This is a genomic window from Lysobacter sp. CA196 (assembly GCF_052078695.1).
Taxonomy (GTDB): Bacteria; Pseudomonadota; Gammaproteobacteria; order Xanthomonadales; family Xanthomonadaceae; genus Lysobacter.
The window spans coordinates 1-46,142 of record NZ_JBQJIN010000040.1 but is presented as its reverse complement, the minus strand read 5'-3'; the positions used below and the strand labels follow the sequence as shown (position 1 = coordinate 46,142).

Annotated in this window: 44 protein-coding genes and 1 tRNA gene; 35 read left to right on the top strand and 10 right to left on the bottom strand. The window is 67.9% G+C overall.

Annotation, left to right across the window (positions count from 1 at the left end):
- Positions 1-452 precede the first annotated feature (452 nt).
- Positions 453-545, bottom strand: a tRNA-Ser gene (locus ACTOWK_RS22290).
- Positions 546-790: 245 nt separating this feature from the next.
- On the opposite strand from ACTOWK_RS22290, the gene dnaX reads away from it, so the two are divergent.
- The 5 genes from dnaX (at position 791) to ACTOWK_RS22265 (ending at position 4,854) form a co-directional block, all read left to right on the top strand.
- Positions 791-2,986: a DNA polymerase III subunit gamma/tau gene (gene dnaX / locus ACTOWK_RS22285; RefSeq protein WP_441332269.1), complete on the top strand. Its 2,196-nt coding sequence runs from the start codon at positions 791-793 to the stop codon at positions 2,984-2,986.
- A gap of 117 nt (positions 2,987-3,103) precedes the next feature.
- The gene (locus ACTOWK_RS22280; protein ID WP_031373708.1) at positions 3,104-3,424 is read left to right on the top strand and encodes a YbaB/EbfC family nucleoid-associated protein; all 321 of its coding nucleotides are present in this window, start codon (positions 3,104-3,106) and stop codon (positions 3,422-3,424) included.
- A gap of 13 nt (positions 3,425-3,437) precedes the next feature.
- On the top strand, positions 3,438-3,671 hold the full coding sequence (locus ACTOWK_RS22275; protein WP_441332268.1) for a hypothetical protein: 234 nt from the start codon (positions 3,438-3,440) through the stop codon (positions 3,669-3,671).
- A gap of 61 nt (positions 3,672-3,732) precedes the next feature.
- Positions 3,733-4,332 (top strand): recombination mediator RecR, encoded by a 600-nt coding sequence (recR, locus tag ACTOWK_RS22270; RefSeq protein WP_441332267.1) that lies wholly within the window; start codon positions 3,733-3,735, stop codon positions 4,330-4,332.
- Between the two features lie 168 nt (positions 4,333-4,500).
- Positions 4,501-4,854 (top strand): histidine triad nucleotide-binding protein, encoded by a 354-nt coding sequence (locus ACTOWK_RS22265; RefSeq protein ID WP_441332266.1) that lies wholly within the window; start codon positions 4,501-4,503, stop codon positions 4,852-4,854.
- Between the two features lie 183 nt (positions 4,855-5,037).
- Here the strand turns inward: ACTOWK_RS22265 and ACTOWK_RS22260 are convergent, their stop codons facing one another.
- The 4 genes from ACTOWK_RS22260 to ACTOWK_RS22245 form a co-directional block, all read right to left on the bottom strand.
- Positions 5,038-5,523: a Slp family lipoprotein gene (locus ACTOWK_RS22260; protein ID WP_441332265.1), complete on the bottom strand. Its 486-nt coding sequence runs from the start codon at positions 5,521-5,523 to the stop codon at positions 5,038-5,040.
- Positions 5,520-7,523 carry a transglutaminase TgpA family protein gene (locus tag ACTOWK_RS22255; protein ID WP_441332264.1) on the bottom strand — a complete coding sequence of 668 codons (2,004 nt, stop codon included), beginning with the start codon at positions 7,521-7,523 and terminating at the stop codon, positions 5,520-5,522. The genes ACTOWK_RS22260 and ACTOWK_RS22255 overlap by 4 nt, the downstream gene beginning before the upstream one ends.
- Positions 7,516-8,448: a DUF58 domain-containing protein gene (locus ACTOWK_RS22250; RefSeq protein WP_441332272.1), complete on the bottom strand. Its 933-nt coding sequence runs from the start codon at positions 8,446-8,448 to the stop codon at positions 7,516-7,518. Before ACTOWK_RS22250 ends, ACTOWK_RS22255 begins: the two co-directional genes overlap by 8 nt.
- A gap of 92 nt (positions 8,449-8,540) precedes the next feature.
- The gene (locus tag ACTOWK_RS22245) at positions 8,541-9,515 is read right to left on the bottom strand and encodes an AAA family ATPase (RefSeq protein WP_441332263.1); all 975 of its coding nucleotides are present in this window, start codon (positions 9,513-9,515) and stop codon (positions 8,541-8,543) included.
- 313 nt (positions 9,516-9,828) lie between these two features.
- Between ACTOWK_RS22245 and ACTOWK_RS22240 the strand changes: the two genes are divergently transcribed.
- Entirely contained in the window at positions 9,829-11,679 is a 1,851-nt protein-coding gene (locus tag ACTOWK_RS22240; RefSeq protein WP_441332262.1) for an ArnT family glycosyltransferase, read from the top strand.
- A gap of 62 nt (positions 11,680-11,741) precedes the next feature.
- Here the strand turns inward: ACTOWK_RS22240 and ACTOWK_RS22235 are convergent, their stop codons facing one another.
- Both ACTOWK_RS22235 and ACTOWK_RS22230 read right to left on the bottom strand, forming a co-directional pair.
- A complete protein-coding gene (locus tag ACTOWK_RS22235; protein WP_441332261.1) occupies positions 11,742-12,320 on the bottom strand; it encodes a Maf family protein in 579 nt (192 codons plus the stop codon).
- A gap of 81 nt (positions 12,321-12,401) precedes the next feature.
- Positions 12,402-12,764 (bottom strand): hypothetical protein, encoded by a 363-nt coding sequence (locus ACTOWK_RS22230; RefSeq protein ID WP_435396167.1) that lies wholly within the window; start codon positions 12,762-12,764, stop codon positions 12,402-12,404.
- Between the two features lie 126 nt (positions 12,765-12,890).
- On the opposite strand from ACTOWK_RS22230, the gene ACTOWK_RS22225 reads away from it, so the two are divergent.
- From ACTOWK_RS22225 to ACTOWK_RS22170, 12 genes are all read left to right on the top strand, one after another.
- Positions 12,891-13,412 (top strand): YceD family protein, encoded by a 522-nt coding sequence (locus ACTOWK_RS22225; protein ID WP_031373697.1) that lies wholly within the window; start codon positions 12,891-12,893, stop codon positions 13,410-13,412.
- Between the two features lie 131 nt (positions 13,413-13,543).
- Positions 13,544-13,738 carry a 50S ribosomal protein L32 gene (gene rpmF / locus ACTOWK_RS22220; protein WP_031373696.1) on the top strand — a complete coding sequence of 65 codons (195 nt, stop codon included), beginning with the start codon at positions 13,544-13,546 and terminating at the stop codon, positions 13,736-13,738.
- Positions 13,739-14,003: 265 nt separating this feature from the next.
- Entirely contained in the window at positions 14,004-14,984 is a 981-nt protein-coding gene (locus ACTOWK_RS22215) for a beta-ketoacyl-ACP synthase III (RefSeq protein WP_441332260.1), read from the top strand.
- A 785-nt stretch (positions 14,985-15,769) separates the two neighbouring features.
- The gene (gene fabD, locus ACTOWK_RS22210; RefSeq protein ID WP_441332259.1) at positions 15,770-16,711 is read left to right on the top strand and encodes an ACP S-malonyltransferase; all 942 of its coding nucleotides are present in this window, start codon (positions 15,770-15,772) and stop codon (positions 16,709-16,711) included.
- Between the two features lie 194 nt (positions 16,712-16,905).
- On the top strand, positions 16,906-17,652 hold the full coding sequence (gene fabG, locus ACTOWK_RS22205; protein ID WP_441332258.1) for a 3-oxoacyl-ACP reductase FabG: 747 nt from the start codon (positions 16,906-16,908) through the stop codon (positions 17,650-17,652).
- 128 nt (positions 17,653-17,780) lie between these two features.
- Positions 17,781-18,020 (top strand): acyl carrier protein, encoded by a 240-nt coding sequence (gene acpP, locus ACTOWK_RS22200; RefSeq protein ID WP_031373652.1) that lies wholly within the window; start codon positions 17,781-17,783, stop codon positions 18,018-18,020.
- A gap of 148 nt (positions 18,021-18,168) precedes the next feature.
- On the top strand, positions 18,169-19,419 hold the full coding sequence (gene fabF, locus ACTOWK_RS22195; protein ID WP_441332257.1) for a beta-ketoacyl-ACP synthase II: 1,251 nt from the start codon (positions 18,169-18,171) through the stop codon (positions 19,417-19,419).
- 189 nt (positions 19,420-19,608) lie between these two features.
- On the top strand, positions 19,609-20,427 hold the full coding sequence (gene pabC / locus ACTOWK_RS22190; RefSeq protein WP_441332256.1) for an aminodeoxychorismate lyase: 819 nt from the start codon (positions 19,609-19,611) through the stop codon (positions 20,425-20,427).
- Between the two features lie 67 nt (positions 20,428-20,494).
- A complete protein-coding gene (gene mltG / locus ACTOWK_RS22185) occupies positions 20,495-21,640 on the top strand; it encodes an endolytic transglycosylase MltG (RefSeq protein ID WP_441332255.1) in 1,146 nt (381 codons plus the stop codon).
- On the top strand, positions 21,637-22,293 hold the full coding sequence (gene tmk, locus ACTOWK_RS22180) for a dTMP kinase (protein ID WP_441332254.1): 657 nt from the start codon (positions 21,637-21,639) through the stop codon (positions 22,291-22,293). The genes mltG and tmk overlap by 4 nt, the downstream gene beginning before the upstream one ends.
- Entirely contained in the window at positions 22,290-23,267 is a 978-nt protein-coding gene (locus ACTOWK_RS22175; protein ID WP_441332253.1) for a DNA polymerase III subunit delta', read from the top strand. Before tmk ends, ACTOWK_RS22175 begins: the two co-directional genes overlap by 4 nt.
- Positions 23,264-23,623: a PilZ domain-containing protein gene (locus ACTOWK_RS22170; RefSeq protein ID WP_441332252.1), complete on the top strand. Its 360-nt coding sequence runs from the start codon at positions 23,264-23,266 to the stop codon at positions 23,621-23,623. Before ACTOWK_RS22175 ends, ACTOWK_RS22170 begins: the two co-directional genes overlap by 4 nt.
- Before the next feature lie 958 nt (positions 23,624-24,581).
- Here the strand turns inward: ACTOWK_RS22170 and ACTOWK_RS22165 are convergent.
- A complete protein-coding gene (locus ACTOWK_RS22165; RefSeq protein WP_441332251.1) occupies positions 24,582-26,651 on the bottom strand; it encodes a 3-hydroxyacyl-CoA dehydrogenase NAD-binding domain-containing protein in 2,070 nt (689 codons plus the stop codon).
- A gap of 219 nt (positions 26,652-26,870) precedes the next feature.
- On the opposite strand from ACTOWK_RS22165, the gene rpoE reads away from it, so the two are divergent.
- From rpoE to recO, 9 genes are all read left to right on the top strand, one after another.
- On the top strand, positions 26,871-27,473 hold the full coding sequence (rpoE, locus tag ACTOWK_RS22160) for an RNA polymerase sigma factor RpoE (protein WP_031373660.1): 603 nt from the start codon (positions 26,871-26,873) through the stop codon (positions 27,471-27,473).
- The gene (locus ACTOWK_RS22155; RefSeq protein WP_441332250.1) at positions 27,473-28,426 is read left to right on the top strand and encodes an RseA family anti-sigma factor; all 954 of its coding nucleotides are present in this window, start codon (positions 27,473-27,475) and stop codon (positions 28,424-28,426) included. Before rpoE ends, ACTOWK_RS22155 begins: the two co-directional genes overlap by 1 nt.
- 138 nt (positions 28,427-28,564) lie before the next feature.
- Positions 28,565-30,118: a Do family serine endopeptidase gene (locus ACTOWK_RS22150; RefSeq protein WP_441332271.1), complete on the top strand. Its 1,554-nt coding sequence runs from the start codon at positions 28,565-28,567 to the stop codon at positions 30,116-30,118.
- Positions 30,119-30,393: 275 nt separating this feature from the next.
- The gene (lepA, locus tag ACTOWK_RS22145) at positions 30,394-32,187 is read left to right on the top strand and encodes a translation elongation factor 4 (RefSeq protein ID WP_441332249.1); all 1,794 of its coding nucleotides are present in this window, start codon (positions 30,394-30,396) and stop codon (positions 32,185-32,187) included.
- Between the two features lie 231 nt (positions 32,188-32,418).
- Positions 32,419-33,204: a signal peptidase I gene (lepB, locus tag ACTOWK_RS22140; protein WP_441332248.1), complete on the top strand. Its 786-nt coding sequence runs from the start codon at positions 32,419-32,421 to the stop codon at positions 33,202-33,204.
- 90 nt (positions 33,205-33,294) lie between these two features.
- Positions 33,295-33,672, top strand: a complete 378-nt coding sequence (locus tag ACTOWK_RS22135) for a DUF4845 domain-containing protein (protein ID WP_441332247.1) — start codon at positions 33,295-33,297, stop codon at positions 33,670-33,672.
- On the top strand, positions 33,665-34,324 hold the full coding sequence (rnc, locus tag ACTOWK_RS22130; protein ID WP_441332246.1) for a ribonuclease III: 660 nt from the start codon (positions 33,665-33,667) through the stop codon (positions 34,322-34,324). Before ACTOWK_RS22135 ends, rnc begins: the two co-directional genes overlap by 8 nt.
- Before the next feature lie 190 nt (positions 34,325-34,514).
- On the top strand, positions 34,515-35,408 hold the full coding sequence (gene era, locus ACTOWK_RS22125; protein WP_031373667.1) for a GTPase Era: 894 nt from the start codon (positions 34,515-34,517) through the stop codon (positions 35,406-35,408).
- 146 nt (positions 35,409-35,554) lie between these two features.
- On the top strand, positions 35,555-36,310 hold the full coding sequence (gene recO / locus ACTOWK_RS22120; RefSeq protein WP_441332245.1) for a DNA repair protein RecO: 756 nt from the start codon (positions 35,555-35,557) through the stop codon (positions 36,308-36,310).
- 91 nt (positions 36,311-36,401) lie between these two features.
- Here the strand turns inward: recO and ACTOWK_RS22115 are convergent, their stop codons facing one another.
- Complete coding sequence (locus ACTOWK_RS22115; protein WP_441332244.1) at positions 36,402-37,133, bottom strand: response regulator; 732 nt, start codon at positions 37,131-37,133, stop codon at positions 36,402-36,404.
- A gap of 45 nt (positions 37,134-37,178) precedes the next feature.
- Here ACTOWK_RS22115 and ACTOWK_RS22110 point away from each other — a divergent pair, with 45 nt between their 5' ends.
- The 3 genes from ACTOWK_RS22110 to rlmD all read left to right on the top strand — a co-directional run bounded on the left by ACTOWK_RS22110 (position 37,179) and on the right by rlmD (position 41,498).
- Complete coding sequence (locus tag ACTOWK_RS22110; RefSeq protein WP_441332243.1) at positions 37,179-39,197, top strand: hypothetical protein; 2,019 nt, start codon at positions 37,179-37,181, stop codon at positions 39,195-39,197.
- Between the two features lie 115 nt (positions 39,198-39,312).
- Entirely contained in the window at positions 39,313-39,936 is a 624-nt protein-coding gene (locus ACTOWK_RS22105; protein WP_441332242.1) for a YdbL family protein, read from the top strand.
- 218 nt (positions 39,937-40,154) lie between these two features.
- Positions 40,155-41,498 carry a 23S rRNA (uracil(1939)-C(5))-methyltransferase RlmD gene (rlmD, locus tag ACTOWK_RS22100; RefSeq protein ID WP_441332270.1) on the top strand — a complete coding sequence of 448 codons (1,344 nt, stop codon included), beginning with the start codon at positions 40,155-40,157 and terminating at the stop codon, positions 41,496-41,498.
- 139 nt (positions 41,499-41,637) lie between these two features.
- Here rlmD and ACTOWK_RS22095 read toward each other — a convergent pair whose 3' ends face one another.
- Entirely contained in the window at positions 41,638-42,354 is a 717-nt protein-coding gene (locus ACTOWK_RS22095; protein WP_441332241.1) for a hypothetical protein, read from the bottom strand.
- On the opposite strand from ACTOWK_RS22095, the gene ACTOWK_RS22090 reads away from it, so the two are divergent.
- The 5 genes from ACTOWK_RS22090 (at position 42,353) to ACTOWK_RS22070 (ending at position 45,699) form a co-directional block, all read left to right on the top strand.
- A complete protein-coding gene (locus tag ACTOWK_RS22090; protein WP_441332240.1) occupies positions 42,353-42,883 on the top strand; it encodes a CYTH domain-containing protein in 531 nt (176 codons plus the stop codon). The two genes, ACTOWK_RS22095 and ACTOWK_RS22090, sit on opposite strands and share 2 nt — an antisense overlap.
- 115 nt (positions 42,884-42,998) lie before the next feature.
- A complete protein-coding gene (gene nagZ / locus ACTOWK_RS22085; protein ID WP_441332239.1) occupies positions 42,999-43,994 on the top strand; it encodes a beta-N-acetylhexosaminidase in 996 nt (331 codons plus the stop codon).
- On the top strand, positions 43,994-44,548 hold the full coding sequence (locus tag ACTOWK_RS22080) for a hypoxanthine-guanine phosphoribosyltransferase (protein WP_441332238.1): 555 nt from the start codon (positions 43,994-43,996) through the stop codon (positions 44,546-44,548). Before nagZ ends, ACTOWK_RS22080 begins: the two co-directional genes overlap by 1 nt.
- Position 44,549: 1 nt before the next feature.
- Positions 44,550-45,308: an S-methyl-5'-thioinosine phosphorylase gene (locus ACTOWK_RS22075; protein ID WP_441332237.1), complete on the top strand. Its 759-nt coding sequence runs from the start codon at positions 44,550-44,552 to the stop codon at positions 45,306-45,308.
- A gap of 184 nt (positions 45,309-45,492) precedes the next feature.
- Complete coding sequence (locus tag ACTOWK_RS22070) at positions 45,493-45,699, top strand: cold-shock protein (protein WP_031373678.1); 207 nt, start codon at positions 45,493-45,495, stop codon at positions 45,697-45,699.
- Positions 45,700-46,142 lie beyond the last annotated feature (443 nt).

The window sequence follows — 46,142 nt, the reverse complement described above, 5'->3', positions numbered from 1 at the left end:
TTGCTTCAGCGTCGTGACGATTTGGCTCTCGGTGAATTTGCTCTTGCGCATCTGGGTCTCCTTGGGGCTAGTTTGCCTGGAGACCTCTGGTTAGGGTTGGAGTGAGTTTACGGGGAGGCGACAGGTCGACATTTCGATTTTGCCTTTATCGCTCATCGAGAGTGCTCCTGCCGCGTGCCGGTGCGGATGGCGCCGAGTCTTACCGGTCCAAGCCTAAGGTCCACGTCGGGTCTCGATACATCGAGCGCATGACGCCGAGCGCATGGAACTGGGGTATGGAGTTGTTGCTCGCACGAAGTCCGAAGGCAAGCTCCAGGTCGTGGCGCGCTCGAGCACGGTCGCGCGGGCCTCGCCGAGCCGGCACCGGCCGGCGCTCCCGCCGGCCGATGCTGGGCATTGCCGGGCCGCAAAACAAAACAGCCCCTGACATCGTCAGGGGCTGTTCGTATATCTGGCGGAGAGAGGGGGATTCGAACCCCCGAAGCGCGGTTTAGACGCTTACACACTTTCCAGGCGTGCTCCTTCAACCACTCGGACACCTCTCCGGGATCTGTGCGGGCGCTGTCGCGGGCCGTGCAGAGCCGGGAATTCTAGCCGCGGCGGGGCCCGGTAACAAGCTGAAGCTGCGGGGGCCGGCGCGGGAGGGGCTGGGAGGCTCGGGCGCGGGGGTGGGGCGTGGCACAATGTGGCGGTTCGTTCACGCTTCGCTCCCGGCTTCCGCCGCGAGCGCCCGGACGGCGTCGTGCGCACCGCGTCCGGCCCGTCAGAACGCCTTATCGCAAAGGATCCGATGTCGTATCTCGTCCTCGCCCGCAAGTGGCGCCCGAAGCGTTTCGCCGAGCTGGTCGGGCAGGAACACGTGGTGCGTGCGCTGACCAACGCGCTCGGCACCGGGCGCGTCCATCACGCCTTTTTGTTCACCGGTACGCGCGGCGTCGGCAAGACCACGATCGCGCGCATCTTCGCCAAGTCGCTGAACTGCGAGCGCGGCACGTCCTCGGATCCCTGCGGCGAGTGCAACGCCTGTCTGGACATCGACGCCGGCCGCTACATCGACCTGCTCGAGATCGACGCCGCCAGCAACACCGGTGTCGACGACGTGCGCGAGGTGATCGACAACGCCCAGTACATGCCGAGCCGCGGACGGGTCAAGGTCTACCTGATCGACGAAGTCCACATGCTGTCGAAGTCGGCGTTCAATGCGCTGCTGAAGACGCTTGAGGAGCCGCCAGGGCACGTCAAGTTCCTGCTCGCCACCACCGACCCGCAGAAACTGCCGATGACGGTGTTGTCGCGCTGTCTGCAGTTCAACCTCAAGCGCTTGGACGAGCAGCAGATTTCCGGGCAGATGACCCGGATCCTCGCCGCCGAAGGCATCCCGGTCGACGAGGCCGCGATCCGCCAGCTCAGCAAGGCCGCCGACGGCAGCCTGCGCGACGGCCTGTCCCTGCTTGACCAGGCGATCGCCTACAGCGGCGCCGGCACCGATGCGCGCCTGGAAGGGGCGGCGGTCGCGGCGATGCTGGGCACGGTCGATCGGACCCGGGTCGGTGCGGTCCTGGCCGCCCTGGCTGACGGCGACGGCCAGCGCCTGCTCGACGAGGTCGCGACCCTGGCCGAGTTCTCGCCGGACTGGGGCGGGGTGTTGGAAACCCTGGCCGATGCGCTGCACCGGGTCCAGGTGCGCCAACTGGTGCCCGAGGCCGCGGTCGAGGCCGACGGCGTCGATATCGATGCGCTGGCCGAGCAACTGCGACCGGAAGTGGTGCAGCTGTGGTACCAGATGAGCGTCAACGGCCGTCGCGACCTGCCGCTGGCGCCGAGCCCGCGCGCGGGCTTCGAGATGAGCGTGCTGCGCATGCTGGCGTTCCGTCCGGCCGGTGCCGGCGGCGACGCCGGCCCGGCGCCGTCGTCGGGCGGCCGCAGCGAGTCGGCGCGTAGTGCCAGCGCCAGCGCCAGTGCCGCGGCCCAGGCCGCGGCGGCGATGCGCGAAATGGGCGGTGGTCGGCAAGTCGCGCCGAACCTCGAAGCGAGCAAGGCGCCGGCCTCGGCAGCGCCAGTGCAGGATGCCAAGCCGCGTCCGCTGCCGGAGCCCGCAGCGGCACCGATCGCAAAGCCGGAACCCAAGCCGATTGAGGCCGCGCCGTCCGAACCGGCGCCGCGCATACAGCAAGCCGCGGCACCGAAACCCCAGGTGCAGGCCGAGCCGCAGGACCGCGCTCCTTTGACGTGGCCGGACGAAGAACTTTCGCCCAAGCCGAACCACCACCGAGTGTCGGACCGAAGCGAAGCGCCGGCCCGCGCGGCGGCGCCCGTCGTCGAACGTGCGGCCGCGCCCGAACGCGTCGAGCTTCGCCCGGAAGCGCCGGTCGCAGTGCCGACTCAAGCCGCGGCCGAGCCGGTGCGCGACATGGCGCCGCCGACCGCGCCAGCCGACCCGGGGCCAAGCCTGTTCGGCAGCCCCGGCCCGGACAGCGAACTTTCGGTTACCGCGCCGCGGGTGGAAACCGTCTCCGCACCCGCCGCGCCGCCGGCACGTCCGTCCGAGCCGATCACGATGCCGGCCCGCGCCGCTTCGGCCTCGTCGGGCGGCATCGCCGACGACGACGCCTGGCATGCGCTGGTCGATGACAGCGGCCTGCGCGGCCCGGCCCGCATCCTCGCCGAGCACGCCAGTTTCGTGGCTTACGGCGACGGCGTGCTGACCCTGTCCTTGCCGGCCGACGACGACCATCTGCGCGCACCGGCCTTGATCAAGATGGTCGGCGATGCTTTGGCGAGCCGCCTGGGCGCCGCGCCGCAGATTCGTTTCGAAGCGGCCAGCGTGGCCGGCGAGTCGCTGCATGCGCGCAATCTGCGCGCCCGCGACGAGCGCCAGGCCTCGGCCGAGGAGACGTTCATGAACGATCCCGACGTGCGCCGTCTCATCGACGTCCACGGCGCCAAGGTGGTGCCGGATTCGATCCGTCCCTACGACGAGGCCTGACCGCAGCCCTTGCGCCGCGCGGTTCGCGGCCCAACTACATCACCGATGAGATGAGGCCGCGGCAGACTGCGGCCTCGATCCACCGCTCACCTTTCACGACCACGAGGCAGGACCACCATGCGCGGCAACATCGCCCAACTCATGCAACAGGCGCAGAAGATGCAGGAAAACGTGCAGCGCGCCCAGGAAGAATTGGCCAAGATCGAAGTCACCGGCAGCGCCGGCGGCGGCATGGTCAGCGTGACCCTGACCGGCCGCATGGATTGCCGCAAGGTGCGCATCGACCCGAGCGTGCTCGCCGACCAGGAAATGGTCGAAGACCTGATCGCCGCCGCGTTCAACGATGCGGTCAACAAGATCAACAGCGAATCGCAGGCGAAGATGTCGGCCGCCACCGCGGGCATGCCCATGCCCCCGGGCATGAAGCTGCCGTTCTGACGGCTGGCGACTCATGAACCTGCATATCGGCGTTACCGCCGCGGTGGTCGCGGCCGCACTGCTCGGGCTGGATCTGTACGCGACCTGGGCGGTCTGGCGCGAGCCCGACCTGACCGGCCTGCAGAAAGGCCTGCAGTCGGCGCTGGTGTGGATGATCCCGCTGCTCGGCGCGATCCTGTGCCTGAACGTCGTGCGCGCGATGAATCGCGAACCGATGGCGCGCAGCAACTTCACGACCTCCGAATAGCCCGGCCAGCCGAAGCGACCGCGATGACGACCGTCCGTACCGTTCCGATGCCGGCGCAGGCATGAGCAGCCGTCTGCTCGAACAGCTGATCGACGCGTTCCGGGTACTGCCGGGCGTCGGTCAGAAGTCGGCCCAGCGCATGGCCTACCACGTGCTCGAACGCGAGCGCAGCGGCGGCCAGCGTTTGTCGGATGCGCTGGCCGAGGCGATCGAGAAGATCGGCCATTGCGTGCGTTGCCGCGACTTCAGCGAGACCGAAGTTTGCCCGACCTGCGCCAGCGGCTCGCGCGACGCGCATCTGCTGTGCGCGGTCGAATCGCCGGCCGACCGGCTCGCGATCGAGCAGGCCACCGGCTATCGCGGCCTGTACTTCATTCTGCAAGGACGCCTGAGCCCGCTCGACGGCATCGGCCCGCGCGAACTCGGCCTGGACACCTTGGCCAAGCGCCTGGCCGAGGGCGAGGTGCAGGAACTCATCATCGCCACCAACCCCACCGTCGAGGGCGAGGCCACTGCGCACTACCTCGCCCAGCTCGCACGCCAGCACCAGGTGCGGCCGAGCCGGCTCGCGCACGGTGTGCCGCTCGGCGGCGAACTCGAGTACGTGGATCGCGGCACGCTCTCGCATGCGTTCGGCAGTCGCAGCGAAGTGCCGCAGTAGGAGCCGGGACTCGGGGTTCGGGACTCGGGACTCGGTTGAAGCCATGCGATCTGGACGGTTCGATGGCTTTCGAAGCTGATTGTGGATGGGGAAACGCGCCGACCGATGGGGTTTTCCGCTGAGACGGCGCGGTACGATTCCCGACTCCCCTATCTCGAAGCCCGGCCCATGACCGACACCACCATCTTCGGCAAGATCATCCGTCGCGAGATTCCCGCCGACGTCGTCTACGAGGACGACGAGCTGATCGCGTTCCGCGACATCGCGCCGCAGGCGCCGGTGCACGTGCTGTTCGTGCCGAAGACGCCGATCGCCACGCTCAACGACCTGCAGGCCGACCAGGCTGTGATCGTCGGCCGCCTGGCCCATGCCGCGGCGGCGTTCGCGCAGCGCGAAGGTTTCGCTGAGGACGGCTATCGTCTGGTGATGAACTGCAACGGCGACGGCGGCCAGACCGTGTTCCAGATCCACCTGCACCTGCTCGCAGGCGCCCAACTCGGCCGCTTCGGTACTCCGCGCTGACCGGCGCCTCATCGTATTGAGAATGCGTTCGCCTTTCCCCCTTTGGATAAGGGGGGCAGGGGGATTTGCTTCTGCTTCGCAGCACACGAACGCGCCCGGACCTCCGCGCCGAGTCCCAATACGAACGAAGGCGCCATGGGCGCCTTCTTCGTTACCGCAAGCGCGGAACGATGCCGCGATGCCTCACCACCAGCCCCACCACGGCCACGGCGCCGGACGTTCGATCACGTCGACGCGCTCGCGCACCGGCCACAGATAGACCACCTCGGCATCGAGCTGCGGGAAGCGGTAGTCGTATTCGCCGATGCGTCGCGACTCGTAACCGGAGATGCGGCCGGTGAAGGTCACTTCGCGGTTGCGTTCGAACAAGGCCGGGTCGTAGAAACCGGTGCGGCAGGCGAGGAAGCGGCCGCCGGTGTCGTCGGTGGCCCAATACGGCCGGCCGGAATCGGTGAGCCGGGTCGAGATCATCTCGAAGCAGGTGCGGTTGGCCTGCGGTTCGACGTTGACGATGCGGCCGCCCCAGCGCACCACGGCGCCGGTGCTGTCCTGGGCCGCGGCATCGGTCGGGGTCAGGGCCGTGAACGCCCCCTGCAACGGTTTGGGCTGCGAGGCGCAGGCGCTGATCAGCGCGACGCCGGCAGCGAGTAAGGCAAGTCGGAGCTTCATCGACGTTCTCCAGTGGGGCCGGGGCGGTGTGCGCGTAGCGCCCGGACCAGTTCGTTGCGCAGTTCTCGGGCCTCGCGCCGCCCGGGTTGGTCACCAGCGTACCGCCAATCGCTGAAATGTTGGCTGAGCCGGAGCAGGCTTTCGCCCAGATCCGGGCGGGCCTTGGTCACACGTTCAGCCCAGGCCAGGGCCGGCTCATGCGTTTCGCGCTCCAGGCCGAGGCGCCGATAGCGGCGCGACAGCCGGTGCCAGGCGCGCAGGACCGGGTCGCGCTCGCGCTCGCCGCGGCTGCTCAGCCAGACCATCCACAGCAGGGTGGCGCTGGCGGACAGCACGAACAGGGCGATCAGTTTGCCGCTGTCGAGGTTGTCGACGCCGAACGGTTGCAGCATGCGCTGCTGGCGGCTGGCATCGAACCCGAGCACGAAATCGTTCCAGCCGCGGCGCAGCCAGTCGCTGAGGTTGAACAACGGCGTCGCCCCGGCGATGCCGCCGAACAACCCGCCGGCGCCGGGACGGCGGTCGGCGAGGGTGTCGTAGATGCGTTCGGGCGCCACCGCGGCGGTCGGGTCCACCCGCACCCAGCCGCGTCCCTGCAGCCAGACCTCGGCCCAGGCGTGGGCATCGGAGCGGCGCACCAGCCAATAGTTGCCGACCGGGTTGAAGTAGCCGCCGGCATAACCGGTGACCACCCGGGCGGGAATGCCGGCGGCGCGCATCAGCACCACGAACGAGGAGCTGAAGTGTTCGCAGAAACCGGCCTTGTGGTCGAACAGGAATTCGTCGACCGAGTGCCGGCCGAGCAGCGGCGTGGCCAGGGTGTAGACGAACTCGCGGCGGATCATCGCCAAGGCGCGGTCGACGATGACGGCATCGTCGTTGCCGGCTTCGGCGCGCCAGCGCTGCGCCAGGGCGAGGGTGCGCGGGTTGTAGCCGCTGGGCAGGGACAGGGCGGCGCGGCGCAGGGTTTCGCGCAGCTGCGGCTCGTACGACGCCGGCGGCGCCGATTGCAGGCGCCAGCGGCTCAACGAGGTCAGCGCACGGTCGGCGTAGATGCCGTGATCGATCGACAAGCGCGTGCCGGGCGGCGAGGCGCGCGGCAGATCGAGCGAAACGAATTGGCGCGTGTCGGTGGGTTCGACTTCGAGTTCGTAATCCCAGGTGGTGCGGCCGGCGCGCATGGGCGCCGCCGGCAGCCCCTGGAACCAACGCGGCTGGGTCCATTCGCGGCCGTCGAAATTCCACAGCACCGGGCCGCGCCAATACATCTGCGAGGTCGGCGGCGCCGTGCCGCGAAAGCGCGCGCGCAGGGTGACGGTCTCGTCGTTCATCAGGTCGACCATCTCGCCCGGGCTCATCCGGTCGGACAGGCCGGGGCGGGCGAGCGCGCGTTCGGGCACGCCCCATAACGGCGAGCTCAACCGTGGGAACAACCAGAACACCGCCAGCGCCAGCGGCAATCCGATCGCCACCAGGCGGCCGATCGCGAGCAGGCGTTGCCAGTGCGTTTGCGCTGGCTCGACCGCGCGCAACGGGTCCGGACGCGATTCGATTTCGGCCAGGCGTTGCAAGGTGGACAAGGCGAACATCGCCGCGGCCAGGCCGAGGGTGAGCGACAGCGGCCCCTGGTCGAGCAGGAAGGTCGCGAACGGCCCGAACAAGGCGAAGCCGATCAGGCTGCGCGCGTCGCGCAAGGTGTGGGTTTCCGCCGGCTTCAACGCGAACATCGCCGCGAGCAGGGCGCAACCGGTGTCGCGGCCGAGGGCGAAGCCGGTCATCAGCAACACGGTGCCGATCAGCGCGATCAACAGCACCAGGCGCAAGGCGCTCGGCAAAGGCCGGCGCCAGGACAGCACGCCGATGCCGATGCCGGAGGCGGCGATCACCGCGGCGATCTGCGGCGGCAACTGCAGCAGCAACGGCAGCAGGCAGCTGGCGCCGGCCAGCAAGGCCCAGCGGCGGGTGGTCGGCTCCAGCGCCGGGGCGGCGGGCTTAGCCATGCGGCATCAGCGCCAGGGCGCGCAGGCAGGCATGGCGATGGGCCGGGCCGGTGCCGGGGCCGAGCGAGGGCTGGTTCGGCAGGCTCAGGCGATAACGGCAGCCGTCGCGCTCGGCCTCGTCGACCCAGCGCGCGAGGCGCGAGATCCGCGCCTCCTGGCCGAGCCCGGCCAGGCGATGCCATTCGAGTTCGACGTCGGCGCCGAGCGGTTGTTCGTACTCGCGCACCAACAGCGTGTCGCGGCGCGCCGAGTGTTTCCACGCGATCGCCCGGCGCGCATCGCCGAAACGATAGGCGCGCAGGTGATGGACGTCGTCGCCGCTCGGGTGCAATCGCGTCACTGCCTGATCGCCGCCGCCGACCGGCAACGGCGGGCCATGCGCTTCCGGGGTCGGATACACCAACAGCGGGGCTTCCGGCCAGACATGCGCCCAGGCCCGCGCCAGCCCGAGCGGACGCGTCGTCGATATGCGCAGGCGCGGCAGATCGAGCCAGCCGCGCCGCTCGGTGGCGACGCGCAACTCGGCTTCGCCGGCGCCCTGGTCGAGATCGAGCCCGGCGGCCTCGATGCCGAAGGCGCCGTGGTCGTCTACGCGCAGGCCGCGGCGCACGCGGTCCGGTGCGGCGCGCGCATGCACGCGCACGGCCAGGGGTTGGCCGGCCGGCACCGGTTCGGCGTCGATCGCGACGATGCTCAAGCCGGCCAGTTGCAACTGCGCGGCGATCAGGCTGGCGAGCCCGGCGCCGCCGAGCAGCAGGGCGAGCAGGAAGGCCGGGTTGTTGTTGTAGTTCAACGCACCGAGGGTCATGGTCGCGAGCAGGGCGCCGTAGAACAGGCCGAACCCGGTCGGCAGCACGTAGATGCGGCGGCGGTCGAAACGCGCCGGCAACGGTTCCGGGCGGCGCGGACGGGTCAGCGACATCATCCGCGCGCGCAGCGCAACCCAGCGCCGCGAAGCCGGCCGCGCCCTGCCGTGGTCGAGATCGTCCTGCGCCTGCGTCGCCGCCATCGCCGCGTTCAATCCACCGTCACGGCAAAGAGGATGGATTTGGCGATGTCCGGCGCGGCGTCGGCCTCGGCGACCAGGCGGTGCGAGGCGACCGCGGCGAACAGCGCCTGCACGTCCTCGGGCACGACGTGGGCGCGGCCGAGCAGCAGCGCGTAGGCGCGTGAGGCGCGCAGCAGGGCCAGGCCGGCGCGCGGCGACAGGCCGACGCGCACGCCGGGGTGCTTGCGGCTACGCGCGAGCAGGGCTTGCACGTAGTGGATCAGGCTGTCGCTGACATAGACCGCGTCGACCGCGCGGCGGATCGCCAGCACGTCGTCGGTGCTCAGTACCGGCTTGGTCTGGGCGATCAGGTTGCGGCGATCGGCGCCGGCGAGCAGGTCGCGTTCGGCGGCCTCGTCGGGATAGCCGAGCTGCAGGCGCAGCAGGAAGCGATCGAGTTGCGAGTCCGGCAGAGGATAGGTGCCGGACAGATCGACCGGGTTCTGGGTGGCGATGACGAAGAACGGGTCGGGCAGCGGATGAGTGCGGCCATCGACGGTGACCTGGTGTTCGGCCATCGCTTCGAGCAATGCGCTCTGGGTGCGCGGCGGCGCGCGGTTGATTTCGTCGGCGAGCAGGACCTGGGTGAACACCGGGCCGGGATGGAACTGGAACTGGCGCGACTGCGGGTCGAACACCGACACGCCGACCACATCGGCCGGCAACAGGTCGGAGGTGAACTGCACACGCTGGAATTCCAGGCCGAGGGTCGCGGCCAAGGCGTGCGCGAGCGTGGTCTTGCCGAGCCCGGGCAGATCCTCGATCAGCAGATGGCCGTCGGAGAGCAGGGCGACGAAGGCCAGACGCACCGCCTGCGCCTTGCCGAGCACCAGGGCATTGACCTGGGCCTGGGCCTGTTCGAGGGCCAGGCGCAGGGCATCGGTTAGGATGGTCGCGTCGTGAACAGCCGTCGTGCCTGCTGCTGTGATCTTGCCTGCCGTCATCGTGCGTCTGTCCTGTGTCTGTAGCGTCGTGTCCGCCATCGGCCGTCGCGGTCGGCGGCATCGCAAGCGATGCGGATCGCGCCGGAGTCCGTGCGTCGAGCGCGGGTTCGCATCATCGCGTGCGAATTCCGTTTTCGTAGCAACAGTCTCGAAGGTGTTCGAAGTTTCTGGGATAGGCGTCAACAAATGCCCGCGAACGAAGCTCGCCTCGCCGGTTGCGGCCTCCAGCCGCTTGCTGTGCGAGCGTCGCGAATGAACCGGCGGCGCCGCAGCGTGTCCAACCCCATCCAGAGTGTAGCGAGGTCGCGTGCCGATGCGGGACAAGGATGAAACCCAGCCGATACGGCGCCTGTTCTGGATCTTGTGGGCGACGGTACTGCTGCTCAAGCTCGGCGTGGCCGCCCACTTGCCCTTGTTCGTCGACGAAGCGTTCTACTGGCAGGAAGGCCGGCATCCGGCCGCCGCTTATTCCGATCTGCCGGGCCTGACCGCCTGGCTGGCGCGGCTCGGCGTCGAACTCGGCGGCGACCGCATCTGGGCGCTGCGTGCGCCGTTCCTGGCGATGTCGGCGCTGGTGCCGTGGTTGTTGGCGCGGATCACCGCGCGCGAATTCGGCGAACGCCAAGGTTGGGTCGCCGGTTGTTTCGGCGTGTTGCTGCCGCTGTCGGGCAGCCTGGGCCTGCTCGCGCTGCCCGACGCGATGATGGCCCTGGCGACCTTGCTGTGCCTGGACGCCGGTGCGCGTCTGCTGCGCGAGGTCGATGCGCGGGCCGCGGTCGAGTTGGCCGCCGGCCTCGCCCTCGGTGCCTTGAGTCACTACCGTTTCATCGCGGTGATCGCGGTCGGCGGCGTGGTCCTGCTGTGCCTGCCCGAGGGCCGCCGCGCCTTGCGCGACGTGCGCGTGGTGATCGCCGCGGCGATCGGCGCCTCGGCCTGGGCGCCGCTGGTCGCCTGGAACATGGACAACGCCGATGCCGGCCTGCGTTTCCAGTTGGTCGACCGCCATCCCTGGTCGTTTCATGCCGAAGGCCTGTGGTTCGTCGCGATCCAGGCCTTGCTGGTCACGCCGCCGTTGCTGGTCGCCTTGGCCCTCGCCGGGGCCAGGGGCGCGCGAGCGGCCTCGCCGATCACTCGCTATTTCGCCTTGTTCGGCAGCTTGATCGTGCTCGGTTTCTTCGTCCTGGGTTTCTTCGCCGATACCGAGCGGGTCAGTTTCCATTGGCCGTTGCCGGGTTTCATGGCCTTGCTGCCCTTGCTGCCGGGCGTACTGGCGGGATGGCCGCGATGGGCGCGTCGACTCACTGCGGCGATCGCCGGCGTGACGCTGCTGGCGATACTCGCTTACTACCTGGTCGTATCGGTGCCCGGCCTGCGCGCGCGCAGCGCCGGCGAGAAGTGGTATCCGTCGAACTTCGCCGGTTGGGGCGAGCTCGCAGACGCGGTGCGGCAGCGACAGCGCTCGATGTCGCCGGGAACGCGCGTCGTCGCCGACAACTTCAAGGTCGGCGCTGAACTTGGTTTCGCGCTCGGCGACCCGCGCATCGCCGTGCTCGACCACCCGATCAACCACAAGCACGGGCGCGCGCCGCAATTGCGGTTGTGGGGCCTGCAAAGCGCCGGACGCGCCGAGTGGGGCTCGGCACCGATGCTGCTCGTGGTCGGCGCCACCGAGGTCGAATACAAGAACCTGTTGCGCCGTTATCACCAACTGTGCGCGATGGTCGGTCCCTTGCCGCCGCCGCAGATGCTCAACGTCGATCACGGACGCCAGCGTTTTGCTCTGTTCGCACTCGACGGCGCCAAGCGCGAAGGCGCATGCACGACGCCGGCGATGGCCTGGCTCGATGCGCCGTTGCCGGGGCGCAAGGTCGGTCGCGAGTTCGACGTCAGCGGTTGGGCGTTCAAGGACGGCGTCGGCCTGGCGCGCGTGGAGATCATGCTCGACGGCCGCGTCGTCGCCCAGGCGGACTACGGCCGCGAATTGCCCGGCGTGCGCAGTTATTGGGAAGTGTCGAACGATCCGCAGCATCCGCGGGTCGGCTTCGATGCCAAGGTGCGGCTCGATGCCGAACCGCCCGGCCGGCATTGGCTGGGCCTGCGCCTGCACGGACGCGACGGCAGCGTCGAGGACTGGGCCGAGCAGCCGATCGAAGTGCGTCGCTAAGTCGGTGGCGGTCTTTCAGCGGACCCCGTGCGCTTGCGAGCCGTGGCCGGCGAGCGGCGGCCTCAGGGCAGCCGATAGCCCGCTTCGCGCAGCAGGCGCGCGGTGGCGATCAGCGGCAGCCCGATCAACGCGGTCGGGTCCTGCGATTCGATCGCCTCGAACAGGGCGATGCCGAGGCCTTCGGACTTGAAGCTGCCGGCGCAGTCGTAGGGCTGTTCGGCGTCGACGTAGCGTTCGATCTCGTCCGCGCCCAACTCGCGGAAGCGCACCGTGGTGACGTCGAGTGCGGTCTTCGGCGCCTCGCCATGACGCAGCAGGCACAACCCGGTCAGGAAGCGCACCTCGCGGCCGGACATCGCGCCGAGCTGGGCGAGGGCGCCGTCGCGGCCGCCCGGCTTGCCGATCGGGCGGCCGTCGAACTCGGCGACCTGGTCCGAGCCGATCACCCAGGCCCCGGGCTGCAGAGCGGCGACCGCGGCAGCCTTGGCGACCGCCAGGCGGCCGGCCAGGGCGAGCGGGGCTTCGCCGGGCTGCGGGGTCTCGTCGGTCTCGGGGCGGGCGCAGTCGAACGGCAGGCCGAGCCGGGTCAGCAGCTCGCGGCGGTAAACGGAGGTGGAGGCCAGGATCAGTCGCGGGGACATCGGAGACCCGAAAGAAGGAGGAAGGAGGCAGCCCGGATCGAGTCGGTCTGGCGGGCGCGGCACAGGCGGCGGCCGGCCGGTTCAGGCCAGCGGCGCGCGTGCCTGTTCGATCTGGTTCAGCTGCTGCTCGATCCGGCTGCGGGCCTCGTCGATCGAGGCACGGACCTCAGCCAACTGGGCGACGCTGGCCTGGCGGCCGTGGTCGCGCAGCCACAGGCGCTGGCGCAGCATCTCGCGCATCGCGGCGGCGACCGGGTCGCGGCCCTCGTCGCCGGCGACCGCCTCGATTTCGGCCCGGGCCAGGCGCAGCCTGGCTTCCAGGGCGTCGGCGGCGTCCAGCAGTTCGCGCACCGCACGCTCGCGGCGGCTCGGGAAATAGCGCAGGCCCAGCGAAACCGCCAAGGCCGCCAGTGCGGCCAGGCTCAGCAGCAGGAGGGTCGTCAAGGTCGGGCTCGGTGCGCGGGCGGGGCCGGCAGTCTGCACGCCCGGGCCGGCCGCCGGCAAATCCCTGCACCGGCCTGGGGTTACGGTTTGACAGCGGGGGGCTGCGTCTCTAACATTCCGCGGCTTATGTCAGCCGATGTGCCATCTGGGCGGGTGCCCGAAGTTCTGGATGCCTGGCGCCTGGTGGCGGCACGGCGCGGCGTGGAAGGTCGTTTGCCGTTGTCGGCGCTGACCCGGTTGCAGGGCAGTCTGCTCGATACCGAGGGCGAAGTCCGGTTTTCCCTGGACTTCGACACCGACGAGCTGCAGGTGCCCTATGTCGAGTTGAAGATCGACACGCAGTTGCCGCTGTTGTGCCAGCGCACCCTGGAGCGTTTCCTGCTGCCGGTGCAGATGGTCCAACGGCTCGGCCTGATCCGCGAAGAGGCGGACGAAGCCGCGCTGCCGCCGGGCTACGAGCCGTTGCTGATGCCCGAAGACGGCATGTTGCGCGCCTCCGAGCTGGTCGAGGACGAATTGATCCTCGCCGTACCGGTGGTGCCGATCGCGCCCGGCAGCGAGTCGGTCGAGCGCGACTGGCCGGCCCCGCAGGAAGAGCTCGACAGCGCGAACCCGTTTTCCTCGCTGTCGGCGCTGAAGAAGAATTGAGCAAGACCCGGTTTTACCCTTAGCACCACCATTCAGATCCACTCCGACCTGCAGGCGAATCGCAAGCCGCTCCTGCTAATCGGGCTTACGCTATCCACCTCAGGTTTCCACCGCTTTTCCGGAGCAAGACCATGGCTGTTCAGAAGTCCCGCGTTTCCCCGTCCCGCCGCGGCCAGCGCCGCGCCCACGACGCGCTGACCAGCAAGCAGCTGGCCACCGACCCGACCACCGGCGAGACCCATATCCGCCACCACGTCACCGCCGACGGTTACTACCGTGGCAAGAAGGTGATCGAGACCAAGACCCGCATCGCCGACGAAGAATAAGCTTCGTCCGCATGCTGCGCCGCGCGCCTGGATGAAGGCGCGCGCTGCCGTCGGCACGCCGACGGTCATCGCGCTATCGTTCTACCGCCAGCCCGTGCTGGCGGTCCTTGCTTCTGAGAAGCCATGCTTCCAAGAAGCCATGCTTCCAAAAAGCACGTTAGCTTTTATGAAGCACATTCCGGCGGCCTGCGTTCCATAACGCTATCGCGGCGTTCGGAACGTCATCGGTCCTCCGGTACGTATACGGCAACGCCGCGGAGTGGTGATGACAGATCGGATTTACGCCCGCATCGCGGGTACCGGCAGCTACTTGCCGGAAAAGGTGCTGACCAATCAGGACCTGGCCAAGCTGGTCGATACCAGCGACGAGTGGATCGTCAGCCGCACCGGCATCCGCGAGCGTCATATCGCCGCCGAAGGCGAGACGACCTGCGACCTGGCCTATCACGCTTCCGTGCGCGCGCTCGAAGCCGCCGGCGTATCGGCGCAGGAGATCGACCTGATCGTGGTCGGCACGACCACGCCGGACCTCATTTTCCCGTCCACCGCCTGCCTGCTGCAGCATCGTCTCGGCGCCAACGGCTGTGCGGCGTTCGACGTCAACGCCGCCTGCTCGGGCTTCGTCTATGCGCTGACCATCGCCGACAAGTTCGTGCAGTCGGGCGCGGCCAAGACCGTGCTCGTGGTCGGTTCGGAAACCCTGACCCGGATGCTCGACTGGAGCGATCGCGGCACCTGCGTGCTGTTCGGCGACGGCGCCGGCGCGGTGGTGCTCAAGGCCGACAGCGAAACCGGCATCCTCAGCACCCACATGCACGCCGACGGCGGCAAGAAGGAACTGCTGTGGAACCCGGTCGGCGTTTCGGTGGGCTTCAAGCCCGAAGAGCACAACGTCGGCGTCAAAGTGCTGATGACCGGCAACGAAGTGTTCAAGTACGCGGTCAAGGCGCTGGACTCGGTGGTCGAGGAGACCCTCGAAGCCAACGGCCTGGATCGCCACGAGATCGACTGGTTGATCCCGCACCAAGCCAACCTGCGCATCATCGAAGCGACCGCCAAGCGCCTGGACATGCCGATGGAGCGAGTGATCGTGACCGTCGACCGTCACGGCAACACCTCCTCGGGTTCGGTGCCGTTGGCGTTGGACGAAGCGGTGCGTTCGGGCAAGGTGCAGCGCGGTCAGTTGCTGCTGCTCGAAGCCTTCGGCGGTGGTTTCACCTGGGGCTCGGCGCTGCTGCGCTACTGACCTTTAGGCGACGCTTCGGCGTCCACAAGGCCGGCCGCGACGTTGTCGCAGGCCGGCCTTCGTGTTTGTGAGGTTCGGTTTTTTCGCAGCCTCCGATTGTAGGAGCGGCGTGAGCCGCGACCTCTTTCTTGCGGCGACGCAGACTCATCAGTGTCGTGGTCGCGGCTTGCGCCGCTCCTACCCTGGCTCCAGCCGGGAGCGGCACGAGATTGAGGTGTCGTGGTCGCCGCTTGTAGGGTAGGAGCGACGCAAGTCGCGACATCGTCCTGCCGGCCTCCGGCGCAACCTTCTAGCAAGAGCAGAGCTTCCGTCCGCTGACGCGGCCGGGTTACTTTCTTTTGCTGGCCCAAAAGTCCCACAGGGAGTTCCTTTGGTCAAAGCTAACCAAAGAGAGGCATTCCTTGACGAAGCTCCCCTGCGAGTACGCAGCTCGCGCCGGGATTTTTCGATAAGACGTCCCTGTCTTATCGAAAAACGGCGCACGTTCTGTGCGCCGCCCCCGGGTCTCCATCTGTTCTCGCGAGCCCGGTACTGCGCCAAGCTTTCACGGCAACGGCAACGGCAACGGCAACGGCAACGGCAACGGCAACCGCGAATCCTCGCCGCGATAGCGACACCAACGGCAAAGCGCGGCCAAGCGGGAAGGGCGGGGCGTCGGTTGGAGGCGCCGTGTTTTCCGCGGATCGCGCCCTCTTGCGACGCGATGTGACGCCGTACCGCCGAGTACAGACGATCCCGGCGGTTCGCCCGTATCATTCCGCATCCTTACCGATCCGGCAGCACGCGTGACCGATCAGCAGCTTTCTTTCGTCTTCCCGGGCCAGGGCTCGCAATCGCTCGGCATGCTCGCCGAGTTGTCCGAACTGCATGCGCAGGTCCGCGAGACCTTCGCCGAGGCCAGCGAGGGCGCCGGCGTCGATCTTTGGGCCATGAGCCAAGCCGGCCCCGAGGAAATGCTCAACCGCACCGAATACACCCAGCCGGCGCTGTTGGCCGCGGGCGTGGCGGTGTGGCGCGTGTGGCAGGCGCAGGGCGGGGCACAGCCGGCAGTGTTGGCCGGGCACAGCCTCGGCGAGTACAGCGCGCTGGTCGCGGCCGGTGCCTTGTCGTTGCACGACGGCGCGCATCTGGTCCGTCTGCGCGGACAGTTCATGCAGGACGCCGCACCCACCGGCACCGGTGCGATGGCGGCCGTGCTCGGTGCCGAGGATGCCCTGGTCGAAGAGATCTGCGCGGCCGTGTCGGGCGCCCAGGTCGTGGTGCCGGCCAATTACAACTCGCCGGGCCAGATCGTCATCGGCGGTCATGCCGACGCGGTCGACAAGGCGCTCACGCGCCTGGCCGAAGCCGGCGTGCGCAAGGCGGTCAAGCTCGCGGTCAGTGTGCCTTCGCATACGCCGCTGATGCGCGAGGCCGCCAACCGTCTCGCCGAGGCGATGACCGGCATCCAGTGGCAGGCGCCGTCGCTGCCGGTGGTGCAGAACGTCGATGCGCAGGTCCATGAAGGCATCGATGCGATCCGCGAGGCGCTGGTGCAGCAGCTGTACCTGCCGGTGCGTTGGACCGATTGCGTGCAGGCGCTGGCCGCGCGCGGCGTGGTCCGCATCGCCGAATGCGGCCCCGGCAAGGTTCTCGCCGGCTTGGTCAAGCGCATCGACAAATCCCTCGACGGCCGCGCGATCGGCACGCCGGCGGATTTCGCGGCCGCCTTGGCGGACTGGCGCTGAATCCACGACCGCGTCCCGACTGTCACCGATTCGCGCTACTCAACCTCGACCCCAGCCTGTAGGCTTGGCCGCGCAAAATCGCGGTGCGAGCGCGAGGCGACGAGGCCGGGCGACGAGACGGCCGCGGCGTCGGATGCGTCGCAACCCACCCGCCAGCACCCCACGAGCCAGCGGCAATACGGAGTGAAGCAAGCATGAGCACGTCCCCGCTTTCCGGCGAAATCGCCCTGGTCACCGGCGCCAGCCGCGGCATCGGTGCGGCCATCGCCGACGAACTGGCCGCCCAGGGCGCCACCGTGATCGGCACCGCGACCAGCGAAGCTGGCGCCCAGGCCATCGCCGCGCGCCTGTCTGTCAGCGGCGGTCACGGCCGCGTTGTCGACGTCGCCGACGCCGCCTCGATCGAGGCATTGATCGACGGCGTGTCCAAGGAGATCGGCGCGATCTCGATCCTGGTCAACAACGCCGGCATCACCCGCGACAACCTGCTGATGCGCATGAAGGACGAGGACTGGCAGGCGATCCTCGACACCAACCTCACCAGCGTGTTCCGCACCAGCAAGGCGGTGATGCGTTCGATGATGAAGGCGCGCAAGGGCCGCATCGTCAACATCGCCTCGGTGATCGGCGTGACCGGCAACGCCGGCCAGGCCAACTACGCCGCGGCCAAGGCCGGCATCATCGCGTTCAGCAAGTCGATGGCGCGCGAGATCGGCAGCCGCGGCATCACCGTGAACGTGGTCGCGCCCGGTTTCATCGATACCGACATGACCCGCGAGCTGCCCGAAGAGGCGAAGCAGGGCATGCTCGGACAGATCGCGCTGGGCCGCTTCGGCGAACCGGCCGACATCGCCCGTGCGGTGGCGTTCCTGGCCGGCCCCGGCGCGGCCTACATCACCGGCGAAACACTGCACGTCAATGGCGGCATGTACATGCCCTGAGCCTTTGGCGTAGGCTGTAAGCGATTGAACCCAAAGGAGTTTCGTCGAAAGGCCGGCGGCCCTCGCGAAACCTCCCGATTCCATTAGACTATTCCATCGAAAAACCCCTCACGGGAGGAGCAGCATCCATGAGCAGCATCGAAGAACGCGTCAAGAAGATCGTGGTCGAACAGCTTGGCGTCAAGGAAGAAGAAGTCACCAACAACGCTTCGTTCGTCGACGACCTCGGCGCGGATTCGCTCGACACGGTCGAGCTGGTGATGGCGCTCGAAGAAGAGTTCGAGTGCGAGATTCCGGACGAAGAAGCCGAGAAGATCACCTCGGTGCAGCAGGCGATCGATTACGTCAAGGCGCACGTCAAGTCGTAATGCGCCTGAGGCATGCCGCAGCGTCTGCGGCATGCTTGCAGTACGCGAATCAAGTGACAACTCGGGGCCGCATTGCGGCCCCGTGCTTTTCAGGCCGGTGGATACGCCGGCGTAGGTCCGAAGACGGATTCCACAGAGGTAGCGTTGCATGTCCAACCGTTCCTTCAACCGCCGCGTGGTCGTCACCGGCCTCGGTCTCGTCTCCCCGCTCGGCAACGACGTCGTCAGCAGTTGGGACGGCATCGTCAACGGCCGCTCGGGCATCGGTCCGATCACTCATTTCGATCCCGCTTTGTTCACCACCCGCATCGCCGGCGAGGTGCGCGACTTCGACATCACCAAATGGGTGGGGCCGAAGGACGCGAAGAAGATGGAAGAATTCATCCATTACGGGGTCGCCGCGTCGTTCATGGCGCTGGAAGACGCCGGCATCGTCGTCGACGATTCCAACGCCGAGCGCATCGGTGCGCTGATCGGCTCGGGCATCGGCGGCCTGCTCGGCATCGAAGAGCAGACCATCAAGTACCACGAGGGCGGCCCGCGCAAGATCTCGCCGTTCTACGTACCCAGCACGATCATCAACATGCTGCCCGGCCAGGTCTCGCTGCTGACCGGCATCAAGGGCCCGAACTTCTCGGCCGTGTCGGCCTGCGCCACCTCGAACCATTCGATCGGCATGGCGATGCGCATGATCCAGTACGGCGATGCCGACGTGATTCTCGCCGGCGGCGCCGAGCGCGGCTCCTCGCCGACCTCGGTCGGCGGCTTCTGCTCGATGAAGGCGATGTCGACCCGCAACGACGATCCGATCCACGCCTCGCGGCCGTGGGACAAGGACCGCGACGGCTTCGTCCTCGGCGACGGCGCCGGCATCCTGGTGCTCGAGGAGTACGAACGCGCCAAGGCGCGCGGCGCGCGTATCTACTGCGAACTGGCCGGTTTCGGCGCCAGCTCGGATGCCTTCCACATGACTGCGCCGAGCGAGAACGGCGAAGGCCCGGCGCGCTGCATGACCGCCGCGTTCAAGGACGCCGGCATCAATCCCGACCAGGTCGGTTACCTCAACGCCCACGGCACCTCGACGCCGCTCGGCGATCTGGCCGAGACCCTGGCCATCAAGCGGGCGCTCGGCGACCACGCCTACAAGACCATGGTCAGCTCGACCAAGTCGATGACCGGCCACCTGCTCGGCGCGGCCGGCGGTGCCGAGGCGATCTTCTCGGTGCTCGCCCTGCATCACAACATCATCCCGCCGACGATCAATCTCGACGAGCCGGGCGAGGGTTGCGACCTGGACTACGTGCCGAACACCGCCCGCGACGCCAAGGTCGACATCGCCGTCTCGAACGGCTTCGGCTTCGGCGGCACCAACGGCACCCTGGTGTTCAAGCGCATCTGATTGCGGCGATGCAAGCCAAGGCCCGCGACGACTTCGGTGGTCGCGGGCCTTTCCGTTTTCGGGGCAAGCGAATCGGCATCGCTGCACGGCCGCAAAGCAGGGCGACGTCATCCATCGCGCCCTGCGCGGCTCCTACAAGCGCGACGTCAACGCGTACGATGCCGCCATGACCACCGCAGCCTCCATGCCATGACCGAGGTCCGCCTGTTCCGCGGCAGCCAGCGCGTCGCCGCGCCGTCGCCGCTCGATCGCGGCCTGGCCTACGGCGACGGCCTGTTCGAAACCCTGCGCGCACACCGCGGCGAGCTGCCGTGGTGGGACCGGCACTGGGCCCGGTTGCGCCGCGGTGCGGCGCAATTAGGCATCGCCCTGCCGGACGAGCGGCAAGCCCTGGCCGAGGCGCGGCAGTTGCTGGACGGCGCCGACGCGGTGCTCAAGCTGATTCTCAGCCGTGGCGAAGGTGGGCGCGGTTACGCACCGCCGCCGCAGCCGGTATCGGCCTGGTCGTTGTCGCGCCATGCCCTGCCGCCGTCGCCGCCGCCGGAAGGGCTGAGCTTGCGCTGGTGCGAGCTGCGGCTGGGCATGCAGCCGGCGCTGGCCGGGCTGAAGCACTGCAATCGCCTGGAACAGGTGCTGGCACGCGCCGAATGGGACGATCCCGGCCTCCATGAGGGATTGTTGCGCAACCTCGACGAGGACCTGATCGGTGCCACCGCGGCCAACGTGTTTCTGCTGCAGGGCGATGCCTGGCTGACCCCGCCGGTGGATCGCAGCGGCGTCGCGGGCGTGTGCCGGCAGGCGCTGATGGAACTGGCCGAGGTCCGGGTGCGGCGCCTGAACGCCGACGACCTCCTGCATGCCGACGCGGTTTTCCTGTGCAACGCCGTGCGCGGTATCCTGCCGGTGGCGCGGCTCGGCGAGCGGCATTGGGCGCCGCATCCGGCCATCGCCGGGTTGCGGCACCGGCTCGGCGCGACGCATCCCGCCTTCGTTCCGTCCCAGGACTGAGCCGCCGCACCCGCGGCCGCGCGGTCGTGGCGGCGCGCGGCGGGTCGGATCGAACAACGGAGGTTTCGTGGCTGAAAAGAAACGCAAGCGCGGCTGCGGTTGCCTGATCGTGATCTTGCTGCTGTTGGCCGCCCTGGGCGCGGCCGGCGTCTGGCTATGGCAACGCTATGACGGCTTCGCCGCCTCGCCGATGAGCGGGCTGGAGAAAGGCGAAAGCCTGGTCGTCGAACGCGGCGATTCGCTACCGGCGGTGGTGCGCAAGCTGCGCCAGGCCGGTGTCGTCGAGGGTCAGCAACTCGAATGGCGCCTGCTGGCCAAACGACTCGGCGCGGCCGGGCGGCTGCAGGTCGGCGAATACGCCCTGGAGCCCGGCACCACGCCGCGCGACCTGCTGATTGCGATGCGCGACGGCAAGGTCATCAGCCATCGTTTCACCATCGTCGAAGGCTGGAACATGCGCGATGTGCGCGCCGCGCTGGCGCGTGCCGCCTTGCTCAAGCAGGACGCCGCGCAACTCGACGATGGCGCCCTGATGAAGGCGATCGGCCACCCCGGCCAGCATCCGGAAGGCCGCTTTCTGCCCGAAACCTACCTCTATACCGGCGGCGACAGCGATCTCGACGTGCTCAAGCGCGCCTACGAGGCGATGGACCGCGCGGTTGCCGCGGCCTGGAAGGGGCGCGACCAGGACAGCGTGCTGAAGACGCCGGCCGAGTTGCTGATCATGGCCTCGATCGTCGAGAAGGAAACCGGGATCGCCTCGGAACGGCCGCAGATCGCCGGGCTGTTCGAGCGTCGGCTCAAGCTCGGCATGAAACTGGAAACCGACCCGACCGTGATCTACGGCATCGGCCCGAGCTACGACGGCAACATCCGCAAACGCGATCTGCTGACCGATACGCCGTACAACACCTATACCCGCACCGGCCTGCCGCCGACGCCGATCGCGATGCCGGGCGTCGGCGCGCTCAAGGCCAGCGCGAACCCGGCGCCGGGCAATGCCCTGTTTTTCGTCGCGTCCGGCGACGGCAGCGGCGGCAGCCTGTTCGCGGCGACCTATGCCGAGCACCAGGCCAACGTGCGTTTGTACCTGCAGCGCTATCGCCAGCAACGCCGCAGCGACCAGCCCGAGGAAGGCAAGGCCGTGCTCGAGGAAGCGCGCCAGGAAGAGGCCGGGCAAGCGACACCGCCGGCCCCGGGGAGCGCGCGATGAGCCTGCCCACGCAAGCGCGTTTCGTCACCCTCGAAGGCGGCGAGGGCGCCGGCAAGTCGACCGTGCTCGCGGCCCTGCGCGGTGCCTTCGAGGCCGCCGGCATCGAGGCGGTGTACACCCGCGAACCCGGCGGCACCCCGCTGGCCGAACAGATCCGCGGCCTGATGCTCGATACCCATCACGAACCCGCGTCGCCGGCGACCGAGTTGCTGCTCGCCTTCGCCGCGCGCGCCCAGCATGTCGCGACCGCGATCCTGCCGGCGCTCGAACGCGGCGCCTGGGTGATCAGCGATCGCTTCACCGATGCCAGTTATGCCTACCAGGGCGCCGGCCGCGGGCTCGACCCGGCGTTCATCGCCGAACTGGAACGGCGCGTGGTCGGCCTTCGTCCGGTCCTGACCTTGTTGCTCGACGTGCCGGTCGAGATCGGCCTGCAGCGCGTGCGCGGCCGCGGCGCAGCCGACCGCATCGAGAGCGAGCGCAGCGATTTCTTCGAGCGCGTGCGCCAGGCCTATCGCGATCGCGCCGCCGCCGAGCCCTCGCGTTTCGCCGTGATCGACGCCAGCCAGGCGGCCGACGCGGTCGCCGCGCAGGCGGTGGAGCGTCTGCGCCGTACCATCGCAGACGCGCCGGCGTTCGAGGCGGCACCGTGAGCGTCGCCGCCTTCGCCCCCTGGCAGCGCCGCATCTACGATCAGGCCAAGGCCTCGATCGACGCCGGCCGTCTCGGCCACGGCTTGCTGTTCTGCGGCCCGGCCCGGCTCGGCAAGCGCGCCGTCGCCGAACGCCTGGCCCACGGCCTGCTGTGCCGCGAACGCGATGCCGAGGGCGAGCCCTGCGGTCGCTGCCGCAGTTGCTTGCTGCTGGCTGCGGGGACTCATCCCGATTATCAGTTCGTCAGCTTCATCCCGAACAAGGAAGGCACCCGGCTGCGCACCGAGATCGTCATCGAGCAGATCCGCAATCTGTCCGAACGCCTCGCGCTGACCCCGCAGTACGGCGGCGCCCAGATCATCCTGCTCGACCCCGCCGACGCCATCAACACCGCCGCCTGCAACGCCTTGTTGAAGACGCTGGAAGAGCCGGTGCCGGGGCGTTATCTGTGGCTGGTCAGCTCGCATCCGGCGCGCCTGCCGGCGACCATCCGCAGCCGCTGCCAGCGCCTGGAGTTCCGTCTGCCGCCGCAGGACGAATCGCTGGCCTGGCTGAAGGCCCAGGGGCATACCGAAGCCGCTGCGCGCGAGGCCTTCGATGCCGCGCGCGGACATCCCGGCCTGGCCCATGAGTGGCTGACCGGCGACGGGCTCAAGCTGCGCCGCGAAGTCGCCGCCGACCTGGGCAAGCTCGGCCGTGGCGAGACCTCGGCGCAGGAAGTCGCACAACGTTGGGTCGGCGACGAGCAAACGGTGCTGCGTCTGCGACACGCGTCCGACATCGCGCTTGCCGAGGCCGGCAACGGCTTGACCGACCCTGTCCGCGCGCGCAGTCTTGCGGCTTGGTTCGATCGCGCCAACCGCACCCGCGACCTGTTGCGGACCACGATCCGCGCCGATCTGGCCGTGATCGAATTGTTGATGGCGTGGCGCAACGACGAAGCCCGTCGCGCCGCAGGAGGAAGCAAGGCATGAATGCAACGGCAGGCGCAGCGCGACAGGGCATCCTGTCGTTGACGATCAAGGACAAGGCGGCGCTGTACAGCGCCTACATGCCGTTCCTGAAGTTCGGCGGCATCTTCGTCGCCACGCCCAAGCGTTATTTCCTCGGCGACGAAGTGTTCCTGTTGTTGACCCTGCCCGAATCCAGCGAACGCATGCCGGTCGCCGGCAAGGTGGTCTGGGTGACCCCGACCGGCGCCCAGGGCCATCGCGCCGCGGGCATCGGCATCCAGTTCGCCGAGACTGCCGAGGGCGATGCGGTCAAGGGCAAGATCGAGGCGTTGCTGGCGGGTACGCTTGGTTCTGAGCGGCCGACGCATACGATGTAATCGGGGTGGGGTTTCGTCCCGCCGTTCGGCGTTTCTTCGCCTTGGCCGACACGTCTTTCATGTCTGTTCGAGCGAATGCATCCGCGGTTGGGGTCTAGCCTGAATTCCTCGCTCCTCGCTCCTCGCTCCTCGCTCCTCGCTTTCAGCTCTAGCTCCAAGGCTCCGGCTTCAGAGCTTGGCGAAGTCATGCGCTTGCGAAGGCAAAAGAAGACCCGGAGGGCGCCGCACAGGACGTGCGGCGTTTTCCGATAAGACAGGGACGTCTTATCGGAAAATCCCGGCGCAAGCTGCGTGCTCGCAGGGGAGCTTCGTCAAGGAGAGCCCTTTTCTTTGGTTACTTTTCTTTTGGGCTTAGCAAAAGAAAGTAACCCGGCCGCGTCAGCGGACGGAAGCTCTGCTCTTGCTCGAAAACTGCACCATGATCCATTCCCTGTAGGAGCGAGGTAAGTCGCGACCGCGACCTCTCAATCTCGCTCCGATGCCGGCGGCAGCCCGTCAGGGTAGGAGCGACGCAAGTCGCGACCGCGTGCTGACGGTCTTGCGGCGCATCGCTCACGAAGAGCTAAGATCAAACGCCAAAAGCTTCCGCCACTAAAGCGGCGGGTTACTTTCTTTTGTCTAAAGCAACAAAAGAAAGGTAACCAAAGAAAAGTGCTTTTCTTTGAGTCAAGGGCCCGCACGAGCGGTGCATGCGCGGGTATTTTTCATACGGGACATCCCTGTCCCGATGAAAAACGGCGCGCATCCGTGCGCGCCGCCCTCCGGGTCTTCTTCAGCCTTAGCTAATACGAAACTACGCACAGCTACAGCTACAGCTACAGCAAAATATTTACGGCAACGGCAACGGCAACGGCAACGGCAACGGCAACGGCAACGGCAACGGCAACGGCAACGGCGAGACGCAGAAACGAAGAAGCCGCGCAACGCGCGGCTTCTTCGTTTGCAGGGTCGCTTGCGCTTATTTGCGCAACAGCGGCGAATTCCAGCCGGGGCGGGGGGCGAAGCGGTCGCCGTAGCGGGCCTGCAGTTGTTTAAGGCGCGCGAGCACGGCGTCGGGGCCGTTTTCGCGGACGTACTGGATCGGGCCGCCGCGGAACGGGGCGAAGCCGGTGCCGAAGATCACGCCGGCGTCGAGCAGGTCGCCGTCGCTGACCACGCCGTCGTGCAGGCAGGCCACGGCTTCGTTGATCAGGGGCAGGATCAGGCGGTCTTCGAGGTCGCTCGGGGCCTTGTAGTCCTTCGACAGTTCCGGCTTCTGGGCGCGGCCGTTCTCCCACTTGTACAGGCCCTGGCCGTCCTTCTTGCCGCGCTTGCCCGGCTCGACGTTGCTCAGGGCCGGGGGCACGCTCAGGCCGAGGAAGGGCGCGAGTTCGGCGCCGACGCCGGCGGCGACGTCGAGGCCGACGGTGTCGATCAATTCGATCGGGCCCATCGGCATGCCGAACTTGACCGCGGCCTTGTCGATCGCCGGGCCCGGGATGCCTTCGGCGAAGGCGGTGCCGGCTTCGAGCATGTACGGGAACAGCACGCGGTTGACCAGGAAGCCCGGCGTGCCGGCGACCGGCACCGGCAGCTTGTCGATGGCCTTGCAGAACGCGGCCAGGCGCTGCTCGGTGTCCGGCGCCATGCGGTCGTGGCGGATGATCTCCACCAACGGCATCAAGGCCACCGGGTTGAAGTAATGCAGGCCGCCGAACTGGGCCGGGCGGCGGATGTGTTCGCGCAGTTCGTCGAGCGGAATCGACGAGGTGTTGGTGGTCAGCAACGCATCGGATTTCATGCGCGGCTCGACCTGGTCGTACAGCTCGCGCTTGGCTTCGGGCTTTTCGATGATCGCCTCGATCACCAGGTCGGCGAGTTCGGCGCCTTCGCCGCCGAGGTCGCCTTTGAGGCGCGCGGCCACGGCCGGTCGCTTGGCCTCGTCCTTGACCTTCTTGGCGAACAATTCCTGGGCGCGTTCGAGCGCGCCGTCGATGAAGCGCTGCTCGCGGTCGGACAGGGTGACCTCGAAGCCCTTGTAGGCCGACCACGCGGCGATGTCGCCGCCCATCACGCCGGCGCCGACCACATGCACGTGCTTGATGCCGTGCTCCTTGCCGCCCTGGCCTTTGAGCCGTTCCTGCAGGAAGAACACCCGGATCAGGTTGCGCGCGGTCGGGGTGCCGGACAGCTTGACCACCGACTTGCGTTCGGCGGCGAGCTTGGCCTGCACGCCGCCGCCGGTCCGCTCCCAGGTCGAGATCAGCGCGTACGGTGCGGGGTAGTGCTCTTTGCGCGCCTTGCGGGCGACCTGTTTGACCAGTATCGGCGCGAGGATCTTGCGAGCCGGCCAGGTGTTGCTGGCCCAGCCCATGAAGCGTTGCTTGAACGGACGTTCGGCGCCGCGCAGGGCGATGCCGGCGGCGGTGTCGACCAGTACCGCAGGCTCGGCGATCTTGTCGACCAGGCCGATCGCGCGCGCGGCCGATGCCGACAGGGTGCGTCCGGTCAGCATCATGTCGAACGCGGCCGGCGCGCCGACCAGCGGCGGCAGGCGCACGCTGCCGCCCCAGCCCGGGTAGATGCCGAGCTTCACTTCGGGCAGGCCGATGCGGGTCGAGGCATCGCTGCTGGCGACCCGATAACGGCAGGCCAGGGCGATCTCGGTGCCGCCGCCCATGCAGAAGCCGTGGATCGCCGCGACCGTGGGGCAGGGCAGTTCGGCCAGGCGTTGGAACACCTGCTGGCCGCGGCGGATGGCATCGCCGACCGTGCCCTTCTCGTCGAAGCTCTGGAACTCCTTGATGTCGGCACCGGCGACGAAGCCGCTGCTCTTGGCCGAGCGCAACACCAGGCCCTTGGGCGGGTCCAGGGCAAGGCGCTCCAGCAGGCCGTCGAGTTCGATCAGCACTTCCTGGGCGAAGGTGTTGACCGGCGATCCTTCGCGGTCGAACGAGAGCACCAGTACGCCGTCCTCGCGCAATTCGGTGTGCCAATGGCGGGCGCGGAGCCCGTCAAAAGCGGGGAGGCCGTCGAGGGCTGCAGTCATGCCGCACCATCCGTTCAGGTATGGGAAGCCGCTATCATCCCGATCTTGTTTCACTGCCGTCAAATCCGCCCGTGTCGACAGGCCCCGGGGCCGTCATGTGACACTTGGCGGTTGCGGGCGACCGCCGGCGGCCCCATTAATGCCGCGATTGAACTTTTCCCCCGACAGGGTTGTCCCATTGTTCGGCTATTGCCGAGCTGACAGGAGTGCCGGCGCGGCATGGCCGAGAATGAGTTGGACCAGGAGCTGGTCAGGCGTGTCCAGCGTGGCGACAGCGCAGCGTTCGATGCCTTGGTGCGCAAGTACCAGCATCGGATCACCGCGCTGATCGGACGCTACATCCCCGACTGGAGCGAATGCCAGGACGTGGCCCAGGAAACCTTCATCCGCGCTTACCGCGCGATGGCGAACTTCCGCGGCGACGCCCAGTTCTATACGTGGTTGCACCGGATCGCCGTGAACACCGCCAAAAACTATCTGGTTGCGCAGAACCGCAGGCCGCCCACCGACGACATCGACGCCGGCGACGCCGAGCAGTTCGATACCGGCATCCGCCTGCGCGACACCGATACCCCGGAGCACGAGCTGCTGCGCCAGGAGATCGAGCGCACGGTGATGCGGGTGGTGGATTCGTTGCCGGAGGAATTGCGGGCCGCCATCACCTTGCGCGAGGTGGACGGTCTGAGTTACGAGGAAATCGCGCAGAAGATGGCTTGCCCGATCGGCACCGTGCGTTCGCGGATCTTCCGCGCCCGCGAGGCGATCGACACCGAACTTCGGCCTTTGCTGGACAATCAAGACACCCGGGAGCGCGCCCACTGATGACGTCTACTACCCTCCATGGCGATGATCGCGAGAACCTGAGCGCGCTGTTCGACGGCGAGCTCGACGGCGACGCCGCGCGCTTCGCGCTGAAGCGGCTCGGTCACGATGTGCAGTGGCGCGACACTTGCGGCCGTTGGCAGCTGTGCGGCGACGTACTGCGCGGCAAGGTCAGCGGTGCGGCCGGGCACGATTTCGCCGGGCGCGTGGCCGCGGCGGTCGCTGCCGAAGCGGCGATGCTGCGTTCACAGGAAGCCTCGTTGGCGAAGGCCGACGCCGGCATTACCCCGCGCCGGGCCGGCGGCTCGCGTCGCGGCTGGATCGGCGGCGCCCTGGCGGCTTCGGTCGCGGTGGCGGCCTTGTTCGTGGCGCGTCCGTTCTCCGACGATACGACCGGCGTCGCGACCGACCCGGCCCAGGTCGCGGCGCAGAGCGCTCCGGCCAGCCAGGTACCGATGCCGGTCCCGGCACCGGTCGAGCAGGCGCTGGCGGCCTTGGCCGCGGTGCCGGCCCAGTCCGACCCCACCCAGCCCGAGGCTGCGTTGACCTCAGGCGACGCTTCGGTGCTGGCCGGCGCGGTCGCGGTCGCCGAAATTCCGCGCCGCCTGGCCGAGCGCCGTTCGCGTGGCCAGAGCCAGCGCGCCGCCCTGCGCGCCTCCGAGCGTTCGGCCGAAGCGCCGGTGCAGGTCGCCGCGGTCGCCAATGCCTCCCCGCTGCCGGCCGATACCGCCCACGCCAATCCGTTCCGGCCGCAGCCGAGCGAATCGGCCACGGCACGCCCGTGGCCGCGCGCGGTCCTGCCCAATTATTCGGGCGGCAGCAGCTATACCGCCGGTTACGGCAGTTCCGGTGGCGGCGCCTCGCAATCGTTTTATCCCTTCGAGCCGGCCACCCAGGCCGAAGAGGCCAAGGCGCGGTCGCAGGCTACGCAACGGCCGCAACCGCAGCCCTGATTCGCCTTGCCTGCCGCGGTCGTTCCGGCCGGGCAGCCCCCTTCGTCGAATGCGCGGTTTCGCCGCGCAAGGCGACCTGTCGTCTTTTTCCCGGAAAATCCACGTCGTTTCGAGGCCGCTTCCATGATCCGTCCCCTGATGAACAGCCTTCCGAAGAGCACCGCAGCCGGCAGCCGTCCGCTGCATTCCCTGGCCCTGGTCGGCGCGATCATCGCCGCGCTGCCGGTGGCCTGCACGGCGCAGGCGCCGACCACCCCGATCGCGCCGCCGCCGTCGGCGACGCCCGCCGCTCCCCTGGTCGCCGGCCTGCCGGATTTCACCAACCTCGTACAGCGGGTCGGCCCGGCGGTGGTCAACATCAGCGCCGAAGTCACCCCCAAGCGGGTGGCGCGCGGCGGCGGCATGCCGGACGAAGAGCAGATTCCCGAATTCTTCCGCCGCTTCTTCGGCCCGGAAGGCATGCCGGGCATGCCCGGGCCGGGTCAACAGGGCCCGCGCCAGCCGCGCGGCGGCGGTCGTTCGATCGGCAGCGGTTTCCTGATTTCGCAGGACGGCTACGTGCTGACCAACCATCACGTCGTCGACGGCGCCGACACGGTCACGGTCAAGCTGACCGACCGCCGCGAGCTCAAGGCCAAGGTGATCGGCAGCGATGAGCAGTCCGACGTGGCCCTGCTCAAGATCGACGCCAAGGGCCTGCCGTTCCTGCGCGCCGCCGGCGCCGGCCAGACCAAGGCCGGGCAGTGGGTGGTCGCGATCGGCTCGCCGTTCGGCCTCGACCATTCGGTCACCGCCGGCATCGTCAGCGCGGTCGGGCGCAGCAACCCCTATGCCGACCAGCGCTACGTGCCCTTCATCCAGACCGACGTTGCGATCAACCAGGGCAACTCGGGCGGTCCCCTGCTCAATACCAGCGGCGAAGTGGTCGGCATCAATTCGCAGATCTTCTCGAACTCCGGCGGCTACATGGGCGTGAGCTTCGCGATCCCGATCGATGTGGCGATGAACTCGGCCGAGCAATTGCGCGCCAAGGGCAAGGTCAGTCGTGGTCAGCTCGGTGTGGTGGTGCAGCCGCTGGATGCGAAAAAGGCCGCCGCCCTGTCCATGCCGGACAGCAGTGGCGCCTTGATCTCGCAGGTGCTGCCGGGCGGTCCGGCCGACAAGGCCGGCCTGACGCCGAGCGACGTGGTGCGCTCGGTCAACGGCACTCCGGTGTACGACTCCAGCGACCTGCCGCCGTTGATCGGCAACCTGCCGCCGGGCTCCAAGGCCCGTCTGGGCGTGTTCCGAGCCGGCAAGACGATCGAATTGGTGGTGGCGGTCAACGAGCTGAACGTCGACGGTGCGCTCGCGAGCGGCGATGCGGCGGGCCAGGGCGACGATGCCGGGCCTTCGCGCGAAGGCGGAAATGTCCTGGGTCTGGTGGCCCAGGAAGTCGACCCCGCCGCCCGCCAGCGCCTGGGCCTGAAGCCGGGCGAAGGGGTGGTGGTGCGCGATCCGGGCGAGGCGGCCAGCGAGGCCGGCGTGCGCCCCGGGGATGTGGTCGTGGCGGTCGGCCGGAATCCGGTCGGCAGCGTGGCGGCGTTGACCCGGGCCCTGGCCGAGATCAAGTCGGGTCAAGTGGCGATGTTGCTCGTGCGCCGCGGCGGCCAGACCCAGTTCATCGCGGTCGAGACCAGCGCGGAAAAATGATCCGCAGCCGCGGTCCGGCTTGAGGCGTCCATCAGCGCCGCCGGGCCGGAACCGCGGCCGGGCCAGCCGGATAAGCGTCGGGCGGCCCGTGCCGGGGCGTTCGCACCGGGCGCTCGCGCAACGGTCCGCGGCCGCGGACACGGTCCCGGTGGGCCTGCAACGGGCTTTCTGAGCCGCGCCCGCCGGCGCGGCACGGGAACTGCCGTCAGCGCCGGGGCCTATGCGATAATCTCCCGTTAATTTTCCTGGAACCGGCGAGCTTCGCGTCGCCTCGCATGCAACACATCAGAAACTTCTCGATCATCGCCCACGTCGACCATGGCAAGTCGACGCTCGCCGACCGCATCATCCAGCTGTGCGGAGGTCTCGAAGCGCGCGAGATGGAAGCGCAGGTGCTCGATTCCAATCCGATCGAGCGCGAACGCGGCATCACCATCAAGGCCCAGTCGGTCTCTTTGCCCTACAAGGCCAAGGACGGGCAGGTCTACCAGCTCAACTTCATCGACACCCCCGGGCACGTCGACTTCAGCTATGAAGTCAGCCGCTCGCTGGCCGCCTGCGAAGGCGCCCTGCTGGTCGTCGACGCCGCCCAGGGCGTGGAAGCGCAGTCGGTGGCCAACTGCTACACCGCGGTGGAGCAGGGCCTGGAAGTCGTGCCGGTGCTCAACAAGATCGACCTGCCCACCGCCGATGTCGAGCGCGCCAAGGCCGAGATCGAGGCGGTGATCGGCATCGACGCCGAGGACGCGGTCGCGATCAGCGCCAAGACCGGCCTCAATGTCGACCTGGTGCTGGAAGCGATCGTCAAGCGAATCCCGCCGCCGAAGCCGCGCGATACCGACAAATTGCAGGCGCTGATCATCGACTCGTGGTTCGACAACTACCTCGGCGTGGTCTCGCTGGTGCGCGTCATGCAGGGCGAGATCGTCCCGGGCAGCAAGATCCTGGTCATGTCGACCGGCCGTACCCACCTGGTCGACAAGGTCGGCGTGTTTACCCCGAAGCGCAAAGACCTGGCCAAGCTCGGCGCCGGCGAAGTGGGCTGGATCAACGCCAGCATCAAGGACGTCCACGGCGCGCCGGTCGGCGACACTCTGACCCTGGCCAGCGACCCCGCACCCAAGCCGCTGCCGGGTTTCCAGGAAATGCAGCCGCGCGTGTTCGCCGGCCTGTTCCCGGTCGACGCCGAGGACTATCCGGCGCTGCGCGAAGCCCTGGAAAAGCTGCGCCTCAACGACGCCGCGCTGCGTTTCGAGCCGGAAAGCTCCGAGGCCATGGGCTTCGGTTTCCGCTGCGGCTTCCTCGGCATGCTGCACATGGAGATCGTGCAGGAGCGCCTGGAGCGCGAATACGATCTCAACCTGATCAGCACCGCGCCGACGGTGATCTACGAAGTGCTCAAGACCGACGGCAGCGTGATGCCGATGGACAACCCGGCCAAGCTGCCGCAGTTGAACCTGGTCCAGGAAATCCGCGAGCCGGTGATCCGCGCCAACATCCTCACCCCGCCGGATTACATCGGCAACGTGATCAAGCTGTGCGAGGAAAAGCGCGGCGTGCAGATCGGCATCACCTACATGGCCAGCCAGGTGCAGATCAGCTACGAGCTGCCGATGGCCGAGGTCGTTCTGGATTTCTTCGACAAGCTCAAGTCGGTCTCGCGCGGCTACGCCTCGCTGGACTATCACTTCCTGCGTTTCCAGGAAGGCCCGTTCGTGCGCGTGGACACGCTGATCAACGGCGACAAGGTCGATGCGCTGTCGATCATCGTGCATCGCAGCCATGCCGACCGGCGCGGCCGCGACCTGTGCGAGAAGATGAAGGACCTGATCCCGCGGCAGATGTTCGACGTCGCCATCCAGGCCGCGATCGGCTCGCAGGTCATCGCCCGCAGCACGGTCAAGGCCATGCGCAAGAACGTTTTGGCCAAATGTTATGGTGGCGACATCAGCCGCAAGAAGAAGCTCCTCGAGAAGCAGAAAGAGGGCAAGAAGCGGATGAAGCAGGTCGGTCGCGTGGAGATTCCGCAGGAAGCCTTCCTCGCGGTGCTGTCCACCGGCGACAAGTAAGCGAACGGCGGAAAAGGGATTGAGGGTTGAGGAACCGCGGTCGTGCCCGATCCGGCACGAGGCGCTTGCGAAGATCGCTCAGGGAATTTCCGTAAGATCATCGGACGGCGAGGGTAGGCAGCGGTAGGGACAGGCGCAACGCAATCGAGCCGTCATGGCCGGTCGCGCATTACGTTCGGCCCGTCGACTGCGTTTCTCGGCTCCGGCTCACAACACCGCAAGGAAACGGCAATGCGTTGGTTCGAAATCGCACTGGTGTCGCTGACGATATTCACTGGCGTCGTCTGGCTGCTCGACAAGCTGGTCCTGGCCAAGCGCCGCGCCGCGCGCGAGGGCCTGCTCGACGACGGCAAGGAGCCGATCGTCGTCGACTATTCGAAGGCGTTCTTCCCGGTGTTGTTCGTGGTGCTGATCCTGCGCAGCTTCATCGCCGAGCCGTTCCGGATCCCCTCGAATTCGATGATGCCCACGCTGTTGACCGGCGACTTCATCCTGGTCAACAAGTTCACCTACGGCCTGCGCCTGCCGATCACCAACCGCAAGGTCCTCGCGATGGGCGAGCCGGCGCGCGGCGACGTGGTCGTGTTTCGCCCGCCGCACCACCCCGAGCAGGACTGGATCAAGCGCATCATCGGCCTGCCGGGCGACAAGGTCAGCTACCGCGATGGCCGCTTGACCGTGAACGGCGAACCGATCCTGTATGCCCCGATCGGCACCTACCAGGGCCGCGGCAACGGCACCGAGATGACCGGCGCCCAGGAACTGCGCGAACAGGTCGGCAACCACGTCCATCGCATCCTGCTGCGCGCCGAATCGCCGCTGCTGGACCAGGGCGAGGGCGAATGGGTCGTGCCGCAGGGCGAGTATTTTGTGATGGGCGACAATCGCGACAACAGCGAGGACAGCCGATACTGGGGCTTCCTGCCGGAACAGAACCTGCGCGGCAAGGCGTTCCTGATCTGGATGAATTTCGATGGGGGCGTGGATTTCTCGCGCATCGGCAGCAGCATTCCGTAACGGCGCCACGCCGGTGCGGATGGGGACGAGGTTCGCGCGTGCATCGGGCACGTCCGGGCCCGGCATATTGATCAACTGGGGATCGAAGGCATGAAGCGTAACCAGAGCGGCATCACCCTGATTGGGTTCATTCTCCTGCTGGCCGTGGTCGGCGTATTCGCCTACATGGGCATGAAGCTGGTGCCGATGTATACGGAGTTCTATTCGGTCAAGCGTTCGCTGGCGGACCTGGCCAAGGAGCCGGGCGCCGGTCGGATGGACAGCGCCAAGGCCCGCGACCTGTTCTTCCGCCGCATGGACATGAGCTATGTCGAGAGCGTGAAGCCGGCGGACTTCAAGATCGTGCGCAACGATGAGGGCATGGAAATCACCGTGGACTACGAAGTGCGCCGTCCGCTGATCGCCAACCTCGACGTGGTCGGTCACTTCAACGCGGTGCAGCAACTGCGCACGAAAGACGGTGACTGATTCGTTCACGCATCGCTTTGCGAACCCGGGATTGCTGGAGCAGGCCCTGACGCATCGAAGCGCCGGGGCCCCGCATAACGAGCGTCTCGAGTTCCTGGGCGATGCACTGGTGAACCTGATGGTGGCCGAGGCGCTGTATCAGCGTTGGCCGCAGGCCGATGAGGGCGCCCTGACCCGCGCCCGCGCCGAACTGGTGCGCGAGTCGGCGTTGGCGCCGATCGCGCGTACGCTCGAACTCGGCGCAAAACTGACCCTCGGCCCCGGCGAAATGAAGTCCGGCGGGCACCGCCGCGACTCGATCCTCGCCGATGCCCTGGAAGCCGTGGTCGCGGCGATTTATCTGGATGCCGGCTTCGAAGCCTGCCGCGCCGAGGTCCTGCCTTGGTTCGCCGCGGCGATGGAAGCCCTGCCGCCGCCGCACAAGGTCGGCAAGGACGCCAAGACCCGGTTGCAGGAATGGCTGCAGGGGCGGCAGAAGCCGCTGCCGGTGTACACCCTGATCGCCGAAAGCGGCGAAGACCACGCCAAGACCTTCCAGGTCAGCTGCGTGTCGACCCAGCCGCCGCTCAGCGCGGTGGGCGAGGCCGGCTCGCGCCGCGCCGCCGAGCAGATCGCCGCCGAGGACGTGCTGCGCCAGCTCAAGGCGGATTGAGGCCCGGACGGAGCGGGATCGGGACTTGGGACTTGGGACTTGGGACTTGGGACTCGGGACTCGATTTGAGCATCGTAGAGGCCGGGTTGAGTCCCGTCCTAACTAGGCAAGCGCGGCTTGGTTCGCGGCATGACGCTTTCCGGCCACGAGCCGATTTGCTGTTCCCACCGCCCAGGCGGACAATTCCCCCATGACTTCCTCTTCACATCGCGCCGGCCACGTCGCCGTCATCGGCCGTCCCAACGTCGGCAAATCCACCCTCGTCAATGCCCTGGTCGGGGCCAAGGTCAGCATTGTCTCACCGCGACCGCAGACCACCCGCCACCGTTTGCTCGGCATCGCCACCTTTCCCGAAGGCCAGCTATTGCTGGTCGATACCCCCGGCATCCACCGCGAACAGAAGCGGGCCATGAACCGGATGATGAACCGCGCCGCGCGCGGCGCCCTCGAAGGCGTCGATGCGGCCTTGCTGGTGGTGCGCGCCGGGCAGTGGGACGACGAGGACACGCTGGCGTTCGATGCCCTGCGCGGCGCCGGCCTGCCGGTGGTCCTGGTGGTCAACCAGGTCGACCGCATCACCGACAAGACCGTGCTGCTGCCGTATCTGGCGAAGGTCAGCGAAGGCCGCGACTTCGCCAGCGTGCATCCGATCTCGGCGCTCAAGGGCAAGGGCCTGGACGCTCTGGTCAAGACCGTGCTGTCCTTGCTGCCGGAACAGGAAGCGCTGTACGGCGAAGATGAGATCACCGACAAGAGCCAGCGTTTTCTGGCCGGCGAGATGGTCCGCGAACAACTCATGCGCCAGCTCGGCGAAGAGCTGCCGTACGCGACTACGGTCGAGATCGAGCGCTTCGTCGTCGACGGCGAGCTGCTGCGCATCGGCGCGGTGATCTGGGTCGAGCGCGAAGGCCAGAAAGCGATCGTGATCGGCAAGGCCGGTTCGCGCCTGCGCGAGATCGGCGCCAAGTCGCGGGTGCAGATGGAGCGCCTGTTCGGGTCCAAGGTCTTCCTGGAAACCTGGGTGCGCGTGCGCGAAGGCTGGTCCGACAACGAAGCGGCGTTGCGGCAGTTGGGGTATGAGTGAGGCCGGGGAATAAGGAATAGGGGAGTCGGTACAGTAAGAGGCGCCAGCATCGGTGCTGGCGACGCGACTGTCTCAGGGTAAATCGATAGAGCGAAAATCTTTCAGGTCGCGGCCCCGGCTCTAACCATTCCCCATTCCCGGCTCTTATGCACCTGACCGCCGAATCCGCCTACGTGTTGTACACGCGCCCCTGGCGCGAGACCAGCTTGTTGGTCGAAGTGCTGAGCGAGCACCACGGACGCATCGGCCTGGTCGCGCGCGGCGTGCAGGGGCCGAAGCGGCAGGTGCTGCGCGCGGCCTTGCAGCCGTTCCAGCACATCCGCCTGGATGCGCTGCTGCGCGGCGAACTGGCCCGGTTGATTTCGGCCGAAGCCCTGGATGCGGCACCGCGTTTCGACGGCGAGGTCGCGCTGGCCGGTTTCTATATCAACGAGTTGTTGCTGCGTCTGCTGCAGCGCAACGACCCGTTCCCGGAACTGTACGAGCTCTACGGCCGCACCCGTGCGCGTCTGCCGGACGAAGGATTGGCCTGGACCCTGCGCTGTTTCGAGCGCGATTTGCTCGATGCGCTCGGCTCGGGCTTCGACTGGAGCGTCGACGCCGAGGGTGTCGCGATCGATCCGGCCGCGCGCTATCGGCTCGACCCCGAGCAGGGGCCGCGGCGCATGCTCAGCGATCGCGGCCACGGCGAACGCAGCGCCGCCGCGACCGGTCGAGCCTTGCTCGCGCTCGCCTACGACAGCGCACCGGAAGCGACCGATCTGCCGGGCCTGCGTCAGGCCATGCGCTCGGTGCTCGTGCACCATCTCGGCCCGCGCGGCCTGAAATCCTGGGAGCTGTTGGCGGATCTGGCGCGGGTGGCGCCGAAGCGCGAAGTGCGGCGCGACGACGAAACCGGCTGAGCGAATTGGCCTTGCGGAAATATCCGGCCAGATGCGTGCGCTTACGCTCGACTTTCTGGCTGGTTCGAACCGCAAGCCGGAGCCGAACGATTCAGCCCGCGGCGGGCGGTGCGACGGTGTCCTGCGCGGCCCGATCGAATTGCGCCAACAGCAACGACGAATCCGGCTGCGCCTGCAATTCCTGCACCGCCTGCGCCAGGCGTGCGGCGCCGACGAAGCCGCAGCTCGCGCGCAGTTTGTGCAGCTCGCCGCGCATGGCGTCGACATTGCCGAGTACGGCTGCGCTGGAGATCGAGCGCCGAGCGTTCGGCAGCTCCTGGGTGAACAGCTCGCGCAGGGTCGCGATATGGGCGCGGTTGCCGTTGAGCGCGCGAGCGGCGACGTCGTCGTCCCAGATCGGCGCATCGGCATCGCCGATCGACGACAGTGCCATCGCGACATCGCGTTCGGGCAGGCCGAGCAGGCGACGGACCGCGGCGCGCACCGCGACCGCGGGCAATGGTTTTACCAGCACCTCGGCAAAGCCCGAGGCGATCAGCCGGTCGCGCACTTCGGTTTCGCCGGTTGCGGTATGGGCGACCGCCAGCGTGCCCGGATGGCGCTCGCGCAAACGCCTGAGCAGATCGATGCCGCTGCCGTCGGGCAGGTGGGCATCGAACAGCCAGAGTTGGTAGTCCTCGGCATTGCCGAGTGCCATCGCCGCAGCGAGCGTGTCGACGCCGTCGACTTCGGCAGGCACGGCCTCGACCGCGGCGGTCAGGAAAGCGCGGCTGGTCGGGTCGTCCTCGACCAGCAAGATGCGTGGGACTGGGGATGTCTTCATTGCCGGTTCGCTTCCGCCCGCTATCCTGCTTCCATGCTGCGGACCATGTTACGCCTCCTGATCGGTTTGTCGCTGCCCCTGGTTTGGGCGGTGTCGGCCGATGTTGGGGCGGCGACACTGAACGCCAGAATCGCGCGGGTCAGCACCGCCGTGGCCACGCTCGAAGACGTGCGGGTGCGGCTGTCGTGGCCGGCGCAGGCCGTGCAGGGCGAGTTGCAGTTGCAGGCCGGCCGGGTCGTGGCGCCGGACCTGGGCTATCGATACCGCGACCTGGTCTGGCGTTGTCCGCTGCAGCGCGACGGCCGCGGAGGCTGGCGTTGCGACGGCGATTTGCGCGGCGGCGGGGGCCGGCCCCTGCGGCTGGCGCTCGACCTCGGCGTCGCCACCACCGATGCGCGTTTGAGCCAGGGCGCCAGCGTGTTGTCGCTGCATCGCGATGTGGCCGCGCCCGACTTGACCCGGATCGACCTCGCCCGGGTGCCGCTGGTCTGGGCCCAGGCCCTGGTGGCCCAGGCCTGGCCGGACGGGCGGATCAAGGGCGGCAGCCTCGACGGGAAACTGGCCATCACCGCGCCGGCGAAGCAGCCGTTGCGCATCGCCGGCCCCTTGCAACTGAGCGGCGGGGCATTGGATACGCCCGACGGCTCGATCGCCGCCGAGAATCTCGGCGCGCGACTGCGGATCGAAAGCGAACTCGATCGTCGCGACCGCGTCCTCGTCGACGGCCGCCTGGAAGGCGGCGAATTGCTGTTCGGCAATGCCTACATTTCGTTGCAGCGGCGACCGGTCGCGTTGTCGATCGAGGCGACGCAACAACCGGGGGAGGGTTGGCGCCTGCCGCGATTGTCGTGGCGCGACGACGGCATCCTCGCAGTCGACGGCAGCGCCGCGTTGACGCCGGACGCCACGCTGGCCGAGCTCGATCTGAATCTGCGCAGCGCCGACCTCGCGCCGTTGCGCGATGGTTATCTGTCCGGTTTCCTCGGCCTGGCCGGCTTGGCCAAACTCGAACTGACCGGTACGGCGCAGGCGCGTTTGCGCATGAGCGGCGACGAGTTGCGAATGGCCGAAGCGATCCTGAGCGACGTATCGATCGACGATGCCCAGGGGCGATTCCGTTTCGATGGCCTCGACGGCGCCGTCAGTTACTCCGCCGATGCCGCGGTCGACAGCGAGTTGGGCTGGCGTGGCGGCGAGTTGTACGGGCTCGGTTTCGGCGCGGTGCGCCTGCCGTTTTCCAGCGGTGGCGGCGAGTTGCGCCTGACCCGTGCGGTGTCGCTGCCGATGCTCGGCGGCCGTGCCGGTTTCGATGGCCTGCGCCTGCGCCCGCCGTCGGGCGGCAAGGGCCTGGACGTGCGCTTCGGCCTCAACCTCGACCGGCTCGATGTGGCCCAGCTGTCCAAGGCCCTGGACTGGCCCGCGTTCACCGGTGAGCTCAGTGGCCGCCTGCCCGAAGCGCACTATGCCGACGACCGGCTCGAACTCGCCGGCGGCCTGACCATGCAGTTGTTCGGCGGCACCGTGGCGGTGTCTTCTTTGGCGATGGAACGCCCGTTCGGGGTCGCGCCGACCTTGAGTTCCGACCTCGCCCTGGAGAACCTCGACCTGGAATCGCTGACCGGGGTGTTCGGCTTCGGCAGCATCACCGGCCGGCTCCACGGGCGCATCGATCAACTGCGTCTGGTCGACTGGCAGCCGGTCGCGTTCGACGCCGAGCTGCACACCCGCAAGGCCCGCGGCGTGCGCCAGCGTATCAGCCAGCGCGCGGTACAGGACCTGTCCAGCGTCGGCGATTCGTCGTTCGTCGGCAGTCTGCAGGACCGCCTGATCGGTTTCTTCGACGACTTCGGCTATGCCCGCATCGGCATTTCCTGCCGCCTGGCCGACGAGGTCTGCTACATGGGCGGGCTCGGGCCGGCCAAGAACCAGGGTTTCGTCATCGTCCAGGGGGCCGGCGTGCCGCACCTGGACGTGGTCGGCTACAACCGTCGGGTCGACTGGCCGACCTTGCTCGAACGCCTGGAGGCGGTGAGCAAGGGCGAGGTCAAACCCGTGGTTCAGTGACGCCATGCCAGCCTTGTCCCATCGCGGCGTCGTGCTTCAATAGGCGCCATTCGTTCAGCCCGCGCCGGATGCGCGGGATGCCGCGCAGGACGCGCATAACCGAAAGGACCCGCTCATGCGCCGTTGGATGGGAATACCGGTCGCTGCCGTGATGTTGACGGCTTGCGTGACGATCAATGTTTACTTCCCGGCCGCCGAGGCCAAGGAAGCCGCCAAGGAATTCGTCGAGAAGGTCATCGGCGACACGCCGGTCGAATCCAAGGCCGAGCCCGGCAAGCCCGGCGGCAGCGCCTCGGTTGAGCGCCCGGCCTTGCAACTGGACCGACTCGCCGGCCGGGTCGACTGGTGGTCGCTGGTCGGCATCGGCAGCGCCCAGGCGCAGTCGCCCGACATCTCGATCAAGACCCCCGCGATCCAGGCGATCCAGTCGCGCATGGCCTCGCGCTTCGACGGCCAGTTGCGCGCGCATTTCGACTCCGGCGCGCTGGGCTTCACCAACAGTGGCACCGTCAGCGTGCGCGACGCCTCCAAGATCCCGCTCGCCGAGCGCGTCGCGGTCAACCAGGCGGTGGCCGACCAGGGCCGCGATTCGTCCGCGGTCTATCGCGAAATCGCCGTCGCCAACGGCCACCCGGAATGGGAAGCGCAGATCCGCCAGGTGTTCGCGCGCCAGTGGATCGACAGCGCCAAGGGCGGCTGGTGGTACCAGGATGCTGGTGGCGGTTGGAAGCAGAAATAATCGGGGACTCGGGACTCGGGACTCGGGACTCGGGACTCGGGACTCGGGATTCGGTCAAGCCACAGCAAAGGCCCGCCATCTGCGGGCCTTTGCTTTTGCGTGTCGGACTTGTGCTCCAGACACTAAGCCACGACGCTCCTACGAGTCCCGAGTCCCGAGTCCCGAGTCCCGAGTCCCGAGCCAAGTCCCGAATCTGCGACAATAGCCGGCCTTGATTCCTGCCAGCAGCTGTGGCCCGCATCGATCAAACCCCTTTCGAAGTCGCGATCACCGACTTCACTCATGACGGCCGCGGCGTCGCCCGGCGTCCCGACGGCAAGGCCGTATTCGTCGCCGGCGCCCTGCCGGGCGAACGCGTCATGGCCAAGCAGACCGCGCGTTCGCGCAGCTTCGACGAGGCGGTGACGCTGGAAGTGCTCGAAGCCGCGCCCGACCGGGTCGCGCCGCGCTGCGCCCATTTCGGCGTCTGCGGCGGCTGCGCCTTGCAGCATCTGGCCGAAGACAAGCAGATCCTCGCCAAGCAGCGCGTGCTGATGGACAACCTGGAGCGCATCGGCCACGTCGTGCCCGAGCGCGTGCTGCCGGCACTGACCGATGCGGCCTGGGGTTATCGCCGCAAGGGCCGGTTCTCGGTGCGCCGGGTCGAGAAGAAGGACAAGACCTTGGTCGGCTTCCGCGAGACCGATCCGCGTTTCGTCGCCGACATCGCACGCTGCGAGACCGTGATCCCGCTGATCGGCGACAGGATATCGGCCTTGGCCGGGTTGATCGACGGCTTGCAGGCGCGTCGCGAAATTCCGCAGGTCGAGTTCATCGCCGGCGATCCCACGCCGGACTACACCGGCGTGGCGCTGACCATCCGCCACCTCGCGCCGTTGTCGGAATCCGATCGCGAGGCCATCGTCGCCTTCGCCCAGGCCCACGGCTTCGCAGTGTTCCTGCAGCCCGGCGGCATCGACAGCGTGCATGCGCTGTGGCCGGCCGAGCCGAAGCTCGCGTTCTCGCTGCCGCAGTGGAACCTGGAACTCAAATTCCGTCCGCTCGACTTCATCCAGGTCAATGCCGGCCTCAACGGCCACATGATCCAGCACGCGATCGACCTGCTCGAACCGCAGCCGCAGGATCGCGTACTCGACCTGTTCGCCGGCCTCGGCAATTTCACCTTGCCGCTGGCGCGCACGGTGCGCGAAGTGGTCGGCGTCGAAGGCGAGGCCGGCCTGGTGCGGCGCGCTCGCGAGAACGCCGAACACAACGGCCTGGCCAATGCGCAGTTCCATGCCGCCGATCTGAGCAAAGACCTCGGCGGCGAGTCGTGGATGCGCGAGGGCTTCGACCGCCTGTTGCTCGATCCGCCGCGTTCGGGCGCCGATTTCGTCCTGACCCAGCTGCCGCTGAAGCAGTTCAAGCGCATCGTCTACGTGAGCTGCCATCCGGCTTCGCTTGCCCGCGATGCCGGCTATCTGGTGCGCGAAAAGGGCTGGAAACTGCGCGCCGCCGGGGTGATGGACATGTTCCCGCACACCGCCCACGTCGAATCGATCGCAATGTTCGAGCCGCGTTGAGCCCGAAGCCCACAAGCCGGGTGGCTTCGAAACTGCGATAGCGCGCCGCTTCCAGGGTAGGAGCGGCGCGAGCCGCGACCGCGATCTCGCAAGTGTCGTCGCAACCGCGGTCTGGATCTCTATCGCGCGATTCGCCCGATCACTCAGGCAACAACGACCACTCGGTTCCCCGCAGAAGGAAACGCAACGGCTTCGAGCCCTTGCCCTGGCTCGGCGTGTCCAGGTCGGCATGGCATTCGACCGCGTCGTTATCGCGCTCAAGCTTGCACGACTCTAGTGCGGCGACGGTAAGCGTCGCGGCGAATTCCTTGAATTGGGCGGCAACCTTCGGGTCCTGCTCCCGGCCGCCGAGATGGACCAAGTGCTCGCGCACCAGTTCCTGCGCCCGCGCCAGCGTCGGTTGCGGCGCATCGATGTCTTTCTCTTCGACCACGTGCCACTGTGCGCCGTCGCGACGGAAACGCAGGGCCGTGTAGTCGTCGCCGATGCTGCCTTCCATCCTGAGGATGCAGGTGGTCTGCGCTTCGTCGAGCGCCTGGCAGCCCTGCACGGCAGCGATCCTGATCGATTCCAGCATCGCCACGGCCAACAACGAAGGCGATTCCTTGCTGGTTTGCTTGCGTATTTCCGCGTCGATGCCGAGGCGGAAGGCGGCCTTGGCTTCATCCAGACTGGGTGCGGCATCGGTGGCGAACGCAGCGCCGGGAGCGGACAGCAGGGCGAGAGAAATCAGGCGCGTCGTGAGTGCGATAGCGGGCATCCGTGCGGAAACTCGGGAGTGGCGGGCGGCGCCCGCGGAGCGCGCAGTGTACGCACCCGCGCGACTGCATCCAGCGGCTGCGTCATAATGGCGCATGGGCATAGAAATCGAACGCAAATTCCTGGTGGTCGGCGAGGCTTGGCGCACGGCCGCGCACAAGGTCGTGCCGATGGCGCAGGGCTATCTCAACGATCTGGCGGCGATGGATGCGCCGCTCGCCGGAGCCGCCGCGATGAAGGCCTCGGTGCGGGTGCGCATCGCCGGCGACGAGGCTTTCTTGAACCTCAAGTCGCGCGAGCTCGGCCACACCCGCCAGGAGTTCGACTATCCGATTCCGGTCGAGGACGCGCGCAGCCTGCTCGCGCTGTGCGTCGGCGGCATGATCGACAAGCGTCGCCACTACGTCGAACACGAAGGCCATCTGTGGGAGGTCGACGAGTTCCTCGGCGACAACGCCGGTCTGGTCGTGGCCGAGATCGAGCTCGACCACGCCGATGCCGTCTTCGCTCGCCCGGCGTGGGCCGGCGCCGAGGTCACCGATTCGGCGCGCTACTACAACCTGGCCCTGGCGACCCGCCCGTACGCGCAGTGGAGCCCGGCCGAGCGCCACGGCAGCGCCGCCTGAGCCCGCGCCCGGTGCCGCCTGAAGGGGCCGGAGACGGGCGGGGTACGCCTGTCGCGCCATCTGCGCGACAATGGCCGCGGCGCAGCCAGCGCTGCCTTCTTTCCAGGAGTTCCGCATGCTCGTGATCGGTGTCGCCGGTACCGAACTCACCGCGCAGGAGCGCGACTGGTTGCAGCACGACGCCTGCGCCGGCGTCATCCTGTTCAGCCGCAACTTCGCCTCCCGGGCCCAGGTCGCCGAGCTGTCGGCGGCGATCCGCCAGGCCGCACCGCGTCCGCAGCTGATCTGCGTCGACCAGGAAGGCGGGCGGGTGCAGCGCTTCCGCGAGGGCTATAGCGCGCTGCCGCCGCTCGACGTGTTCGGCCGGCTCTACGCCAGCGACCGCGAGGCCGCGCTAAAGCTGGCCGAGGAACACGCCCAGCTGATGGCCAGCGAGGTGCAGGCCAGCGGCGTCGACCTGAGTTTCGCCCCGGTGGTGGACCTGGGCCGCGGCAATCTGGCGATCGGCAATCGCGCCTTCGACGCCGACCCGCAGGTCGTGTCCGCGTTCACCGCCGCCTACGTACGCGGCATGCACGCGCGCGGCATGGCCGCGACGCTCAAGCATTTTCCGGGCCACGGCTCGGTGCTGGCCGACACTCATTTCGACGAAGCGGTCGATCCGCGCACCCTCGACGAGTTGCGCGCGACCGATCTGATTCCGTTCGTCGCCGGCATCGAGGCCAAGGCCGATGCGGTGATGATGGCGCATGTGTCATATCCGGCGGTCGCGCCGGAACCGGCCGGCTATTCGCGGCGCTGGATCGAGGAGATCCTGCGCGGCGAGATGCAGTTCCGCGGCGTCGTCTTCAGCGACGACATCGGTATGGCCGCCGCGTTCTCGGTCGGCGGCATCAAAGCGCGCATCGATGCGCACCTGGACGCCGGTTGCGACGTGGTGTTGGTCTGTCACCCGCAACTGGTCGAAGAATCGTTGGCGGCGGTCGAAGGCCGTCGCCTCAACACCGCGGCGTTGACCGGCCTGATCGGCCGCGGCGCCATGGGCTGGGACGGCCTGATCGCCGACGCCCGTTACGGCGAAACCCGCCACCGTCTGGAAGGATTGGCTTGATGACTTCGCACGACCTGGCCGCTGCGCTCGCCGATGCCGAGCTGATTTTCGACCGCCGCACGCTCGAGCGCGAAATCGCGCGCATGGCCGGCAAGATCCGCAACGACTACGCCGGCAGCGTGCCGGTGTACCTGACGATCATGCACGGCGGCCTGCCGTTCGCCGCGCAGTTGGCGATGGAAATCGGCGCACGCGGCCTCGACCTGGAATTCGATTACCTGCATGCCACGCGCTATCGCGGCGCGACCTCCGGCGGCGAGCTGGTCTGGAAGCACCGTCCGGCGACGCCCTTGCGCGGTCGTCGTGTGCTGCTCGCCGACGACATCGTCGACGAGGGCCATACCCTGCATGCGATCCGCGATTGGTGTCTGCAACAGGGCGCGGTCGAGGTGCGCATCGCCGCGCTCGCGGTCAAGGCCCACGGCCGTTGCGTCGAAGGTTTGCGCGCGGACTACGTCGGCATAGAAGTGCCGGACCGCTACGTGTTCGGCTACGGCATGGATTTCCACGAGCAGGGCCGCAACCTGCCCGCGATCTACGCACTGAAGGATTGAGATGAGCGATCTGGCAATCGACCTGGCCGTGATCGGCGGCACCGGCCTGTACCGCATCGCTGAGTTGCAGGACGTCGAGTCGCACCAGCCGGTGACGCGCTATGGCGCGCCGTCGGGCCCTGTCCGGGTCGGCACGCTCGGCGGCCGCCGTGTCGCCTTCCTGGCGCGCCATGGCGAAGGCCATTCGCTGCCGCCGCATCAGGTCAATTACCGCGCCAATCTCGCCGCCTTGCAGGCCCTGGGCGCGCAGCGCGTGCTCGCACTCAATACGGTCGGCGGCATTACCGAACGGTTCGGGCCGCGCGTGCTGGCTTGTCCGGATCAGCTGATCGACTACACCTGGGGCCGCATTTCGACGATCTGCGAAGAACCCGGCACCGAGGTGTTGCACGTCGATTTCGGCGAGCCCTACACCCGCAATTTGCGCCAGGCGGTGATCGCCGCGGCGCACGGCGCGGGAGTGGCCCTGGTCGACGGCGGTTGCTACGGCGCCACCCAGGGCCCGCGCCTGGAAACGCGCGCCGAAATCGTGCGCATGCGCCGCGACGGCTGCGACCTGGTCGGTATGACCGGCATGCCCGAAGCCGGCCTCGCGCGCGAGCTGGGCCTCGATTACGCCTGCCTGGCCATCGTTGCCAACTGGGCGGCCGGCGCCGGCCCCGATCCGGACGAAGTAATCACCCTGCAGGACGTGCTCGACAACGTCGCAGTGGCCTCCGCCGGCCTGCCGGCGCTGCTGAGCGCCGTGCTCGATAGGTGATCGAAGTCGCATAAACCGAATCCCGCCGATGCGGTGTGGCCGGTTTTCCCTGCGAACTACGTGATGGATGTGGTCACGCTGAGCCGTTGTCATCCACCGGCACAGTTTGCATACTCGCAATGCGTCTCGTGGCACACATAGCGACGACGCACGTCAACGCATCCAGCATGAGGTCAATAAGGATATGCAGTACGGCACCGTGAAGTGGTTCAACGACGCCAAGGGCTTCGGTTTTATTTCTCCCGAAGATGGCAGCGCGGATGTATTCGTGCACTTCTCCGCGATCAACGCAAAAGGCTTCCGCAGTCTGCAGGAAGGCCAGCGCGTCAGCTACCAGCTGACCCAGGGTCCCAAGGGCGCACAAGCGTCCGAAGTGGCTCCGGTGGTTTGATTGCGTTGCCCCTTGGGGCAATGGCTGGCCCGATCGAATCGGACAGTTTCCAAGGCCTCGCTCCGGCGGGGCCTTTTTCTTTGTGCGCAGTGGTGGCTATGGCCGTTGCTGTTGCCAGGATTTTGATCTGCTTTGCCGCTTTGCCGGTCAAGAGAAGACCCGTAGGGCGGCCCGCAAGGATGCGGGCCGTGCGCAAGCAGGCCATGGATGGCCTGTCTGGAGCATCCCTGCGTCGGCTTCGAACGCGCGGGCTTGTGCCCTTGCAAGGGGAGCCCTTTTCTTTGGTTACTTTTCTTTTGGGCTTAGCAAAAGAAAGGGGGCTGTCCTAGATAAGGATTCGATCTAGGATGCGAAATGGCGATAAGTCGTTGTCGGATAAGAAAAAAAGACCAACTTAGGCTGGTCGAGCTGTTCGTGGCCCAAGCGACAGCTCGTACCGCCGC

What these genes read in the sequence shown, in the direction of transcription:
- lepA (WP_441332249.1), top strand. Translation starts at nt 30,394, where the DNA reads ATGCAACACATCAGAAACTTCTCGATCATCGCCCACGTCGACCATGGC.
- ACTOWK_RS22275 (WP_441332268.1), top strand. Translation starts at nt 3,438, where the DNA reads ATGAACCTGCATATCGGCGTTACCGCCGCGGTGGTCGCGGCCGCACTG.
- ACTOWK_RS22215 (WP_441332260.1), top strand. Translation starts at nt 14,004, where the DNA reads ATGACAGATCGGATTTACGCCCGCATCGCGGGTACCGGCAGCTACTTG.
- recO (WP_441332245.1), top strand. Translation starts at nt 35,555, where the DNA reads ATGCACCTGACCGCCGAATCCGCCTACGTGTTGTACACGCGCCCCTGG.
- ACTOWK_RS22105 (WP_441332242.1), top strand. Translation starts at nt 39,313, where the DNA reads ATGCGCCGTTGGATGGGAATACCGGTCGCTGCCGTGATGTTGACGGCT.
- ACTOWK_RS22260 (WP_441332265.1), bottom strand. Translation starts at nt 5,523, where the DNA reads ATGAAGCTCCGACTTGCCTTACTCGCTGCCGGCGTCGCGCTGATCAGC.
- ACTOWK_RS22090 (WP_441332240.1), top strand. Translation starts at nt 42,353, where the DNA reads ATGGGCATAGAAATCGAACGCAAATTCCTGGTGGTCGGCGAGGCTTGG.
- ACTOWK_RS22110 (WP_441332243.1), top strand. Translation starts at nt 37,179, where the DNA reads ATGTTACGCCTCCTGATCGGTTTGTCGCTGCCCCTGGTTTGGGCGGTG.
- lepB (WP_441332248.1), top strand. Translation starts at nt 32,419, where the DNA reads ATGCGTTGGTTCGAAATCGCACTGGTGTCGCTGACGATATTCACTGGC.
- tmk (WP_441332254.1), top strand. Translation starts at nt 21,637, where the DNA reads ATGAGCCTGCCCACGCAAGCGCGTTTCGTCACCCTCGAAGGCGGCGAG.
- ACTOWK_RS22075 (WP_441332237.1), top strand. Translation starts at nt 44,550, where the DNA reads ATGAGCGATCTGGCAATCGACCTGGCCGTGATCGGCGGCACCGGCCTG.
- ACTOWK_RS22155 (WP_441332250.1), top strand. Translation starts at nt 27,473, where the DNA reads ATGACGTCTACTACCCTCCATGGCGATGATCGCGAGAACCTGAGCGCG.
- ACTOWK_RS22170 (WP_441332252.1), top strand. Translation starts at nt 23,264, where the DNA reads ATGAATGCAACGGCAGGCGCAGCGCGACAGGGCATCCTGTCGTTGACG.
- ACTOWK_RS22265 (WP_441332266.1), top strand. Translation starts at nt 4,501, where the DNA reads ATGACCGACACCACCATCTTCGGCAAGATCATCCGTCGCGAGATTCCC.
- ACTOWK_RS22150 (WP_441332271.1), top strand. Translation starts at nt 28,565, where the DNA reads ATGAACAGCCTTCCGAAGAGCACCGCAGCCGGCAGCCGTCCGCTGCAT.
- pabC (WP_441332256.1), top strand. Translation starts at nt 19,609, where the DNA reads ATGACCGAGGTCCGCCTGTTCCGCGGCAGCCAGCGCGTCGCCGCGCCG.
- rpoE (WP_031373660.1), top strand. Translation starts at nt 26,871, where the DNA reads ATGGCCGAGAATGAGTTGGACCAGGAGCTGGTCAGGCGTGTCCAGCGT.
- ACTOWK_RS22255 (WP_441332264.1), bottom strand. Translation starts at nt 7,523, where the DNA reads ATGGCTAAGCCCGCCGCCCCGGCGCTGGAGCCGACCACCCGCCGCTGG.
- recR (WP_441332267.1), top strand. Translation starts at nt 3,733, where the DNA reads ATGAGCAGCCGTCTGCTCGAACAGCTGATCGACGCGTTCCGGGTACTG.
- ACTOWK_RS22135 (WP_441332247.1), top strand. Translation starts at nt 33,295, where the DNA reads ATGAAGCGTAACCAGAGCGGCATCACCCTGATTGGGTTCATTCTCCTG.
- nagZ (WP_441332239.1), top strand. Translation starts at nt 42,999, where the DNA reads ATGCTCGTGATCGGTGTCGCCGGTACCGAACTCACCGCGCAGGAGCGC.
- ACTOWK_RS22225 (WP_031373697.1), top strand. Translation starts at nt 12,891, where the DNA reads ATGTCAGCCGATGTGCCATCTGGGCGGGTGCCCGAAGTTCTGGATGCC.
- rpmF (WP_031373696.1), top strand. Translation starts at nt 13,544, where the DNA reads ATGGCTGTTCAGAAGTCCCGCGTTTCCCCGTCCCGCCGCGGCCAGCGC.
- ACTOWK_RS22245 (WP_441332263.1), bottom strand. Translation starts at nt 9,515, where the DNA reads ATGACGGCAGGCAAGATCACAGCAGCAGGCACGACGGCTGTTCACGAC.
- ACTOWK_RS22070 (WP_031373678.1), top strand. Translation starts at nt 45,493, where the DNA reads ATGCAGTACGGCACCGTGAAGTGGTTCAACGACGCCAAGGGCTTCGGT.
- acpP (WP_031373652.1), top strand. Translation starts at nt 17,781, where the DNA reads ATGAGCAGCATCGAAGAACGCGTCAAGAAGATCGTGGTCGAACAGCTT.
- ACTOWK_RS22165 (WP_441332251.1), bottom strand. Translation starts at nt 26,651, where the DNA reads ATGACTGCAGCCCTCGACGGCCTCCCCGCTTTTGACGGGCTCCGCGCC.
- ACTOWK_RS22240 (WP_441332262.1), top strand. Translation starts at nt 9,829, where the DNA reads ATGCGGGACAAGGATGAAACCCAGCCGATACGGCGCCTGTTCTGGATC.
- fabG (WP_441332258.1), top strand. Translation starts at nt 16,906, where the DNA reads ATGAGCACGTCCCCGCTTTCCGGCGAAATCGCCCTGGTCACCGGCGCC.
- fabF (WP_441332257.1), top strand. Translation starts at nt 18,169, where the DNA reads ATGTCCAACCGTTCCTTCAACCGCCGCGTGGTCGTCACCGGCCTCGGT.
- ACTOWK_RS22115 (WP_441332244.1), bottom strand. Translation starts at nt 37,133, where the DNA reads ATGAAGACATCCCCAGTCCCACGCATCTTGCTGGTCGAGGACGACCCG.
- ACTOWK_RS22095 (WP_441332241.1), bottom strand. Translation starts at nt 42,354, where the DNA reads ATGCGCCATTATGACGCAGCCGCTGGATGCAGTCGCGCGGGTGCGTAC.
- ACTOWK_RS22280 (WP_031373708.1), top strand. Translation starts at nt 3,104, where the DNA reads ATGCGCGGCAACATCGCCCAACTCATGCAACAGGCGCAGAAGATGCAG.
- era (WP_031373667.1), top strand. Translation starts at nt 34,515, where the DNA reads ATGACTTCCTCTTCACATCGCGCCGGCCACGTCGCCGTCATCGGCCGT.
- ACTOWK_RS22080 (WP_441332238.1), top strand. Translation starts at nt 43,994, where the DNA reads ATGACTTCGCACGACCTGGCCGCTGCGCTCGCCGATGCCGAGCTGATT.
- ACTOWK_RS22250 (WP_441332272.1), bottom strand. Translation starts at nt 8,448, where the DNA reads ATGATGTCGCTGACCCGTCCGCGCCGCCCGGAACCGTTGCCGGCGCGT.
- ACTOWK_RS22235 (WP_441332261.1), bottom strand. Translation starts at nt 12,320, where the DNA reads ATGTCCCCGCGACTGATCCTGGCCTCCACCTCCGTTTACCGCCGCGAG.
- dnaX (WP_441332269.1), top strand. Translation starts at nt 791, where the DNA reads ATGTCGTATCTCGTCCTCGCCCGCAAGTGGCGCCCGAAGCGTTTCGCC.